Annotated in this window: 44 protein-coding genes and 1 pseudogene; 24 read left to right on the top strand and 21 right to left on the bottom strand. The window is 72.6% G+C overall.

Annotated features, from left to right (window positions below):
• Positions 1-520: 520 nt before the first annotated feature.
• From AMY39116_RS0336590 to AMY39116_RS0336630, 9 genes are all read left to right on the top strand, one after another.
• Positions 521-2,029 carry a glycosyltransferase family 39 protein gene (locus AMY39116_RS0336590; RefSeq protein WP_020422554.1) on the top strand — a complete coding sequence of 503 codons (1,509 nt, stop codon included), beginning with the start codon at positions 521-523 and terminating at the stop codon, positions 2,027-2,029.
• Between the two features lie 91 nt (positions 2,030-2,120).
• The gene (locus AMY39116_RS0336595) at positions 2,121-2,903 is read left to right on the top strand and encodes a polysaccharide deacetylase family protein (RefSeq protein ID WP_020422555.1); all 783 of its coding nucleotides are present in this window, start codon (positions 2,121-2,123) and stop codon (positions 2,901-2,903) included.
• An 85-nt stretch (positions 2,904-2,988) separates the two neighbouring features.
• Positions 2,989-3,933, top strand: a complete 945-nt coding sequence (locus tag AMY39116_RS0336600) for an ABC transporter substrate-binding protein (RefSeq protein ID WP_039791973.1) — start codon at positions 2,989-2,991, stop codon at positions 3,931-3,933.
• Positions 3,920-4,831 (top strand): amino acid ABC transporter permease, encoded by a 912-nt coding sequence (locus AMY39116_RS0336605; protein ID WP_020422557.1) that lies wholly within the window; start codon positions 3,920-3,922, stop codon positions 4,829-4,831. Before AMY39116_RS0336600 ends, AMY39116_RS0336605 begins: the two co-directional genes overlap by 14 nt.
• A 1-nt stretch (position 4,832) precedes the next feature.
• Positions 4,833-5,597: an amino acid ABC transporter ATP-binding protein gene (locus AMY39116_RS0336610; RefSeq protein ID WP_020422558.1), complete on the top strand. Its 765-nt coding sequence runs from the start codon at positions 4,833-4,835 to the stop codon at positions 5,595-5,597.
• Positions 5,597-7,312 carry an aminotransferase class V-fold PLP-dependent enzyme gene (locus AMY39116_RS0336615; RefSeq protein ID WP_020422559.1) on the top strand — a complete coding sequence of 572 codons (1,716 nt, stop codon included), beginning with the start codon at positions 5,597-5,599 and terminating at the stop codon, positions 7,310-7,312. Before AMY39116_RS0336610 ends, AMY39116_RS0336615 begins: the two co-directional genes overlap by 1 nt.
• Positions 7,313-7,348: 36 nt before the next feature.
• The gene (locus AMY39116_RS0336620) at positions 7,349-8,026 is read left to right on the top strand and encodes a GAF and ANTAR domain-containing protein (RefSeq protein ID WP_039791978.1); all 678 of its coding nucleotides are present in this window, start codon (positions 7,349-7,351) and stop codon (positions 8,024-8,026) included.
• Positions 8,027-8,081: 55 nt separating this feature from the next.
• Positions 8,082-8,282: a DUF3072 domain-containing protein gene (locus AMY39116_RS0336625; protein WP_020422561.1), complete on the top strand. Its 201-nt coding sequence runs from the start codon at positions 8,082-8,084 to the stop codon at positions 8,280-8,282.
• A 242-nt stretch (positions 8,283-8,524) separates the two neighbouring features.
• A complete protein-coding gene (locus tag AMY39116_RS0336630) occupies positions 8,525-10,354 on the top strand; it encodes a LamG-like jellyroll fold domain-containing protein (protein WP_027936546.1) in 1,830 nt (609 codons plus the stop codon).
• Between the two features lie 34 nt (positions 10,355-10,388).
• Here the strand turns inward: AMY39116_RS0336630 and AMY39116_RS0336635 are convergent, their stop codons facing one another.
• Complete coding sequence (locus tag AMY39116_RS0336635) at positions 10,389-11,135, bottom strand: SDR family oxidoreductase (protein ID WP_020422563.1); 747 nt, start codon at positions 11,133-11,135, stop codon at positions 10,389-10,391.
• 106 nt (positions 11,136-11,241) lie between these two features.
• On the opposite strand from AMY39116_RS0336635, the gene AMY39116_RS0336640 reads away from it, so the two are divergent.
• Both AMY39116_RS0336640 and AMY39116_RS0336645 read left to right on the top strand, forming a co-directional pair.
• The gene (locus AMY39116_RS0336640) at positions 11,242-12,477 is read left to right on the top strand and encodes a CdaR family transcriptional regulator (protein WP_020422564.1); all 1,236 of its coding nucleotides are present in this window, start codon (positions 11,242-11,244) and stop codon (positions 12,475-12,477) included.
• A gap of 235 nt (positions 12,478-12,712) precedes the next feature.
• Positions 12,713-14,017, top strand: coding sequence for a CdaR family transcriptional regulator (locus tag AMY39116_RS0336645; protein ID WP_020422565.1), 1,305 nt, complete (start codon positions 12,713-12,715; stop codon positions 14,015-14,017).
• A gap of 39 nt (positions 14,018-14,056) precedes the next feature.
• Here AMY39116_RS0336645 and AMY39116_RS0336650 read toward each other — a convergent pair whose 3' ends face one another.
• The 10 genes from AMY39116_RS0336650 to AMY39116_RS44915 all read right to left on the bottom strand — a co-directional run bounded on the left by AMY39116_RS0336650 (position 14,057) and on the right by AMY39116_RS44915 (position 24,192).
• Complete coding sequence (locus AMY39116_RS0336650; protein WP_157358813.1) at positions 14,057-14,599, bottom strand: hypothetical protein; 543 nt, start codon at positions 14,597-14,599, stop codon at positions 14,057-14,059.
• A 13-nt stretch (positions 14,600-14,612) separates the two neighbouring features.
• Positions 14,613-15,665, bottom strand: coding sequence for an MCE family protein (locus tag AMY39116_RS44185; protein ID WP_020422567.1), 1,053 nt, complete (start codon positions 15,663-15,665; stop codon positions 14,613-14,615).
• Complete coding sequence (locus tag AMY39116_RS0336660; protein WP_020422568.1) at positions 15,666-16,703, bottom strand: MCE family protein; 1,038 nt, start codon at positions 16,701-16,703, stop codon at positions 15,666-15,668.
• Positions 16,700-17,701, bottom strand: a complete 1,002-nt coding sequence (locus tag AMY39116_RS0336665) for an MCE family protein (RefSeq protein WP_020422569.1) — start codon at positions 17,699-17,701, stop codon at positions 16,700-16,702. Before AMY39116_RS0336665 ends, AMY39116_RS0336660 begins: the two co-directional genes overlap by 4 nt.
• Entirely contained in the window at positions 17,701-18,702 is a 1,002-nt protein-coding gene (locus AMY39116_RS0336670) for an MCE family protein (protein ID WP_020422570.1), read from the bottom strand. The genes AMY39116_RS0336665 and AMY39116_RS0336670 overlap by 1 nt, the downstream gene beginning before the upstream one ends.
• Entirely contained in the window at positions 18,690-19,694 is a 1,005-nt protein-coding gene (locus AMY39116_RS0336675) for an MCE family protein (protein WP_020422571.1), read from the bottom strand. Before AMY39116_RS0336675 ends, AMY39116_RS0336670 begins: the two co-directional genes overlap by 13 nt.
• A complete protein-coding gene (locus tag AMY39116_RS0336680; protein WP_020422572.1) occupies positions 19,691-20,872 on the bottom strand; it encodes an MCE family protein in 1,182 nt (393 codons plus the stop codon). The genes AMY39116_RS0336675 and AMY39116_RS0336680 overlap by 4 nt, the downstream gene beginning before the upstream one ends.
• Positions 20,869-21,663 carry an ABC transporter permease gene (locus AMY39116_RS0336685; protein ID WP_051123663.1) on the bottom strand — a complete coding sequence of 265 codons (795 nt, stop codon included), beginning with the start codon at positions 21,661-21,663 and terminating at the stop codon, positions 20,869-20,871. Before AMY39116_RS0336685 ends, AMY39116_RS0336680 begins: the two co-directional genes overlap by 4 nt.
• Positions 21,664-21,700: 37 nt before the next feature.
• Positions 21,701-22,483, bottom strand: a complete 783-nt coding sequence (locus AMY39116_RS0336690) for an ABC transporter permease (RefSeq protein ID WP_020422574.1) — start codon at positions 22,481-22,483, stop codon at positions 21,701-21,703.
• Between the two features lie 530 nt (positions 22,484-23,013).
• Positions 23,014-24,192 (bottom strand): DUF6801 domain-containing protein, encoded by a 1,179-nt coding sequence (locus tag AMY39116_RS44915; RefSeq protein WP_157358814.1) that lies wholly within the window; start codon positions 24,190-24,192, stop codon positions 23,014-23,016.
• Positions 24,193-24,408: 216 nt separating this feature from the next.
• Here AMY39116_RS44915 and AMY39116_RS45805 point away from each other — a divergent pair.
• Positions 24,409-24,762 (top strand): annotated as a pseudogene (locus AMY39116_RS45805) (GtrA family protein); the annotation flags it as partial.
• A gap of 41 nt (positions 24,763-24,803) precedes the next feature.
• On the opposite strand, the gene AMY39116_RS0336705 reads toward AMY39116_RS45805, so the two are convergent.
• A complete protein-coding gene (locus AMY39116_RS0336705) occupies positions 24,804-26,876 on the bottom strand; it encodes an AMP-binding protein (protein WP_020422577.1) in 2,073 nt (690 codons plus the stop codon).
• Positions 26,877-27,240: 364 nt separating this feature from the next.
• Here AMY39116_RS0336705 and AMY39116_RS45070 point away from each other — a divergent pair, with 364 nt between their 5' ends.
• Entirely contained in the window at positions 27,241-28,518 is a 1,278-nt protein-coding gene (locus AMY39116_RS45070; protein ID WP_020422578.1) for a DUF6801 domain-containing protein, read from the top strand.
• A 56-nt stretch (positions 28,519-28,574) separates the two neighbouring features.
• Here the strand turns inward: AMY39116_RS45070 and AMY39116_RS0336715 are convergent, their stop codons facing one another.
• The 3 genes from AMY39116_RS0336715 to AMY39116_RS0336725 all read right to left on the bottom strand — a co-directional run bounded on the left by AMY39116_RS0336715 (position 28,575) and on the right by AMY39116_RS0336725 (position 31,400).
• Positions 28,575-28,802 carry a hypothetical protein gene (locus AMY39116_RS0336715; protein ID WP_020422579.1) on the bottom strand — a complete coding sequence of 76 codons (228 nt, stop codon included), beginning with the start codon at positions 28,800-28,802 and terminating at the stop codon, positions 28,575-28,577.
• A 98-nt stretch (positions 28,803-28,900) separates the two neighbouring features.
• On the bottom strand, positions 28,901-29,899 hold the full coding sequence (locus tag AMY39116_RS0336720) for an LLM class flavin-dependent oxidoreductase (protein WP_020422580.1): 999 nt from the start codon (positions 29,897-29,899) through the stop codon (positions 28,901-28,903).
• A gap of 10 nt (positions 29,900-29,909) precedes the next feature.
• Entirely contained in the window at positions 29,910-31,400 is a 1,491-nt protein-coding gene (locus AMY39116_RS0336725; protein WP_020422581.1) for a carboxylesterase/lipase family protein, read from the bottom strand.
• Between the two features lie 485 nt (positions 31,401-31,885).
• Between AMY39116_RS0336725 and AMY39116_RS0336730 the strand changes: the two genes are divergently transcribed.
• Genes AMY39116_RS0336730 through AMY39116_RS0336750 form a run of 5 tightly spaced genes read left to right on the top strand, consistent with a single transcriptional unit; the run spans position 31,886 to position 36,297 of the window.
• Positions 31,886-34,111: an ATP-binding protein gene (locus AMY39116_RS0336730; RefSeq protein WP_020422582.1), complete on the top strand. Its 2,226-nt coding sequence runs from the start codon at positions 31,886-31,888 to the stop codon at positions 34,109-34,111.
• Positions 34,108-34,515, top strand: a complete 408-nt coding sequence (locus tag AMY39116_RS0336735) for a roadblock/LC7 domain-containing protein (RefSeq protein WP_017983289.1) — start codon at positions 34,108-34,110, stop codon at positions 34,513-34,515. The genes AMY39116_RS0336730 and AMY39116_RS0336735 overlap by 4 nt, the downstream gene beginning before the upstream one ends.
• Positions 34,512-34,898, top strand: a complete 387-nt coding sequence (locus AMY39116_RS0336740; protein WP_017983290.1) for a DUF742 domain-containing protein — start codon at positions 34,512-34,514, stop codon at positions 34,896-34,898. The genes AMY39116_RS0336735 and AMY39116_RS0336740 overlap by 4 nt, the downstream gene beginning before the upstream one ends.
• Positions 34,879-35,469 (top strand): ATP/GTP-binding protein, encoded by a 591-nt coding sequence (locus AMY39116_RS0336745; protein ID WP_020422583.1) that lies wholly within the window; start codon positions 34,879-34,881, stop codon positions 35,467-35,469. The genes AMY39116_RS0336740 and AMY39116_RS0336745 overlap by 20 nt, the downstream gene beginning before the upstream one ends.
• 15 nt (positions 35,470-35,484) lie before the next feature.
• The gene (locus tag AMY39116_RS0336750) at positions 35,485-36,297 is read left to right on the top strand and encodes an MHYT domain-containing protein (protein WP_020422584.1); all 813 of its coding nucleotides are present in this window, start codon (positions 35,485-35,487) and stop codon (positions 36,295-36,297) included.
• On the opposite strand, the gene AMY39116_RS0336755 is transcribed toward AMY39116_RS0336750, so the two are convergent.
• The gene (locus tag AMY39116_RS0336755; RefSeq protein WP_020422585.1) at positions 36,233-37,165 is read right to left on the bottom strand and encodes an AraC family transcriptional regulator; all 933 of its coding nucleotides are present in this window, start codon (positions 37,163-37,165) and stop codon (positions 36,233-36,235) included. The genes AMY39116_RS0336750 and AMY39116_RS0336755 overlap by 65 nt on opposite strands.
• Positions 37,166-37,245: 80 nt before the next feature.
• On the opposite strand from AMY39116_RS0336755, the gene AMY39116_RS0336760 reads away from it, so the two are divergent.
• The 3 genes from AMY39116_RS0336760 to AMY39116_RS0336770 all read left to right on the top strand — a co-directional run bounded on the left by AMY39116_RS0336760 (position 37,246) and on the right by AMY39116_RS0336770 (position 38,647).
• The gene (locus AMY39116_RS0336760) at positions 37,246-38,043 is read left to right on the top strand and encodes an NmrA family transcriptional regulator (protein ID WP_020422586.1); all 798 of its coding nucleotides are present in this window, start codon (positions 37,246-37,248) and stop codon (positions 38,041-38,043) included.
• A gap of 64 nt (positions 38,044-38,107) precedes the next feature.
• The gene (locus tag AMY39116_RS0336765; protein ID WP_027936553.1) at positions 38,108-38,305 is read left to right on the top strand and encodes a PspC domain-containing protein; all 198 of its coding nucleotides are present in this window, start codon (positions 38,108-38,110) and stop codon (positions 38,303-38,305) included.
• A gap of 51 nt (positions 38,306-38,356) precedes the next feature.
• On the top strand, positions 38,357-38,647 hold the full coding sequence (locus AMY39116_RS0336770; RefSeq protein ID WP_193354413.1) for a hypothetical protein: 291 nt from the start codon (positions 38,357-38,359) through the stop codon (positions 38,645-38,647).
• A 147-nt stretch (positions 38,648-38,794) separates the two neighbouring features.
• On the opposite strand, the gene AMY39116_RS0336775 is transcribed toward AMY39116_RS0336770, so the two are convergent.
• Positions 38,795-40,024, bottom strand: coding sequence for a hypothetical protein (locus AMY39116_RS0336775; RefSeq protein WP_020422589.1), 1,230 nt, complete (start codon positions 40,022-40,024; stop codon positions 38,795-38,797).
• Positions 40,021-40,374 carry a hypothetical protein gene (locus tag AMY39116_RS0336780; protein WP_020422590.1) on the bottom strand — a complete coding sequence of 118 codons (354 nt, stop codon included), beginning with the start codon at positions 40,372-40,374 and terminating at the stop codon, positions 40,021-40,023. The genes AMY39116_RS0336775 and AMY39116_RS0336780 overlap by 4 nt, the downstream gene beginning before the upstream one ends.
• A 120-nt stretch (positions 40,375-40,494) precedes the next feature.
• Between AMY39116_RS0336780 and AMY39116_RS0336785 the strand changes: the two genes are divergently transcribed.
• Positions 40,495-42,339, top strand: a complete 1,845-nt coding sequence (locus AMY39116_RS0336785) for a hypothetical protein (RefSeq protein WP_020422591.1) — start codon at positions 40,495-40,497, stop codon at positions 42,337-42,339.
• 304 nt (positions 42,340-42,643) lie between these two features.
• On the opposite strand, the gene AMY39116_RS0336790 is transcribed toward AMY39116_RS0336785, so the two are convergent.
• The 3 genes from AMY39116_RS0336790 to AMY39116_RS0336800 are packed head-to-tail and all read right to left on the bottom strand — an operon-like array spanning position 42,644 to position 44,670.
• Positions 42,644-43,858 (bottom strand): RNA polymerase sigma factor, encoded by a 1,215-nt coding sequence (locus tag AMY39116_RS0336790; protein ID WP_020422592.1) that lies wholly within the window; start codon positions 43,856-43,858, stop codon positions 42,644-42,646.
• Entirely contained in the window at positions 43,855-44,025 is a 171-nt protein-coding gene (locus AMY39116_RS44195) for a hypothetical protein (protein WP_020422593.1), read from the bottom strand. The genes AMY39116_RS0336790 and AMY39116_RS44195 overlap by 4 nt, the downstream gene beginning before the upstream one ends.
• Positions 44,026-44,079: 54 nt before the next feature.
• Positions 44,080-44,670: a phosphoribosylanthranilate isomerase gene (locus AMY39116_RS0336800; protein ID WP_020422594.1), complete on the bottom strand. Its 591-nt coding sequence runs from the start codon at positions 44,668-44,670 to the stop codon at positions 44,080-44,082.
• Between the two features lie 39 nt (positions 44,671-44,709).
• On the opposite strand from AMY39116_RS0336800, the gene AMY39116_RS44200 reads away from it, so the two are divergent.
• Both AMY39116_RS44200 and AMY39116_RS0336810 read left to right on the top strand, forming a co-directional pair.
• Positions 44,710-45,702, top strand: a complete 993-nt coding sequence (locus AMY39116_RS44200) for a class I SAM-dependent methyltransferase (RefSeq protein ID WP_020422595.1) — start codon at positions 44,710-44,712, stop codon at positions 45,700-45,702.
• Positions 45,699-46,439, top strand: a complete 741-nt coding sequence (locus tag AMY39116_RS0336810) for an ANTAR domain-containing response regulator (RefSeq protein ID WP_020422596.1) — start codon at positions 45,699-45,701, stop codon at positions 46,437-46,439. The genes AMY39116_RS44200 and AMY39116_RS0336810 overlap by 4 nt, the downstream gene beginning before the upstream one ends.
• Positions 46,440-46,602 lie beyond the last annotated feature (163 nt).

A 46,602-nucleotide genomic window follows, 5' to 3' on the forward strand; every position in this document is an offset into this window, starting at 1 on the left:
TGCCCGGAGGCTGGCGGCGGAGGGCATGGCCCGGCGGTTGAGTGTTGGGGCATGGCGGGGGGTGCGGCGGAGCGGCAGGTACGACCGTTTGGAGCCTTGCGCGGCCCCGGACGGGGGGCCACGGTGGGGGCTTGCGGGCGGGTGCCCGCCGGGGGCGGGAGTGCGGCATGACCGAGGCAGCGAGCGGGTTCGGCAGAGTGGTGGGAGCGCTCCCGGTACGGCGGGCTCTTCTAAGCGGAGGGTTGGACCTGCCGGGCGACTTGCCTGTGATGGGCGGAATTCTGGAGCGGCCACTGCCGATCGTCCCCTCCGGCGGCGACCCGCCGCGCACTCCTCCTGACTGGGGCGGCGCCGCGGCGCAGCCGCCCCGCACCCCCACACACCCGCTCGGCACCGACGCACAGCGGCGCCGCGGCGCGGCGCGGCCGGCCCGCAGCCACCCGGCGTCCACTCCCCTGGCACCTGCGGCCGGGGGCGGCACCGCCGCGCGCCCACCCCACGCACCCACGCGGGTCGCGCGATGACGGGCACCGCGGCGCGGGCCGCCGCTCCGGCCATCCATCCGCTTCCCCAGTTCGCCGCCGGGCCGGTCGGCGTCGTGCTCGCGCTGCAGGCTCTCGTGCTCAGTCTCTTGTCCGGGCGGTACGGGTTCCACCGCGACGAGCTGTACTTCCTCGCCGCGGGGAAGCGGCTCGACTGGGGATATGTCGACCAGCCGCCGATCACCCCGCTGCTCGCCAGGGCCGGCACCGCCATGTTCGGCGACAGTCCCGCCGGTGTCCGCGCGCTGGCTACCGTCGCCGCACTCGCCACAGTCCTCCTCGTCGCGCTCGTCGCCCGGGAACTAGGTGGCGGGCGCAGTGCCCAGACCCTCGCCGCGGGCGCGGCGGCGCTGTCCTCGTTCGTGCTCGTCGTGGGTCACATGCTCGGCACCGCGACCTTCGACCTGCTGGTGTGGGTGGCGATCGGGCTGCTGGCGCTACGACTGCTGCGCACCGACGACGGCCGGTGGTGGCTCGCGATCGGCGCGGTCGCCGGCGTGGGCCTGGCCAACAAGTGGCTGGTCCTGCTGCTCCTGTCCGCGCTCGGCCTCGCCGTGCTCGTCACCGGGCCGCGGCACGTCTTCCGCACCGCGTGGCTGCCCGCGGGCGTCCTCATCGCCACCGCGCTCGCCGCGCCCGTCGTGTGGTGGCAGGCCACCCACGGCTGGCCCCTGCTCACCGTCGCGGGCGGCATCAGCGAGGACGACGGCGCCGAGAACCGCATCCTGTTCGTCCCGCTCCAGCTGGTCTACCTGTCGCCGGTGCTGGTGCCGGTGTGGATCGCCGGCATGGTGCGGCTCTGGCGCGACCCGCGGCTCCGCTGGGCCCGCGCGCTCGTCGTGGCCTACTTCGTGGTGTGCGTGGAACTGCTCGTCCTCGGTGGCAAGCCGTACTACTCGATCCCGCTGCTGGTGCTGCTGATGGCCGCGGGCGCCGAACCCACCGTGCGCTGGCTCGCCCGCGGACGCCGCGCGGCCCGGCGGGCCCTCGCCGGCGCCCTCGTGGTGCTCGGGGCCGCGATGTCGCTCGTCGTGGCGCTGCCGGTGCTGCCGCCGGACGGGCTGAACCCGGTGCTGGCGATGAACAAGGAACAGGGCGAGCAGGTCGGCTGGCCGGAGTTCACCGCGACGGTCGCCGGGGTCTGGCGACAGCTCCCGGAGCCGCAGCGGGCCACGGCGGTGATCCTGACGCGCAACTACGGCCAGGCCGGCGCCATCGAGCGCTACGGCCCGGACCACGGGCTGCCGCGGCCCTACTCCGGCCACATGTCCTACGCCGACTGGGGCCCACCGCCGGACAGCCACACCGGGCCGGTCGTCCTGGTCGGCGCGACCACCATGGCGGGCGTCGACGACTGCCGCGTCGCCGCGGAACACGACAACGGGCTCGGCCTCGACAACGACGAACAGGGCACCGTCGTCACGGTCTGCGGCGTGCTGACCCGGCCGTGGTCGGAGCTGTGGCCGCAACTACGCCACTTCTACTGATCCGCCTTTTCGGACACGCCCGGAATTCCCCCGATCGAGGCACTTTTCACTCTATTGTGCGCGGGCGACGCCGCGATTCGTGGAGGTGCCCATGCGTTATCAGGTGCTGCGCCCGCCGTACTGCTACCGCTGGGCCGTCCTGATCTCCGTGGTGCTCGTGACGATCTCGCTGATCATTTCGCTGTCCTGGTCCGGCGCCGAAGGCACCCCCGCCGCACCCCGGCCCGAAACCGGGCAACCGGTCCGCGCCACCGCCACCCCACCACCCGCGCCCGGCGCCCCCGTCCGCACCACCGCCAGACCCGGCCGGTTCGTCGCGCTGACCTTCGACGACGGCCCCGATCCCGCCTACACACCGCAGATCCTCGACCTCCTCGCCCAGCACGGCGCGGTCGCCACCTTCTGCATGGTCGGCACCCAGGTGCGCCGCCACCCGGAACTGGTGGAACTGGTCGTGCGCCGCGGAATGCGCCTGTGCGATCACACCGTCAGCCACGACGAAGAACTCGCGAAACGCAACGAAGCGCGCATTTCCGCGGACATCACCGGAGCGCTCGCGGATCTGCGTCTCGCGGCCGACGGCGACGTTCCGGTTCCCTATTTCCGCGCACCCGGCGGCAACTGGTCGGAAACGATCACCGCGATCGCTTCCCGCGAAGGGATGACGTCATTGGGCTGGTCGGTCGATTCCCGGGATTGGACGCTCCCGGGGACGCCCGCGATCGTGGCGACGGTGCGGCAGGCCGTGCACCCCGGCGCGGTGATCCTGCTCCACGACGGCGGCGGACAGCGGCGGCAGACCGTCGCGGCCCTCGCCGAACTGCTTCCCTGGCTGGTCTCGCAGGGCTACCAGTTCGACTTCCCGGCCACCTGACCAACCGGATTTCAACTCACAGTTGACGTCTTCAACACGCAGTTGTAGCGTCCCTGCTCATCGTTCGATCGGGTGAGGAGATGCGATGTCTGCGAGGTCACGGGTGACGCGCTGGGGCGCGGTGGTCGTCGGCTGCCTGCTGCTCACGGCAGCCTGCGGTGGCGGTTCCGACGGCGCCGGGAGCGCCCCCGCCACCGGATCGGACGTGCCCGACACCGCGGTGATCCTGCAGGGCGTCACGAAGGACGCGCAGCTGGCGGCGGGCCTGCCGGCTCCGGTCACGCAGGCGGGCAAGCTCAACATCGGCTCGAACATGCAGTCCGCGCCGAACAACTTCTACTCCGCCGACGGCAAGACGCCGGTCGGGTTCGAGGTGGACATCGCCAAGGCCGTCGCGGCCAAGCTGGGCCTGACCGTCCAGCACACCGACATGCCGTTCGGCTCGCTGATCACCAGCCTGCAGTCCGGCAGGCTCGACCTGACCATGGCCGGAATGAACGACACGCAGGCCCGCCAGCAGCAGATCGACTTCGTGGACTACTTCACCTCCGGCATCACGATCATGGTCCGCAAGGGCAACCCGGACGGCATCACCGGCCCGGACTCGCTGTGCGGCAAGACCGTCGCGGTCGTGCAGGGCACCAGCCACCAGACCTTCGCCGCCGAGCAGAGCGCCAAGTGCGTCCAAGCAGGCAAGCCGGAGGTCACCACCACCGCCACCGACAGCGACTCGCAGAACCAGAACCAGCTGCGCACCGGCCGCGTCGCCGCCATCCTCAACGACCTGCCGACCGCCGCCTACGTCAGCAAGAACGCGGGCGGCGGCCAGTTCTTCGAAGTCGTGCCGGGCGAGCCGATCAACGGCGGGCCGTACGGCATCGGCGTCAACAAGGCCAACCCGCAGCTGCGCGACGCCGTCGCCGGCGCACTGACCGCGCTCGTCGACGACGGCACGTACGGCCGGATCCTCGACGCGTGGGGGGTCAAGCAGGGCGCGATCACGAAGGTGACCGTCAATGCCGGAAGCTGACCTGACCACCCGGGCGCCGCAGGCCGAACTGCCCATCGTGCGCCTGCGGCACTGGGGCCGCTGGATCTCGGCGGTGGTCATCGTCGCCCTGCTCGCCGGGCTCGGTGTGGTGCTGGCGCAGGCGCAGATCCAGTACGACACGGTGCCGGAGTTCCTGTGGTACCACGTGATGCTGGTGGGCCTCGTCAACACCGTCCTGCTCGCGGTGATCGCACAGGCGGTGGCGATCGTCATCGGCGTGGTGATCGCGTTGATGCGCCGGTCGGCCAACCCGGTCGCGCGCGTCGTCGCCGCGGTCTACATCTGGCTGTTCCGCGGGCTGCCGGTGCTGCTGCAGATCCTGATCTGGTTCAACCTGGCGCTGGTGTTCGAGTTCGTCTCGATCCCGCTGCCATTCGGCGGCGGCTACCTGGTGCACGAGCCGACGAACGTCATCGTCAGCGCGTTCGTCGCCGCGCTGCTCGGCCTCGCGCTCAACGAAAGCGCCTACATGGCCGAGATCGTGCGCGCCGGGCTGAACAGCGTCGACCGCGGGCAGACCGAGGCGGCGAAGTCGATCGGCATGACCCCGGCGATGACGCTGCGGCGGATCGTGCTGCCGCAGGCTATGCGGGTGATCATCCCGCCGACCGGCAATGACTTCATCAACATGCTCAAGGGCACCTCGATGGCGTCGGTGATCGGCGTGACCGAGCTGATCCACGCCGCCAACAACATCTCGTCCAACAACCTGCTGGTCATGGAGACGCTGCTGGCGGCCGCGATCTGGTACATGGTCGTGGTCACCGTCGCCAGCGTCGGCCAGCACTACCTGGAACGCGCGTTCGCGGGCGACCAGCGGGCCGCGCGGCCGTGGTCGCGCGTCGGCCGCGCCCTGACCACGCTGCGGAGGGCTTGACATGACCGAACCCCTGCTGCGCGCGGTCGGCGTGCGCAAGCACTTCGCGGGCACGGAGGTGCTGCGCGGGATCGACCTGTCCGTCCACAAGGGACAGGTGGTGTGCCTGCTCGGCCCGTCCGGCGCTGGCAAGAGCACGTTCCTGCGCTGCGTCAACCACCTGGAGACCATCGACGGTGGTCAGGTGTGGGTGGACGGCGAGCCCGTCGGGTTCCGGCTGCGCGGCGGGAAGCTGCACGAGCTGCGCGAGCGCGATGTCGCCCGGCAGCGGCGGGACATCGGCATGGTGTTCCAGCGGTTCAACCTGTTCGCGCACCGCACCGTGCTGCAGAACGTCACCGAGGGCCCGGTCCGCGTGCGTGGCGTGTCCCCCGCGGAGGCCCGCCGCACCGCGCTGGAGCTGCTGGACCGGGTCGGCCTCGCGCACCGCGCCGACGCCCACCCCGACCAGCTCTCCGGCGGCCAGCAGCAGCGGGTCGCGATCGCGCGGGCGCTGGCCATGAAACCGAAGCTGATGCTGTTCGACGAGCCGACCTCGGCGCTGGACCCGGAACTGGTCGGCGAGGTCCTGGAGGTGATGACCTCGCTCGCGGCCGAAGGGATGACAATGGTCGTCGTGACACACGAAATGGGGTTCGCGCGGGAGGTGGCCGACGAGGTCGTCTTCATGGCCGACGGCGCGGTCGTGGAGACCGGGCCGCCCGCGCAGGTCCTCGGCGCGCCGGAGCACGAGCGCACCCGTCAGTTCCTGGCGCGCATCCTCTGATGGCCAGGATCTCGCCAAGCTACCTGCTCCAGTTCGACGAGCCCGCCGGTTACCTGGACTTCGCCCGCTACGGCCCGCCCTCGCACGCCGTCGTGGACACCACCGCGCGACTGCTGGACTCCTCGGCCAAGGCCGGGCCGTCCACAGTGGACGACCTGATGCGGCAGGAGATCCGCGCGAAGGCGGCCGTGGCGCGGTTGTGCGGCACCGACACCGACCACGTCGTCCTGCTGCCCAACACCAGCCAGGGCCTGTTCCAGGCCGCGTTCAACGCCCCGGCGGGCGAGGTTCTGGTGTCGGCCGCGGAGTTCCCGGCCAACACCTACCCATGGGCGCGCGCCGAGGAGGTCGGGCGGATCACGCTGCGGCGAATGCGCTGCCGTCACGTGACCCCGGAGGTGGTCGCGAAGGAGCTGGGCCCGGACACGGCGGTGGTGTCGGTCAGCGCCGTCGACTTCCGCACCGGCTACCGCGCGGACCTCGCCGCGCTGCGGGAAACCGTGGGCGACCGGCTGCTCGTGGTCGACGGCATCCAGGGCTTCGGAGTGGTCGAGGCACCGTGGGACGCGGCGGACGTGCTGGTCGTCGGCGGACAGAAGTGGCTGCGCGCGGGCTGGGGCACCGGGTTCGCGGTGCTGTCGGACCGGGCGCTGGAGCGGATGCGGCCGGTGCTGTCGGGCTGGACCGGCGCGCACGACGCCGGCCTGTTCGACGACGAGATCCACCCGCCCGCGGAGTTCGCGGCGTCGTGGTCGGTGAGCAACCTGAGCCCGGTGACGTCGGGCGCGTTCGCCGCGGCGCTGGAACTGGTCGAGGAGGCCGGGGTCGCGGCGATCGAGTCGCGCATCGGCGAGCGGGTGGGCGAGCTGGAGGAGATGCTGCGCTCGCTCGGCGCGGAGATCGTGTCGGCGACCGACCGGCGCGCCGGGATCCTCGCGTTCAGCCTGCCCGGGCACCCGGCGGAGCGGGTCGGGGCGGTGCTGGCCGCGGAGGGCATCGCGGCGACCGTGCGCACCGAGCACGTGCGGCTGTCCCCGCACGCGTCCACACCGGTGTCGGCCGTCGAAGCCGTCCGCACCGCGCTGGAGCACCTGTCCCGCCCGCTGCGTGCCAGCCGGGTGCCGTCCGCGGCCGCCACCGATTCGGTGCTGTCCGCACTGGTCCCGGCGGTGAGCGGGCTGGCCGCGATGCTCGGTCCCGGCAACGAGGTCGTGCTGCACGACCTGTCCAAGCTGCCCGACTCGATCGTCGCCATCGCGGGCGGGATCACCGGCCGCGAACCCGGCGGACCGATGACGGACCTGCTGCTCGGGCTGGTCCGCCGCGGCACCACGCACGACCTGACCAACTACGAGACCCACGGCCCGGACGGCAGGCCGATCCGCTCATCGACGATCTTCCTGCGCGATCCGGACGGCGTGGCGATCGGCTGCCTGTGCGTGAACAGCGAGGTCACGCAGGGGCCGGCGAGCGAGGTGCGGTCGGAGAGCTTCCCGCCCGACGTGGACAGCCTGCAGCGGTTCCTGGTCGACCGGGCGGTCGCCCAGGCCGGAATCCCGGTGGGGCTGATGAAGAAGAAGCACAAGGCCGCGGTGGTGCGGGAGCTGGACGAGGCCGGGTTCTTCCTGATCAAGGACGCGGTGGACTTCCTCGCCGGTGAGCTGGAGGTCACCCGCTACACCATCTACAACTACCTGAACGAAATCCGCGGTTGAGTGGACGGCCGGGCGACCGGCGGGGACGCTGGGGGGATGACCACGCAGGATCTCGCCGGCGTCTTCGCCGCGGTCGCCCGGCGGCTGGAGCCGGAACCGGACCTGGACCGCACCGTGTCCAGGCTGGTCGAAGCCGCGATCGCGACGGTTCCGGGCGCGGAGGACGCGGGCATCTCGCTGCTCGAGCGGGACCAGGTGCGCTCGATCGGGCCGACCAGCGAGCGGGTGGCCAAGCTCGACCAGGCCCAGCACGAGCTGTGCCAGGGGCCGTGCACGGACGCCGCGTTCGAGGGCGACCTGTACCGCAGCGGCGACCTCAAACGCGACGACCGGTGGCCCGCGTTCACCGTGGCGGCCACCGAGCTGGGCGTGGTCTCGATGCTGGCGGTGCGGCTCTACACCGAGCGGACGGTGCTCGGGGCGCTGAACATGTACTCCGGGCAGCCGGAAGCGTTCGACGCCGCGTCGGAGACGGTGGCGGAGGTGTTCGCCGCGCACGCGGCCGTCGCCCTCTCCAGGGCGCGCAAGCAGGCCCAGCTCGTGACCGCGCTGGACACGCGGGACACCATCGGCATGGCGAAGGGCATCCTGATGGAGCGCCACCACGTCGACGGGGAGCGGGCGTTCGGCATGCTCGTCGAGGCCTCCCAGCACGCGAACGTCAAGCTGCGGGACGTGGCGGCGTGGCTGATCCAGGAGGCGTCGGGGGCATAAGCCGGGCCCGCCCGGGGTAAGCCGGTTTCGAACACACCGGCGAACGGAGGCAGGGGTGACCGGACCGCAGAACCCGGAGAAGGACCCGCAGGAGTGGACCACGGGCGAGGAGCAGATGACCGGCCCGCAGCGCTCGTACCTGCAGACACTGGCCCGCGAGGCCGGTGAGGAGCTGCCGGAGGACCTGACCAAGGCCGAGGCGTCGCAGCTCATCGACCGGCTGCAGGAGAAGACCGGCCGCGGCACGGACAACTGAGCGGGAACAGTCGAGCGGGGCTCGGGGGCAGGTGCCGCGGAGGCTTCTCGGCAGGTGCCCGCGCATAGGGGCTCACCGGCGTGAGCGTGGGACTCGCGGGCAGGTGGCGCGAGCCTTCCGGGCAATTGCCCGCTCGGGCGCGGGAAGGTTCACCGCGCGGGTGGGGATCGTTCCACGAGGGGACATCGGGACGTCAGACGTGATCACCAGGCTGGGCGCGACTTTTCAGCCCAGGAGGCGGTATGTCCGACAGATCCCCATCCCCCGGTCTCGCTCGCCGGACCCTGCTGCAGGCCGCGGTGGGCACCCCCGTCGCGGCGGCGGCCGTGCTCGGCGCGCAGCCCGCTCAGGCCGCGGAGGCCGCGGGCGGCCCGGCCGACGCCGAGAGCCCGCGGTTCACCCTCGCGGTCGTGCCCGACACCCAGTACCTCTTCGACGAGGGCGGCTCGGACCCCGAGCCGGTCCGCGCGACCTTCCGCCACGTCATCGACCGGCGCCGGGAGGACGGCATCGTCTTCCTCGCGCACCTCGGCGACGTGACCGAGCACGGCACGACGACCGAGATGCGCCTCGCCGACGACGTCTTCCGCACGATCGACGGCCGCATGCCCTACAGCGTCCTCGGCGGCAACCACGACGTCTCCGGCGACGACCAGCGCGGCGACACGCCCTACCTGCGGACGTTCGGCCCGCGCCGCTTCACCCGCTCCGCCACCTACCGGGGTTCCTCGCCCGACGGGTACAACAGCTTCCACATCTTCCGCGCCGCCGGCCGGCAGTGGCTGCTGCTCGCGCTGGACTGGCGCGTCTCGGACGCGGGCATCGCCTGGACGAAGAGCGTTCTCGACGCGAACCGGGGCCTGCCGACGATCCTCACCACCCACGACCTCGTCTACCCCACCGACGGCGGCGGCGCGCACCTGTCCGACCACGGGCAGCGGCTGTGGGACCAGGTCATCCGCCGCTACGACCAGATCTTCCTGGCGATGGGCGGGCACTACTGGCCCACCGGCCGCACGACGCTGACCAACGACCACGGCAACCCCGTGGACCTGCACATCACCAACTACCAGGACCGCTACTACGGCGGCGCGGGCATGCTGCGGTACTACGCCTTCGACCTGGCCCGCGGCGTGATCGACGTCAGCACCTTCTCCCCCTGGCTGCAGGCGCGGCGCGACCCGACCGCACTCGAAGCCGAGACCCACGAGCTGACCGGCGACACCGACCGGTTCACCGTCGAGGTCGACTTCGACCGCCGGTTCCCGCCCGCGCCGTTGCCCGCCCGGCCCGCCGCGAAGGTCGTCATCCCCGGCACGGTCGCGTACTGGCGCTTCGACCGCGAAGGGCTCACCGGCGCGGACGGCAGCCCGGTCGCGGCCGGCGCGGTGGCGCGGGACCTGTCCGGCAACGGCAACGACCTCACCGTCACCCGCCTGCACGACGGGCCCGCCGACGTGCTCACCTTCTCCGCCGACCACCACCGCGCCGCGCCAGGCCACGGGAGCCTGCGCTTCGACGGCGGGCAGAACCCGGACCGCGGCGCGGTGCTGCGGACCAGCGCGAGCGCGCCGCTGGCCCGCGCGCGGTTCGAGAACGGCTACACCATCGAGACGTTCATCAAGCTGCCCGACCCGTTCGTCGGCGACCACGCGTTCATGGGCATCCTGAGCTGGGAGGGCCGCAGCGGCGACGCGGGCAAGACCAGCGGGTGGTCGCAGGACGAGCCGACCTGCAGCCTCAACCTGTCCGGAGAGCGCTTTCTGCAGTTCGTGGTGTACCCGGTCGACCGGGACGCCGACCCGACGTCGTGGAGCCACGCGCTGCCGGTGGGCCGGTGGACGCACGTCGCGGTGGTCAACGACGGGCGCCGCACGGTGACCTACGTCGACGGCTCCCGCATCGCGCGCAACGCCGCCGAGGACTCCAAGGGCATCACCACGCTGGGCAAGCCGTTCGCGATCGGCGGGACGCAGTTCGCCGAGAAGTACGGCCAGGGCTACTACGGCTGGCTGGGTGACACGCGCATCGTGTCGCGCGCGCTGCGGCCGGACCAGTTCCTGACGCGCTGAGAAACGGCCGGGATCCGCTCCGGGTCCCGGCCACTCAGGACAGCTTCGCGACCCAGCCCAGCGGCAGGTGCCGCATGGCGAAGCGCAGCGGGGCCCACGGCCAGGCCGGCGTGTACGCCTCGGCCCGTTCCCGCTCGATCGCCTTCACCATGGACGCCACGCCGGGCTTGGTGTCGACCAGCAGCGGCGTCTTGCGCACCCGCGCGTTCATCTCGGACCGGATGTAGCCGGGGAAGATCGTGGTGACCCGGATACCGGTGCCGAGCGTGTCGGCGCGGATGCCCTCGGCCAGCGCGGCCACCCCGGCCTTGCTCGCCGCGTAGGTGGTGAGGTTGCGTGGCAACCCGCGCATCGCGCTCATCGACGAGATCACCACCAGGTGCCCGGACCCCTGCTCGCGGAAGATCTCCATCGCGGCCTCGCACTGGGCGAGCGCGGCGACGAAGTTCACCTCCGCGGTCTGCCGGTTCGCGGCGAAGTACCCGGTGCCCAGCGGCTGCCCCTTGCCGAGCCCGGCGTTGACCACGATCCGGTCCAGCCCGCCGAGTTCGTCGCGCAGTTCGCGGAACACCCGGAACACCGCGTCGTGGTCGGTGACGTCCAGACCGCGAACCGCTACTGTGACACCGGGATGCGCCGACGTCACTTCCCCGCGCAGGGCTTCGAGCCGCTCGACCCGCCGGGCGCACAGGGCGAGATCCCGGCCGAGCGCCCCGAACTGCCGCGCCATCTCCTCGCCGAGGCCGGCGCTGGCGCCGGTGATCAGAATCCGCTTTCGCACGGGGGAAAACCTATCCGCCGCCGGACTTCGTCGCAGCGTGACAAATATCGTGCCGCGCGGACCGAATGACGTTCGGCTCCTTCCGCTTGCCGTGATCGGCCGTAACATGAACGACTGCCCGACGTCACGAAGGGGGTCGTTCGTCCTGGTAGAGAACCGGAACGCGGAGCTGCTCGCCTCCGGGCCGCGCTGGGTCGCCGTCGAACTGCGCCCGCACGCCGGGCGGATCGCGGCCGCGATCATGCAGGAGGTCCGGCGGTCGGTGCCGGCCTACGCGCGTCCGCTCACCGGGACGTTCGGCCGGGCGTTCACCGAGGGCGTCGAGCAGGCGGTCCGGCACGTCATCGAGAGCATCGGCAACCCGGCGATCAAGCACCACGACTGGATCGAGCTGTTCCGCGAGCAGGGCAGGCGGGAGTTCGCCGACGGCCGCAGTCTCGACGCCCTGCAGGCCGCGGCCCGCATCGGCGCGCGTGTGGCGTGGCAGTACGTCGCGCCGGTGCTGCGCAAGGCGGGCGCGTCGCCGCAGGTGCTGGCGCACGCGGCGGAGATCATCTTCGCCTACGTGGAGGACCTGTCGGCCATCGCGCTGGACGGGTTCCACGAGGCGCAGTCCAGTTCCGGCGGCACCATCGAGCGGCGGCGGCGGCAGTTGCTGGAGCTGATCCTGTCCGGCCGCCCGGCTGGGCCGGAAACGCTGGCGAACATGTCGAAGGGCGCGGGCTGGGCGCTGCCGGACAAGGCCGCGATCGTCGCGCTGGAACGCGCCGAGGGCACCGCCGACTTCCCCGTCGAGCTGCTGGACGACGAGGTGCTGGTGGACCTGGAGAGCACGCAGCCGTGCCTGCTGACGACCCGGCCGAAGCGGCACCTGTTCCCGCTGACCGGGCGTTGGAACGGCTGGCGCGCGGCGGTTTCGCCAACGGTCCCGCTCGCCGACGCGCCTGCCGCGCACCGCACCGCCCGGCGCGCGCTCGCGCTGCTGCCCGCGTGCTCGGCCGACGATCCGATCACCTGGTGCGTCGACCGGCTGTCCGCGTTGTGGTTGCTCGGCGAGGACTTCCTCGCCGCCGAGGTGGCGCGGCAGGCGTTGCGGCCGCTGGACGAACTGGGCGGCAAGCAACGCGACCGTCTCGGCGAGACACTGCTCGCGTGGCTGGAAACCCGTGGCGGCGCACCGGAAATCGCCAAGCGGCTGCAGGTGCACCCGCAGACCGTGCGGGCGCGGCTGCACCAGTTGCGGGAGCTGTTCGGCGACCGGCTGGACGACAGCGAGGACCGGTTCAGCATGCACCTGGCGTTGCGCGCGCAACGGCTCGCCGCGCGGGGTGAGCCGTCGTGAGCGTGCGGATTTGTCACGTGGGTGAGGAAAACCGGAAGGCGGGCACTCACCGGGGCGAGGTGCGCTGGTCCGATCGCGCGGTCCGGTTGCTCCGCTCACGCAAGAGATCCTTGCCAAGCACCGGGCGTGGTGCGATGTTGTTCCTCCCGACAAGTGAAATCGAGGTTACCCGGACGACCGAATCGATCGGCTGCGAGGGCAGCGCCGCCAATTTTCGTTGCGATCAGAGGTAATCATGACGACCGATGCCGGTTACCGGCACGGGAACACCGTGCGGAAGAACGCCTCCCGAAGACCGCCCCGCGCGCCGGGACTCCCCCCGCGCCAGCGCCAGAACGCGCCGGACGTCACCGCCGGCATCGGGCGCGCCAGCAGGCTGTGGGCCTCGCTGCCCCGTGAGCTGGCGAAGGCGTTCCGGCCGCACGCCGACGCCATGACGGCCGAGATCCTGCGGGAGATCCAGCTCGCGGTGCCCGAGTACGCGCGGCCGCTGGAAGGCCCGTTCGGGCGCACCATCGTGCGCAGCATCCAGCAGGCGGTCCGGCACTGCATGGACAACCTGGGCAACCCGGCCGCGCCGCAGGAGGCGTGGATCGGCGTGTTCCGGCACCTGGGCAAGGTCGAGTTCAGCGAGGGCCGGACGCTGGACCAGCTGCAGACCGCCTACCGCGTCGGCGGGCGGGTGGCGTGGCGGTATGTCGCGTCGGTGAGCCAGTCGCTGGGCCTGTCGACGGATTTCCTGTGCGTGGGGGCGGAGGCGATCTTCGCCTACGTCGACGAGATCTCGGCGCTGTCGCTGCAGGGGTACGCGGCCGCGCAGAAGCGGGCCGCGGGCACCCGGGCGCGGCAGCGGCGGCAGTTGCTGGAGCTGATCCTGGCCGACCCGCCCGCGTCGCCGACGGCGATCGCCCGCCTGGCCGCTACGGCCGGGTGGCGGCTGCCGGAACGGGTGGTGGCGGTGGCCCTGGAACCCCGCGCCGACCAGCACCACCGCGAGCCGCCGTCGCTGGACAGCGAGGTGCTCATGGACCTGGAGGGGCCGCAGCCGTGCCTGCTGGCCGACCCGCAGCTGGTCACGGCCGGGTCGCTGGAGCCGGCGCTGGCCGGGTGGCGCGCGGTGATCGGGCCCGAGGTGAAGCTGGGCGACGCGGCGATGTCGCTGCGCTGGGCGCGCCGCACGGTGGACCTGGCGCGCCGCGGCGTGATCGACGCGCCGCCGCTCGCGCGCGCGACCGACCACCTGGCGACGTTGTGGCTGCTGTCGGACGAGTTCCTGGTGAAGGAGCTGATCCGGCGGTGCCTCGCGCCGCTGGCCGGGCTGACCGACAAGCAGCGGACCCGGCTGGGCCAGACGCTGCTCGCCTGGCTGCAGTCCAGCGGAACCGCGCCGGACATGGCGGACCGGCTGGGTGTGCACCCGCAGACCGTGCGGTACCGGATGCGGCAGCTGGAGGAGTTGTTCGGGGAGCGACTCAACGATCCGGAGAGCCGGTCGGACCTGGAGATCGCCCTGCGGGCCGCCCAGTTGCTGGACAAGTAGCCCGGGTGCCCGTCGCGGCGGACACCCGGGGCCGCCGGGTCACGCGCCTTCGAGTGCCTGGCAGGTCGGCGCCTTCTGGAAGGCCTTGGCCAGTTCCGGGTTGTCGGTGAGGTCCTTGGTCGGGCCTTCGGTGGTGTTGCCCAGTTTGGCGAAGGCGTCGCTGGCGCCGCGGACCGCTTGCTCGAACGTCGCCTGGTCGCTGACCGGGGCGGACGCCAGCGCCGCGCGGGCCTCGTCGACCGAGGCCTTCGTCGTGTTCAGGGTTTCCATCGCGCGCTGCACGGTGGCCTGGCCGTCGGTCACCGGGGGCGGGCCCTCGCGGGTGATGCCGTCGCCCAGGTCGGTCAGCGCCTGCGACAGCGACGCCAGGTAGGTGACCAGGCCCTCCCGCGCCTTGGTCACGTCGGAGGCGTCCACGCCGGGCAGCTGCGACAGCTTGGTGCCGCCGTCGCGGACGACCGCGCACACGTGGTCGGACCAGGTGATCGCGGCGGCGTTCTCCTCCGGCGCGGCCTTGTCCTGCCCGCAGCCGGCGAGCACCGCCAGACCGGCCAGCGCGCCGGCGACCAACACAGCTCTCACCAGAACCATCTCCTCAGCGTCGGCACCCGGCCGCCGTGTTCAGCGGCGCGGGTGTGGTGTCGAGGCCGTTGCGGTACCGGGTGCCTTCGTACCCGGCGGTGCACGGCAGCGGATCGAAGAACGTCGTGGCCAGGCCGAAGCCCGCGGAGTCGCCCGCGATGACCGTGCTGCCCGCCTCGATCGCCGTCGGCGCGGCCACCAGCAGCTGCTCGACCCCGTCGCGGTGGGCGAGCAGCACCTGGGAGGTCGTGAGCAGGTTCGTCAACAGGGTGGTCAGGTTCGGGCCGGTCTCCCGCAGCAACCCGCTGATCTGCCCGGCGGCGGGCGGCGCGGTGGACAGGATCGTCGACAGGTCCGCGTCGGAGTCGCGCAGCATCGCGGCGATGCGCTTGGCGTCCGCGCCGAACGCGGTGATCGCGCCGGAGTTCTCGATCTGCGTGGTCAGCACGGTGTCGGCGTCGGTGATGAGCTGGATCGTCTGCGGCAGGTGCTCCGCGGCGGACTGCGTGAACGCGGACGTCGCGTCGAGCAGCGCCTGCAGGCTCGGGCCGGTGTCCAGCGTCGCGTCGTACAGCTCGTCCACCACCGACCGCAGCGCGTCCCGCGGCACCGACGCGACCAGCCGGTCCAGGTTCAGCACCAGCTGCTCGTTCGGCAAGGGCAACCGCGTGCGGGACAACGCGATCACCGAGCCCTCGGCCAGCACCGGGCCGCCGGAGCTGCGTGGCCGCAGGTCGACGTACTGCTCCCCCACCGCCGACCGGTTCGTCACCACCGCCTCGACGTCCGCGGGCACCGGCGGGGCGCCGTCGTCGATCCGCAGGTCGGCCTCCAGCCCGGAGTCGGTGAGCCGCAGCTCGCCGACGCGGCCGATCGGCACGCCGTTGTAGGTGACCTCGGCGTTGGTGAAGATGCCGCCGGAGTCGGCCAGCTCGACGCGCACCACGTACCCGCCGCCGCCGAAGAGCCGGTCCAGCCCGGCGTAGCGGGCGCCGACGTAGGTGATCCCGGCCAGCGCGATCAACGCGAACACGATGACCTGCACACGCACCTTGCGGGTCAGCATCTAGGAACCACCACCCAGCGGGAGCGGCGCGGACTGCGGGCTCGTGCCCGAAGTCTGGTTGCCTGAGGTTTGGGCGTCGAAGTCCAGGAACAGGTTGAGGTAGTCGCCCTTGATCGCGTCGAGCGCGGCGTCCGGGAACGGGAACGTCAGCAGCATCTCCATCGCCTCCGGCAGCTGCTGCCCTGCCACGGTCAGCTGCCGCAGCGTCGGCTCCAGCGCCCGCAGGTCCGCGATCAGGTCGTCCTTGCTGCGGTTCACGGTGTCGACCGCGACGCCGGACAGGTGGTCCAGCGAGGTGAGCATGGTGACCAGCTGCTCGCGCTGCCGGGCCAGCACGTCGATGCCGGGCGTGAGGTCGTCCAGCACCCCGGTGATCTGGTCCTTGCGGGCGGACAGCGACGCGGACAGCCGCTCGATCCCGTTCAGCGCCCTGGTGATCTCGCCGCGGTGCTGGTCCAGCCCGGCGACGAAGGTGTTCACCTCGGTCAGCAGGTCGCGGATCTCCGCCTCGTTGCCGCCCAGCGCGGCGTTCAGCTCGCGGCTGATCTGCTGCACCTGGCCGACGCCGCCGCCGTTGAGCAGCATCGACAGTGCGCCGAGCACCTCCTCGACCTGCGGGTTGCGGTTGGTGCGCTCGACCGGGATGCGGGCGCCATCGGCGAGGGCGCCCTGCGGTTCGCCGGCCGCGGGCGGCCCCAGCTCGACGAACTTCTCGCCGAGCAGGCTGCTCTGCCGCAGCCACGCCTCCGCGTTCGCCGGCAGCCGCACCGAGCCGTTCACCACGAGCGTGACCTGCGCGGTGCGGCCGTCGGCGGACAGGTCGATCCGCTCGACCCGGCCGACCGGCACGTCGTCGACCTGGACCGCGGACTGGGGCACCAGGTCGAGCACGTCCCGGAAGCCGACGACGACCCGGTACGGGTGATCACCGAGGTCCGCTCCGCCGGGCAGCGGCGTGTCGTAGAGGCCGCCGAACGAGCAGCCGGTCAGCAGCGCCAGCGCGGCCAGCAGGGCCGCGGCCAGTGGGGTGCGCTTCATCGGCCGCCTCCGAGCGGCAGGACCGGGCCCATGCTGAACTCGTTGAGGTCGGCCCGGCTGTAGATCGTCGAGTTCGCCGGGTCGTAGGCGGCGAGCAGCCGGTTCAACGCGTCCGGCGCCGTGGTCAGCGCTTCGGACAGCGACGCACGCTGGTTCGCCAGCACCTGGGCCGTGCCCATCAGCTTGTCCACGTTGGACTTGATCCGGCCGCGGTTGTCCCGCACGAACTGCAGGATCTGCCCGAGCGCGCCGGCCAGCTCGTCCAGCGACGCGCCGAAGACGTCGCGTTCCGAGGCGAGGAACGCCGACACCCGCGCGAGCAGGTCGGCCAGCCTGCCCACCTGGTCGTCGTTGTCGGCGAGCATCGTGGTGAACCGCTGCAGGTTGTCGACGGTGGCGAACAGGTCGTCCCGCGAACCGCTCAGGGTGGTGGCGGCCTGGCCGAGCTGCCGGATCATCTCGCCGAGCTGCGCGCCGTTGCCGGTGAGGTCCTCCGCCGCGCTGCTGAGCAGGGCCGACAGCGCGCCGTCGCCGTTGGCGCCCTGCGGGCCGAGCGCGGTGGTCAGGCGGTCCAGGCTCGCGAACAGCTGGTCCAGCTCGACCGGCACGGCGGTGCGTGCCACCGGGATCACCGTGCCGTCGGCGATCTCCGGGCCGCCGCGGTAGACCGGCGCGAGCTGCACGTACCGGTCGCTGACCAGGCTCGGCGTCACGACCAGGGCGGCCGCGTCGGCGGGCACCCGGATGCCGCGGTCCACCGTGAACCCGACCTTCACCTGCTGCCCCTGCGGCTCGACGGTGTCGACCGTGCCGACCGGCACGCCGAGGATCCGCACCTCCGAGCCGGGGTAGATGCCGACGGCCGCGGTGAAGTACGCGGTGAGGTGCTTGCCGCGCCCGCTGTCGCGCACGACGATCACGATCGCGGTGGCCAGCGTCGCGATGATCACGACGAGCGCGCCCCAGCGCAGCCACCTGCCCAGGCGGGACACCGCCATCAGCCGCCTCCTCCCGGTTTCGGTGGCATGCACGGACCGCCGTCCGCGGGGAGGATCAGCCCGCAGAGGTAGGTGTCGATCCAGTTGCCGTTGCCGATCGCGTCGCCGAGCAGCCGGTAGAACGGGCCGGACAGGCTCAGGCTGCGGTCGAGCGTGTTCTGGTTGCGCTGCAGCACGTCCGTCACGCGGTCGAGCTGTTCCAGCGCGGGTTGCAGCTGCGCGTTGTTCTCGTCGATCAGCCCGCGCACCTGCTGCGAGAGGTCGCGGGTGCCGTGCAGCAGCTGGTCGAGCGCGGACCGGCGCTGGTCGAACTCGGTCAGCAGCACGTTCCCGTCGGTGATCAGGCGGGCGAGCTGGTCGGTGCGCTCGGCGACCGTGCCGCTCAGCTCCGCGGTGCCGCTGAGCAACTGCTTCAGCTGGGTGTCGCGCGAGGAAATCGTCTGCGACAACGCGGCCAGACCGTCCAAAGCGGACCGGACGTCCTGCGGGGTGGCGGCGTCGAAGGTCTGCGCGAGGGTGCGGAAGCTCGCCGCCAGCTGGTCGGTGTCCAGTTCGCCGGTGGTGCGGGCGAGGTCGGCGAAGGCGTCGTTGACGTCGTACGGCGTGACCGCGCGGTTGCGCGGGATCGGCTGGTCCGGGTCCTGTTCGCGCTCGCCGCGCGGGTCGAGCGCGAGGTTCTTGGCCCCCAGCAAGGTTTTGATCCGCACCGACACGGTGCTCTCGTCGCCGACCCACGTGTCGGTGACCCGGAAGGTGACCTTGACGTGGTCGCCGTCCAGCGCGACGCCGGTGACCTCGCCGACCTTCGCGCCCGCGACGCGCACCTCGTCCCCGCTCTTGAGGCCGGCGGCCTCGGTGAACTCCGCGGTGTAGGTGGTGCCGCCCAGCGCGGGCAGCCGGTCCCAGAACAGGGTGAGCCCGCCCAGCACGAGCATCAGGGCCAGCCCGGCGATGCCGAGGCGGAAGGAGTTGCGTGACCGGAACGACTTCACCGGCGGCACCTCGCCTCGGTCACGGGCACCCCGACCGGGCCGCCGCCGGGCGCCGGGGCGGCGTCGGAGTGCACCGAGCACAGGTAGAAGTTCAGCCACGAGCCGTAGGAGGCGATGCGGCCGATCGACTCGTACTTGACGGGCAGGTTGTTCAGGAACCTCTCGAACTCCGGTGTGTTGTCGCCCAAGGTCCTCGCCAGCTCCTCCAGCGCGTCGATGTCGCCCCGCAGCGGGTCCCGCGCGTCCCGCACGAGCCCGGCGGTGGCGGTGGTGAGGTCGCCGATGCCGTCGATCGCCTCGCCGATCGGCCCGGAGTTCGCGGCGAGCCCGGACACCAGCTGCTGGGTGGCGTCGAGCAGCTGCGCGAGCTGGCCGTCGCGGGCGTTGACGCGGTCGAGGACCTCGTTGAGGTTCGTGATCACCTGGCCGATCACCTGGTCCTGGTCGGCGAGCGAGGACGTCAGCGATGCGGTGTGCCGCAAGAGGTCCGCGACCGTGCCGCCCTCGCCCTGCAGCACCTGCACGATCTCGCCGGCGAGCTGGTTGACGTCCTGCGGGGACAACGCCTGGAACAACGGCTTGAACCCGTTGAACACCGCGGTCAGGTCCAGCGCGGGCCGGGTGCGTTCGAGCGGGATCAACCCGCCCGGGTCCAGCCGTCCGGTGCCCGCGCCCTGGTCGAGCGTGATGTAGCGCTGGCCGATGAGATTGCGGTACTTCACGGCCGCGGTGACCGTCGAGCTGAGCGCGCGGTCCTTGTCGACCTCGAAGGACACCTCGGCGATGCGGCGGTCGACGATCTCGATACCGGTGACCTGCCCGATGCGCACGCCGGACATCCGGACGTCGTCGCCGGAGTTGAGCGAGGTGACGTCGCTGAACCAGGCGCGATAAGTGACGGTGTCGCCGTCGCCGCGGTTGGCGATCGTGACGGCCAGCAGCCCGGTCGCGAGCACCGTGACGACCGCGAAGACCAGGCCCTTGATCAGCGGTCGGATCATTTCAGCGTCACCTCCGCGCCACGCAGCAGCGGGTTCACCAGCAGTCCGCTCCAGCCGGGGATCTCGGACGGCCGCTCCCCCAGCACGGGGGCGAGCAGTTCGGCCAGGAACCGCTGCGCCGCCGGGGTGTCCGCCCCCGGCGCGGCCGACCCGGCCGTGGGACACCGCGGTCCGCCCGCCGCGGGCGGCGGGGCGCCGCCCGGTTTCGGCGGCCGCACCGTGAGGTCCACGTGCAGGCCGGGTTCGGCCGTGCCCACCCCCAGGGCCCGCTCGACGACCGGTTTCAACCGGGCGGCCGCGTCGGCCACGCACGGGATCTCCGGGCTGTATTCGGCGAGCAGGTCGAGCACCGGCCTGCTGTCCGCGGACAGGTCGACCAGTGTGTCGTCGTTGGCGTCGAGGAAGCCGTGCGCGTCGTCGCCGGCCGCGGTCACGGTGGTGAACAACGCGGCGAGGTCCTGCTGCTGCCGGGTCAGGGTGGTCGCGGTGGTGCGCAGGTCGGCCATCGCGTCCACCAGGTCCGGCGCGGCGGTGGAGTAGGTGTTCACCGTGTCGGCGAGCTTGGTGATCGCGGTGCGCAGCTCCGGCACCTCCGGGTTGAGCCGGCCCAGGTAGTCGCCGAGCGACACCAGGGTCGTGCCCAGCTCGGGGCCGCGGCCCTCCAACGCCTGCGACACCGCGCCGAGGGTGCTCGCGAGCTTCTGCGGCTGCACGGCCTGCAGCACCGGCAGCAGGTCGCGCAGCGCCTGCTCGACCTCGACCGCCTGGCTGCTGCGGTCCTCCTGGATCACCGCACCGGCCGACAAGGCGCGCGGCGCGGGCGCGGGCGGGATCACCAGGCTGACGTACCGCTGGCCGAACAACGTCTTCGGCAGCAACCGGGCGGACACGTTCGCCGGGATGTCCCCGATCCGGTCCGGGTCCATCGCCAGCTCCACGTCGACCCAGCCGGGTTTGACGTCGATCGAGCGCACCGACCCGACGAGCACCCCGCGGACCTTGACGTCGGCGTTCTCCTTCAGCTGGGTGCCCGCCCGCTCGGCGCGCAACACCACCGGGACCGCGGAGCTGAACGCCTTGCCGTAGACGGCGACCGCGAACCAGCCCATGGCGCCGAGCAGCGCGATGAACACCAGGCCGAGCGCGCCGAACACCAGGCGCCTGCGCTGCTCGCTCATCCCGCCACCCGCACGGTCGTGGTGGCGCCCCAGATCGCCAGGCTGAGGAAGAAGTCGAGCACGCTGACCACGACGATCGAGGTGCGCACCGACCGTCCCACCGCGACGCCGACCCCGGCCGGGCCGCCGCCGGCGCGGTAGCCGTAGAAGCAGTGGGTGAGGATGATCGCGACGCTGAACACCATCACCTTCGCGAACGACCAGAGCACGTCCTCGGGCGGCAGGAACAGGCTGAAGTAGTGGTCGTAGGTGCCACCCGACTGGCCGTAGACGGTGACGGTGATCGTGCGGGCCGCCAGGTAGGAGGTCAGCAGACCGATCACGTACAGCGGGATGATCGCGATGAACCCGGCGATGATCCGGGTCGTCACCAGGTAGGGCATGCTGCGCACGGCCATCACCTCGAGCGCGTCGATCTCCTCGGAGATGCGCATCGCGCCGAGCTGGGCGGTGAACCCGGAGCCGACGGTGGAGGACAACGCGAGCGCGGCGACCAGCGGGGCGATCTCGCGGGTGTTGAAGTAGGCCGAGAGGAACCCGGCGAACGCCGACGTGCCCAGCTGGTCGAGCGCGGAGAAACCCTGCAGGCCGACGACGGTGCCGGTGAACACGCACATGCCGACCATCACGCCGATGGTGCCGCCGATGACGGCGAGCGCGCCGCTGCCGAACGCGACCTCGGCGAGCAGGCGGACCACCTCGCGGCCGTAGCGGGTGAGGGTGCGCGGCGTCCAGGCGAGTGCGCGCAGGTAGAACGCGAGCTGGTCGCCGAGGCGCACCAGGCCGTTCATCGGGCGCTCGGGGTTCAGCAACCGGTGGGTCACTGGCTCAGGCTCCCTTCGCGGGCACGACGCGCAGGTAGATCACGCTGATCACGAAGTTCACGAAGAACAGCAGCAGGAACGTGATGACGACGGACTGGTTGACGACGTCGCCGACGCCCTTGGCGCCGCCCTTCGGGTTGAGGCCGCGGTATGAGGCGACGAGCCCGGCGAGGAACCCGAAGATCACCGCCTTCACTTCGCCCACCCACAGGTCGGGCAGTTGCGCCAGCGCGGAGAAGCTGGCGAGGAACGCGCCCGGGGTGCCGCCCTGCAGCAGCACGTTGAACACGTAGCCGCCGGTGACGCCGACGAAGCTGACCATGCCGTTCAACAGGACGGCGACGGCCATCGCGGCGAGCACCCGGGGGACGACGAGCCGCTGGATCGGGGAGACGCCGAGGACCTCCATGGCGTCGATCTCCTCGCGGATGGTGCGGGAGCCGAGCTCCGCGCAGATGGCGGAGCCGCCGGCCCCGGCGACGACGAGGGTGGTGACGATCGGGCTGGCCTGCTGGATGACGGCGAGGACGCTGGCGGCGCCGTTGAACGACTCGGCGCCGAGCTGGCTGGTGAGGCCGCCGAGCTGGAGCGTGATGACCGCGCCGAACGGAATGCTGACCAGGGCGGCGGGCAGGATCGACACGCTGGCGACGAACCAGAACTGCTGCACGAACTCGCGGACCTGGAAGGGCCGCTTGAACATCGCGACGACGATGTCCAGCGCGAGGCCGAAGAGCTTGCCGAACTCGCCGACGGCATTGCGGGCGGCGGTGACGGGGGCGGTCATGTCAGGCCACCCCCTGCGTGAGGTGCGCTGGCCGCCGCGCGGCGCGAGCCGGGGAGTCGCCGGGCGGCGGCCCGCACGGGCGGGGCCAGACACATGCGGGCAGTCACGAGAGGCCACCCCCTGCGCGACATGCGCGCCCGATGTTCACACCACGCGGCGGCGCGCCGGCAGTTGCGGGCCGGCGGCCAGCAGTCACCCTTACCGGGGCGGCCGCTGGCGCCGGCGCGGCCAGGCTCGTGCCGGTGGCCGTGGGAGACCACCCCTGCCCGACACGCGCCCAGTGCGCGCGGGCAGCCCGGTGTTCGCGCCAGTCGGCGGTGCGCCGGCCGCTGCGGGCCGCGCCGGGAGTCGCCGGGGCGGACGCTCCCACAGGGGCCGGGCTCGGGCGGGCGGTCGCGAGAGACCACCACTTGCGCAACGCGCGCCCCGTATCCGCGCCACCCGGCCCTGCGCTAGCCACCGCGCGGCGGGGGCCAGGAGTCGCCGGGGCCGACGCTCCCACAGGGGCCAGGCTCGGGCGGGCGGTCATCTCAGCCCACCCCCTGCGCGGTCAGCGTCGTGGTCATCTTGTTGCCCGGGCCGGAGATCAGGCCCGTCAGGAGCGGGTCCAGGTCCTCGCTCACGCCGCAGCCCGAGAACGCCGGGATGTCGAAAGTGGACTCCATCGTCGACTTGCTGCCGGGCAGCAGCGACGTCTGCCCCTTCATCGGGATCACCAGCGGCGACACCGTGCGGCAGCCCGGCCCCACCGCGATCGGCACGCCGTCCTGCTTCACGTTGCTCACCACCAGGTTCACGCGGATCGTCATGTCGATCGTCGGCGTGAACAGGCCGCCGCTGATGTCCGCGGTGCCCGTCGCCTTGCCGTCCTGCGGCAGCTCGACGTCGCTGGTCACCGGCATGAACCGGAACGCCACGAAGTAGCTGCTCGACTTCGGCAGGTTCAGGTCGCCCTCGATGCGAATCGTGTTCGGCATGTCGCCGGTGAACAGGCCCGCGTCGAACGTGCCCTGCTCCAGCACCAGGTCCGAGCCCATCTTCGCGATGTGCGAGGTGCCGTCGACGAGGAACTTCGCCGTCAGCAACGGCGCCTCCGCCACCGCCGCCGCGACCTCGGGCACCACCGGCACCTCCGCGGCCGTCACCGCCACCCGCGCCAACTCCCCATTGGCCGCCGGATCAGCGGTGCAAGCCAGGTCGGCGTTCAACGTCTCGCCGTGCACGACCAGCCGAGGAGCCAGCGAGGTGAGGGAGACCGTCACCGGACCGGCGCCGGCCGCGATCGGCGGAACCCGGCCCGGCAGCGTGATCCGCAGCTCGCCGTCGGCAGGGAGCGGGATCTCCGATGTGGACAGTCCGGTGACGGTCAGTTCCTGGGTGCCCGCCTGCTGGGCGACGCTCAGCTCCACCGCGGCGGACGCGTCCACCGAGGTGCCGCCCGAGTCGCGCAGCGCGTCAACGGCCGCCGCGGGCACGACGAGCGTCACGGCGGCGTCGGACACCGGCACGTTCGCGCCCTGCGCAACGGTTTCGGCGAACGTGGCGCTGAAGGACACCGGCACTTCGACCGGCCCGCCGGCCTGGCACGTGCTCGTGCCGCCGCGGGTCGCCGCGGTGGCGACGGCCGTCGTGGCGGGCGCCAGCGCGGCGGCCACGAGAGCCAGTCCCAGCGCGGCGACAGCGGCGCGACGTGACCGGGTTTGCGTCATCGAACCCTCCGGTAGCGGACCGCGAGGACGTTACCGGCGGGTCAACCAGCGCCACAACGCTTCCCGTTCGATCTTCCGCGCCGGCCGCTTTTCTTGTCACCGGGCTACGAAATACCGCTCCGCCGCCTGTCACCCCCCGGCGACAGAACCGGTTCGGGGTGGGCGGAAACCGGTTGGTGGACTAGCGTTTCGCCATCCCGCGACGAGGAGGTGGCGATGCGACGGCGGCAGCTGTTCCGGTTCGCCACCGTCGGCGCCGCCGCCTTCGTCCTGACCGCCGCGCTCAACTACGCGCTGAAACTGACCGTGCTGACGGGCAAACCGGTGACCGCGCTCGCGATCGCGACGGTCGTGACCACCGCCGTTTCCTATGTCCTGTCCCGGGAATGGTCGTTCGACACGCGCGGCGGCCGCAACAAATCCGCCGAGGCCGCGTTGTTCTTCCTCGTGAACGCGCTCGCGGTCGGGCTGAACCTGGTGCCACCGCTGGTTTCCCGGTACGCGCTGGACCTGCGGGTGCCGGAGGTGCCGCTCGTGACCCAGGAGGCCGCCGACTTCGTCAGCGGCATGGTCGTCGGCACCTTGCTGGGCGCGGTGTTCCGCTGGTGGGCCTACCGGAAGTGGGTGTTCCCGGCGGCCGGCGCCCACTCCTCCTCCAGCAGCAGCCGTTTGAGCACCTTGCCGGTCGGGGTGCGCGGCAGCTCGTCGACGAACACGACCTCCCGCGGGATCGCGAACCGCGCCACCCGGCGGCGCAGGTACGCGCGCACGATGTCCTCGTCGAGCCGGGCGCCCGGCCGCACGGTCACGAACGCCACCAGCCGCTGCCCGAACTCGTCGTCGGGCACGCCGACCACGGCCGCGTCGGCGACGCCGGGCAGCTCGGTGAGCGCCTCCTCCACCGGGCGCGGGAACACGTTCTCCCCGCCGGAGACGATCATGTCGTCGTCCCGGCCCGCGACGAACAACCGGCCGTCGGCGTCGAGGTAGCCGCGGTCGCCGGTGTCCATCAGCTCGCGGCGGGTGGTCCGGCTGGTGCCGTCGGTGTAGCCGTCGAAGAGCAGGTCGTTGCCCACGAAGATGGCGCCGACCGTGCCGGGCGGCACCGGTTCGCCCGCCGGGCCGAGCACCGCCAGTCGCGTGCCGAGCGGCGGGTACCCCGCGGTTGCGGGGGCGGCACGCAGGTCGGCCGGGGTGGCGACGGAGGCCGCGGACACCTCGGTCGAGCCGTAGAAGTTGTAGAGCACGTCGCCGAAGGCGTCCTGGAACGCGGTGACGAGCGAGGCGGGCAGTGCCGACCCGCTGCTGGCCACGATCCGCAGGCTGCTGGTGTCGTACCGCGCTCGCACCTCCTCGGGCAGCGCCATGATGCGCTGCAGCATCACCGGAACGGCGAACATCGCGGTGCACCGCTGCTCCTGGATCGCCCGCAGGCACGCCTCCGGGTCGAACCGGCGCTGCATCACCAGCGTCGCGCGCAGCGGCATGCCGACCTGCAGCGCGGACAGGCCCCAGCTGTGGAACAGCGGCGCGGCCATCAGGATCCGCTCCCCCGCCCGCAACGGGATCCGCGACAGCAGCGCCACCGCGGCGCCGAGGCCCTTCGGCGTGGGGCGCCGCGCGCCCTTCGGCGTGCCGGTGGTGCCCGAGGTGAGGACGACGATCGGCGCCGGCCGCTCCGGCGGGGCGAACTCGGCGTCCGGGGTGTCGGCGATGACCTCGGTCAGCGTCGGCTGCCCCGGCGGGCCGTCGTCGGCTCCGGTGAGCAGGACCGCGGTGAGCGGCAGCCCGGCGACCAGCGGCGCGAACTCGCCGTCGGCCACCAGCACGCGCACGTCGTGCCGGTCCACCGCGTGGGCGACCTGCGGCCGGGCGAGGCCGGTGTTGAGCAGCACGGTGCTCGCGCCGAGCCGTCCGCACGCCAGCAACGTCTTCACCATCGCGCTGTGGTTGCGCGCCATGATCGCCACGGTGCCGTGCGGGCCGACGCCGACCGCTTGCAGCGCGGCGGCGAGCCGGTTCGCTTCGGCGCTGAGCGCGGCGAACGTGGTGCGGGCGCCGTCCTCGTCGATCACCGCGACACCGCGGGGCGAGCGGGCGGCGGCCGCGGTGTAGCCGCCGGCAAGGGTGGCGCCCCACTGGACCAGCGCACGCAGCTGCCGGATCAGGCGGTCCGGCCGGGCCGGCGCCAGGATTCCCGCCGCGATCAGCGTGTTGGCGACCTGCCGGGTCGACGGGGCGCGGTCCGGCGGCCACGGGTCCGCGGTTCCCCGGAGGTGGCGGTCGATCCGTTCGAGACCGTCCTGCGCCCAGGACCGCACGTCGGCCGGCGCGGGCGCGCGGCCTGGGCTGGGCACGCCCGGGCGGAAGTAGATGACCTTGAGCCGGGTGCCCCGGGGATCCTCGAACAGGCGCACCGACAGGCAGCCGCCCGTGTCCGGCACCGTTTCCAGCACCAGCTGTTCCTCGCGGCGGCTCAGCAGCACCCGCATGTCGTGCTCGACCGGCCGTCCGCTCAGCGTCAGCCGGATCCGGTAGCGCGGGTGGCGTCCGGTGGTGCCCGTCCGCTCGACCGACCCGACGCCCCGGAAGAAGCGGGGGTACAGTTCCGGCGAGCCGATCAGCGGCCACAGCGCCGCCCGCGGCTGGTCGGAGAACAGGTCGAACGTGACGCAGTCGGGCATCCGCGGAAAGTAAGCCTGGCCCCCCTCCCGGTCAAGGCCGGCCACACGTCCTTGGCACTCCCGCGCGGGCCGGACAGCCGTTTTTTGTCATCTCCGTGAGCGCTTCCGCCGGCGACTGCCGAACATTGTCCACGCCGTGCGGGTCGGACCGGCGCCGCCACATCGGCCGGTGACAACTTCCTTGGCCCGCAACGACTTTGTTCGCGCACATATTGCCAATGCCGACGCCGCGAAACTAGTTTACCCATCGGTAGCAACCAATTCCGATGACCACGGCGGCCGTTTTCCTTGCTGTCGCGTGGTTTTCGTATCACTGCCGATACACCGGAGGATAGGTGTGCGAACTAGAACCAGAATGAGAAGGATGGTCGCGGCGGCCGCGTCGGCGACCGTCGCGACCGGCGCGGCGCTCACGGCCGTGCTGGCCGGAGCCGGGACCAGTGCGGCCGATCCGGTCTCGCTGACCCTGAACTACAGCTGCCCGTTCCCGCTGATCGGTACCCAGACCCTGCAGATCGTGATCAGCGCGGACATCCCGACGACCGTGAACGTGGGTGAGCCGACCCCGGCCTTCACGGTCACCGCCGTCGCGACCGTCCCGCCGACCGCGACGCAGGGCCTGACCCTCGTCGGGGCGGCCACGGTCGAGGGCTCCGCACAGGCGAGCTCGACTGTGACGGCGCCGGAGGCCACCATCCCGGTGACCGTGCCGGCGACGATCCCGGTGACCCCGGTGCCCGCGTCGGGCTCGTTCGACACGGTGGCCACCGGTGACGCGCCGTCCCTGACCTTCACCCAGGCCGGGCAGGCGACGATCACCGTCGGCGACATCCTGCTGACCCTGCACCCGAAGCGCGCCGACGGCACCGACACCGGGCTGGGCGTCTTCGACTCGCAGTGCACGCAGGTGGCCGGCCAGAACAACACGCTCGCCACCATCACGATCAACGGCGGCACGACGACCGAGCCGACCACCACCGAGCCGACGACGACGGAACCGACCACCACGGAACCCACCACCACCGAGCCCACAACGACAGAGCCCACGACCACCGAACCGACCACGACCGAGCCCACGACCACCGAGCCCAGCACCACCGAGCCGACGACCACCACCAGCAACCCGCCGACCGGGATCGACTACAGCTACGCGCTCGAAGGCGATTCGGTGGTCAAGAAGCTCAACGCCACGGTGCCGCTGTCCGGCAGTATCGACGCGAACCTCGACCTGGCGACCGGGAACTTCACGGCCGACCTGTCGCTGGAGCCGTCGAAGCTGAAGGCCACGCTGTTCCACTTCATCCCGATCACCGCGAAGGTGGCCTTCGAACAGGAGGGCAAGACGACCGGGACGCTGGCGGGCGGTGTGCTGAACTCCACCAGCCACACCACCATCAAGCTGCCCAGCGTGAAGGTCTTCGGCTTCCCGATCAGCAAGTCGCCGAAGTGCCAGAGCTCGGAGCCGTCGGAGATCAACCTCACCTCCGGCCCCGGGTTCGACCCGCTGGCGGGCGGTGACCTCAGCGGCACCTACGAGATCGCGCCGCTGGAGAACTGCGGTCCGCTGACCGGGCTGATCAGCCCGCTGGCGACCGGCCCCGGCAACACGATCGACGTCACCCTGTCCCCCAAGGAGTCCTGACCCGCTGACGGAAACGGGCGCGTCCTCTCCCCCGAGGGGACGCGCCCGCCGTGCGTTCACACGTTGGTGAAGCCGAACAGGTACTGGTCGTTGTAGTTGGTGTAGCTCAGCTTCACACCGCCGTAGACCTGCTTGTCGGCGGCCTCCGACCAGCCGAAGTCGCACTTGGCCCAGGTACCCGCGCCGTGCTGGTTGCGGCAGAACCGGTAGGCGGTGCCGGAGGTGGACGAGACCTTGCCGAACGACGAGTACCCGCCGGCCGATCCATCCTTGACGTACACCACGTCGCCGTCGTACTCGACGCACGACGTCGTCGGGCGCGCGCGGCCAGGATGAAGGCCGGTACGGGGCTTCTGCGGCCGCGGTACGGTTGCCGGCGGGCTCAGCGGAGCAGCGGCAGGACCTCCGCGCCGAGCCGTGTCACGTTGGTCAGCACTCGCTCCCGCGCGCCGGCGCCCTCGACGAACAGGATCGTGTGCGCGATGCCCGTCCGCTCCGCCGCCGCGGCCAGCCGGTCGGCGCACGCGCGGGGACTGCCGACCGGGTGCAGCCGGCACAGCAGCTCCGTGTACTCCGCCGCGTCACGCGGGCGGTACGGTCGGCCGTCCACGGGCACGTACCCGGCCAGCCCCTCCCGCAGCCAGCCCGGCATCGACGCGCGCAGCTCGGCCTCGGCGGCCGCGCGGGAGTCGCTCACCTGCGCCAGCACCGCCGAGACGTGCGGCGCCGACGGGTCCTGTCCGGCCGCGGCCGCCGCCTTCCCGTAGTGCGCCACCATCGCGGCCTTCTCCTCGTCGCCGATGTGCATCCCCAGCAGCATCGGCAGCCCGCGCGCGGCCGCCAGCTCCACCGTCTCCCGTGACGTGCACGCCACGGTCACCGGCGGCAGCGACACCGGCCGCGGCACGACCGGCACCTCGCGGAACGCGAAGAACTCGCCCGCGGCGCCCACCGCAGCCGAGGAAAGCGCTTGCACCAGCAGATCCAGGCCCTCGGCGAACCCCCGCTCGTACCGGTCCAGCCCGGTGCCGAAGACCTCGAGGTCCAGCCACGGCCCGCCGCGCCCGACCCCGAGCCGGAACCGCCCGCCGGACACCCGGTCCAGCATCGCGGCCTGCTCGGCCAGCGCGACGGGGTGGGCGCTCGACAGCACGCTCACCGCCGTCCCCACCGTGATCCGCCGCGTCCGGCCCAGCGCGTGCGCGGCGAACGTCACCGCCGACGGGCACACCCCGTAGGACATGAAGTGGTGCTCGGCGATCCACGCGTCGTCGAACCCGGCCGCCTCCGCCCGCTCGACCACGTCCAGCGACCGCGCGAGCGCCTCCCCGTCGTCCTGTCCCGGAAACCGCCCGGCGAGGACGAAAACCCCGAACCGCATGACGGCGAACCTAGCGGTCCCGCCAGAACCCGCAGTGGTGCGCCGCGGCGAAGTCCCCGGTCGTGTGAGGGCCGTCCGGCGCTAGCGTGCGCACCTGCTCGTGCGCCGGGTCGTAGCGCGGCCAGTCCGGGCCGGGCGCGCCGGTGCGCACGAACGACGCCCAGTCGGCGACCATCCGCGCCGACAACCGCCGCTGCCCGTCGTCGAACGACGCGCCGCCGCCGAACAGGTAGGACAGCTCCAGGCTGTGCGCGGCGCCGAGCGGGAACGGCGTGCGCGACAAGGTGTCCGGGACCGGGGCCCGCGAGTCACCGAACTCGTAGGCGTAGACCGGGCCGGTGCGGGACAGCGCTCCCGCCATGTCCCGTGCCGGGCACGCGAACGCGGCGTCGGTGAGCGCCGCTGCCAGCGCCCGCGGAGCCGAGCCGCCGTGGGCGGTGAGCGGGTACTCGGCGGCCACGGCCGCGGCGTCCGCCCCGAACACGCGCGTCAGCGCGGCCGGGTAGCCGTCGGCGGTGACCGTCTTCCCGGTCGCCGCGTACTGCTGCGCCAGGAACAGGGTGAACTCGTCCCGCGTCACGCCGACGAGCACCGGCACCCTGGCCGCGTCGCCGTCGCGCATCGCGTCGACCGGGTTGACGGGCAGCGCGCCACCGCCGGTCACCGGGCCCGCGACCGGGACACCGGCGAGGTCGTAGTAGCGCGGCGGGGTGAGCAGCCGGGACGGCGGCAGGGCACGCAGGCACGCGGCGACGCTGGCCGGATCACTGCAGCCGAGCTTCGCCGCGTACTCGACGCTCGCCGCTTCCGCCGCCGCGGCCGGGGAATGCGCCTGGCACGGTCCGCTTTGGACGATCGCGGCGTGGAAGAGCCCGGCCGAGCCCGGCGAGACCAGGTGGTCGCACACCGACATCGCCCCCGCGGACTCGCCGGCGAGGGTGACCCGCGCCGGGTCGCCGCCGAACGCGGCGATGTTGTCCCGCACCCACCGCAGCGCCGCCTGCTGGTCGAGCAGGCCGAAGTTGCCGGTGCCGCCGTCGTGCGCGAGCGCCGGGTGCGCGAGCCAGCCGAGCGCGCCGAGCCGGTAGTTGACGGTGACGACCACCAGCCCGCGCGCGGCCAGGTCCCGCGCGTCGTAGGAGTCGCCGTTGCCACCGACGAACGCGCCGCCGTGGATCCAGACCAGCACCGGCAGCCGGCCGGGCTCACCCGCGGGGGTGGTCACGTTCAGGAACAGGCAGTCCTCGCTGCCCGCCTCACCCGGCTGGGGGCAGCGCGCGCCGGGCGCGGTGGCGTCCCGCACGCCCGTCCACACCGGACCGGGCGCGGGCGGCTGCCAGCGCGCCGCGGTGGCGTACGGGATGCCTTGGAACAGCCGGTGTCCGTCGGTCACCGTGCCGCGGACCTGTCCGGCGGCGAGGGACACGACGTCCGGCGGGGCGGGCGCGGGCGCCGCGCAGGCGGCCAGGACGACGGCGAGGAGCAGGAGCAGGCGCGTCACGGTCGGGTGGCCACCGGTTTCGTCGTCACCGGTGCAGCCTAGACGGTGCGGAACCGGCGATCGCATGTGGATTCGGCGCCGCCGGAAAATGTCTCACCGACCAATACCGCAATTCGGTTTTCACCCGGCAATGCCGGTCGTTTTACCCACGGTGCCCCATTGACCATTCACCCGCCATTAACCGGAGAACTCTCGGTGACCGTTCGGGAACAGCCCGCGGACCACCACAGAGGGGCCATTGCGACATTTGGCCGAACATCGTTCACCAGGTGTGACGCGCAGGGTTGACAAGGTCGCCCGGCTGCGGTTTTCTCCTGACACCGATCACCTGGGGAAGCCAATCACCGCGTTCCGCTTTCGCCGCGATCCCGCGCGGAACGGGGCATGGACACGAATCGGGCGGGCTGGGAGAAATGGATACTGCGGGCTCCGGCCCTGGGGCATGGCATCCGCGCGGCTGGAGCCTGCGCACGAAGATCTCGGTCGTGTTGCTGCTGCCGGTCGTGGTCGCGCTGGCGCTGGCCGGGGCCCGGGTGCGGGCCGAGCTCGCCGAGGCGAGCAAGCTCAGCGCGGTGCGCGACCAGCTGCCCGCGCTGCAGTCGACCCTGGACCTCACCGCGCTCGTCGAGGACGAGATGGTGCTGGCCGTCGCCTCGCCCGGCAGCAGCGAGCTGGGCAGGCAGATCTCCACCGTCGACGCGAAGACCGCCGCCGTGCAGAAGCAGGCCGAGTTCGCGGAGCTGCCCGCGGACACCGCGCGGACGCTGGACACCGCGGTCGGGCGGCTGGCCGGGCTGCGGATGGCAGGCGCCGCGACGGGTTCGGCCACGGTGGCGATGACCGCCGGCTACCACGACGTCGCGGTGGACCTGAGCCGGATCCTGCCGGAGTCCATCGCCGCCGCGGGCAGCTCCGCGATGGACACCACGGCGGCGACCGCGGGCGCGCTGATGCAGCTGCGCACCACCCGCGCCGTCGAGGCGGCGCTGATCCGCGCGTCGGTCACCGGCCCGGTCAACGACACCCTGCTGGCCGCCGCCGCCCGCGCGGCGGCCGAGGAGGGCGTGCTGGCGAGCCAGGTCGAGCGCGGCCTGCCGCAGGAGGTGATCGGGCGGTTCCGGTCCATCACGGGCAGCAACAGCAACCGCCAGGCCGTCCTGCTGGACGCGCTCACGACCGGCGACGGGAGCAGGCTGCCCGGCCTGCTCACCGCGCTGTCGACCGAATCGGCGGCGCTGTCCGACCTGCTGGCGGGACAGGTGCGCGACCTGGCGGCCACGGTCGGCGAGCGCACCAACGAGGCCCGCTCCAGCGCCCTGCGCGACACGGCGCTCGTGCTGGGCGCGCTGCTGGGGGCGCTGGCCATCGCGTTGCTCGTCGCACGCTCGCTGGTGACGCCGGTGCGCCGCCTGCACGCGGCCGCGCTGAACGCCGCGCGCCGCGAGCTGCCGGAGACGATCGAGAAGGTCCGGGCAGGCGAATCGGTGTCCTGGGAGTCGATCGAGCCGGTCCCGGTGGACGGGGACGAGGAGATCGGGCAGCTGGCGCAGGCCTTCGGCGACATGCACCGGCAGGCCGTGCGCCTGGCCGCCGACCAGGCCGAGCTGCGCCGCCAGGTCAGCGAGATGTTCATGACGCTGGCCCGCCGCAACCAGTCGCTGGTCGAGCAGCAGCTCACCCTCATCGAGGACCTGGAAGCCGACGAGCGCAACCCGCAGCGCCTGGAGGAGCTGTTCCGCCTCGACCACATGGCGACCCGGCTGCGCCGCAACGGCGAAAACCTCCAGGTCCTCGCGGGCGGCAGCCCGGCGCGGCGCGACCACGGCCCGGTCTCCACCGCCGAGCTGCTGCGCGCCGCGACCTCCGAGGTGAAGGACTACCGGCGGGTCACCATCGTCAACGCCCCCAACGGCGCGCTGCGCTCGCACGCCGCCAGCGATGTCGTGCACATCCTCGCCGAGCTGCTGGAGAACGCGATCCGGTTCTCCCCGCCCGAGCACAAGGTGTTGCTCACCGCCGACCGCGGCGCCGACGGCGGGCTGCTCGTCGAGGTGGTCGACAGCGGACTGGGCATGCAGCCGGACGACCTGGCCTCGGCCAACCAGCGGCTGGCCTCCGGCGACACGGTCAGCCCGGAGACCACCCGGCGGATGGGCCTGTTCGTGGTGGGGCGGCTGGCCGCCCCGCTCGGGGTCACGGTGCGCCTGCGGCCGACGCACCCGGGCGCGAAGCACGGCGGCATCACGGCCAGCGTGCACGTCCCGGGCGCACTGGTCCTCGCCGACGGCCTCGCCGCGCCCGACCCGGCGCCCGCGCGCCGCGAGCCGGTGCCCGCGCAGGCCCGCCCCGCCGCCACGCCCGTGCGCACCCCGATCTTCGACGGAGTCGTGTCCGGGTGGTTCGCCGAGCAGCCGGGGCCGGACTTCAGCAGCCCGGCCGACGAGAGCTGGCGCGCCGCGGAGATCGCGACCGAGCAGCCGGTCGCGGCTCAGGTCACCAGCGCCGGGCTGCCGACGCGCCGCCCCGGTGCACAGCTCGCGCCGGGCACGGCCATGCCGCGGCAGGCCGCGGCACCCGATCCGGCCGGTTTCCGCGACCCGAACGCGGTGCGGAACAACCTGGCCAGGCACTACAACGGAATGCGCGCCGCTCGCGCCCGCACGGGGAACGGGAACGGGCAGGCACCACAGGGGAAGGCGGAACCACGATGACCGAAGAGCACGGCCCGGGCTGGCTGGTGTCGGCGTTCACCCAGGAGGTGGCCGGGGTCGCGCACGCCGCGCTGGTGTCCGCGGACGGCCTGCTTGTGGCGGCGAACGAGAGCCTGCCCAAGGACCGGGCGGACCAGCTCTCGGCGATCGCGTCCGGGCTCGCGAGCCTCGCCGTCGGCACGGCGGAGCTGTTCACCGCGGGCCGCGTCGTGCAGTCGGTGATCGAGATGGAGGACGGGTTCCTGCTGCTGATGAGCGTCGGGGACGGGTCGAACCTCGTCGTGCTCGCGAGCCCGGGTTGCGACATCGGGCTGGTCGGGTACGAGATGACGCTCCTGGTCGACCGCGTCGGCCGCATGGTCGAGACGCCGGCGCGCCAGGTCGCGTACCGGGCAAGGCCGTGAGTGAGCCCGACAGCTTCGGGGACCGCAGGCCGAACTCCCGCTCGCCGTCCCTGGCTCGCCCGTACGCCTGGACCGAGGGCCGCACGCAGCCCGCGGTCGAGCTGGCCATCGAAGCGCTGGTCCAGACCACGACCGAAGGCCAGACCCTGCCCTACAACCGCGCGAGCGCGCCGTCGGTGGTGACGCAGCTGTGCCTGCGGCCCCGCTCGGTCGCCGAGATCGCGGCGCACCTGAACATCCCGCTCGGTGTGGCGAAGGTGATCGTGAGCGACCTGCTCGGCGCCGGGCTGGTGACCGTGCGGGACACCCTCGGCGACAACGCCACCTGGGACGAACGCCACGACCTCCTGGAAAGGGTCCTGAGTGGACTACGCACGCTCTGAGACGCTGAACCGCATCACCTCGGCCAAGATCGTGGTGGCCGGCGGGTTCGGTGTCGGCAAGACGACGTTCGTCGGGTCGATCTCGGAGATCATCCCGCTGCGGACGGAAGCGGCGATGACCGAGGCGTCGGTCGGCGTCGACGAGGTCGGCGCGATCCCCGGCAAGGCGGCGACGACGGTGGCCATGGACTTCGGCCGCATCACGCTCGCGCACGACCTGGTGCTGTACCTGTTCGGCACGCCGGGACAGCACCGGTTCTGGTTCATGTGGGACGACCTGGTGCGCGGCGCGATCGGCGCGGTGGTGCTGGTGGACACGCGGCGCCTGGCGGACTGCTTCCCCGCGATCGACTTCTTCGAGACCCGCCGCCTGCCGTTCGTGGTGGCGCTCAACCAGTTCCCCGGCGCGCGGCGGCACTCGGTCGACGCGGTGCGGGAAGCGCTTTCCGTCGCGCCCGATGTCCCGGTCATCACCTGCGACGCCCGGTCCGCCGACTCGACGAAGCAGACCCTGATCACCACCAGCGAGCACGCGATGGCGCAGATGCGGGCCCGGCTGCGCCGCCGGTAGACGAGGAGCTTGGCGATGGATCACGTCCACCACTTCGAAATGGGCGCCTGGGTGATGGTGCTGGCGTATTTGACGTCGGTGGCGGGCTGCGCGCTCGGCCTGGCCTGCACGCTGCAGGCCCGCACCGCGGTCAGCCCGCGGGCGCGCATCGCGTGGCTGGTGCTGGCCGCCGTGTCGATCGGCGGTGTCGGCATCTGGGTCATGCACTTCGTCGCGATGCTCGGGTTCGCCACGCCCGGGATGCCGGTGCGCTACGACATCCCGCGCACGATCCTGTCCGCGGTGCTCGCCGTCGTGTCGGTGTTCGCCGGGCTGCTGGTGTTCGGGGTGCGCGAGCGGTTCCGGTGGTGGCGGCTGCTCGCGGCCGGGCTGATCACCGGGCTCGCGGTGAACCTCATGCACTACACCGGCATGTGGGCGGTGCAGATCAAGGGCACCATCGGCTACCAGGGCGGCCTGGTCGCGCTGTCGATCGTGATCGCGGTGGTCGCGGCGACGGCGGCGCTGTGGTTCACCGCCGCGCTGGACAAGCTGCAGTGGCGGCTGCTCGCCGGTCTCGTCATGGGCGCGGCGGTCACCGGCATGCACTACACCGGCATGGCGGCGGTCCGGGTGCGCCTCGACGTCAGCGCGCCCGACCCGTCCGGCGCCGAGGTGTTCTCGTTCCTGTTCCCGGTGTTCGTGCTGGCCGCGATCGCGCTGGCGGTGCCGGTCTGCGCCGTGCTGATGGCGCAGGCGCCGCCGGAGCCTGCCGGGGAGGGCGTCACCCCGGACGAGCAGCCGCTCCCTGCCGGTGCCGCTGCGGGCTCACCCCGTGAGCTCGTTTGAACGCGGCGCTGAGCGCGAACGGGCTGGAGTAGCCGACGCGGCGGGCGACGGCAGCGAGGGTGGTGTCCGGGTCCCGCAGCAGGTCCGCGGCGAGCGCGAGCCGCCAGCCGGTGAGGTAGGCCATCGGCGGCTCGCCGACCAGTTCGGTGAACCGGCGGGCCAGCGCGGCGCGGGACACGCCGGTCGCGGCGGCGAGCGTGGCGACCGTCCACGGGTGTTCCGGGCGGTGCTGCAGCAGGCGCAGCGCCCGGCCGACGACCGGATCGGCGTAGGCGCGGTACCACGGGCCGGATTCGGGGCCGGCGAACCACTTCCGCAGCACGTCGATGAGCAGCAGGTCGAGCAGCCGGTCGAGGACGGCCTCCTGGCCCGGCTCGTCGCGGGAGATCTCGGCGGCGAGCAGGGTCATCACCGGTGAGTCCGGCACGGCCACGACGACCAGGACGGGCAGCGCGCCGAGCAGGCGGCGGCTGACCTCGCCGCGGAGCTGGTAGGTGCCGACGAGCAGTGTGGTCGGGCCGTGCGGGTCGTTGCCCCAGGTGCGCAGGCCGAGGCCGGTCATCACGACCTCCTGCCCGGCCGGGGTGGTGCAGACCTGCTCGGGGCCGACGACGACCTGTGGCGTGGTGTCCGGGTGGTCGCAGAAGGTGTAGGGGTCGGGGCCGCGCAGCACCGCCACGTCACCTGCGGTGAGCTTGCGCGTGGAGCCGTCGTCGAAGCACACCCACGCGCTGCCGCGCAGTACGGCGACGAGCGTCAGCGGCGCCTCGTCCTGGATCCGCATCGACCACGGCGGCGCCAGCTGGGCGCGGAGGAGGAAGGCGCCGCGGGCGCGGGGCCCGTCCAGGAGGCCTGCCAGCTCGTCCACGGGCCCAGCGTAGACGAACGCGCATGCGGACGAGCGCGCTCAGCATGGTCCGCCCGTCTGACGGCCGGTTTCCTTGGGGCATGACGAATTTCCTGGTGATCGGCGGAACGGGCAAGACGGGACGACGGGTCGCGGACCGGTTGCGGGCGCGCGGCGAGCAGGTGCGGATCGCGGCGCGGTCCACCGGCTTCGACTGGGACGAGCCGGGCACGTGGGAACCGGCGCTGAAGGACGTCACGACGGCGTACGTGACCTACGCGCCGGATGCCGGTTTCCCCGACGCGGCGCCGAAGATCGGCGCGCTGGCCCGCCAGGCCGGCGAGCAGGGCCTGCGGCGGCTGGTGCTGCTGACCGGCCGCGGCGAAGACGGCGCGCGGCGCAGCGAGGAGGCGATCCAGGATGCGGGTCCGGAGTGGACGGTCGTGCGGGCGAGCTTCTTCGCACAGAACTTCAGCGAGGACTTCCTCGCCGAGTCGGTGGTGGCCGGCGAATTCGCGTTCCCGGCTGGCGAGGTGTCGGAGCCGTTCATCGACGCCGACGACATCGCGGACGTGGCGACGAAGGCGCTCACCGAGGACGGGCACGCGGGGCTGGTGCACGAGATCACCGGGCCGCGGCTGCTCACGTTCGCCGAGGCCGCCGCGGAGATCTCGGCGGCGCTCGGCCGTGCGGTGCGGTACGTGCCGGTGAGCGCCGCGGAGTTCGCGGCCGGCCTCGTCGCGGCCGGTGTGGAGCCGGAGTTCGCGGGGCCGTTGAGCGAGCTGCTGGCCGAGGTGCTGGACGGCCGCAACGAATCCGTGACCGACGGCGTGCAGCAAGTGCTGGGCCGTCCGCCCCGCGACTTCGCGGACTTCGCCCGGACGGCGCACTGGGGCTGACCCCCGGGATGATTCGGGGGTTTCCACCGATGCGCGCGGCCGCGGGCACGGGCATCGTGGTGGCATGACGACGACAACGATGCGACTGACGAGGTCCCGCGACAACCGGGTGATCGCCGGGGTGTGCGCCGGCCTGGCCCACCGCCTCGGCTGGAAACCCCGCACGATGCGCCTGCTGTTCGTGCTGTCCTGCCTGCTCCCCGGCCCGCAGTTCCTGATCTACCTGGGTCTGTGGATCTTCATTCCGAACGAGAGGCGCTGACCCGCATCACCCGATCGGGTTTGAAATTCACGGAGGGGGTTACTCCTTCGCATGGCCAGAACGGGAATCTACCGTGGACGCGGCACCGCCGTGCGAGTGGTCACCGGGATCGGGGCGCTGTTCGCGCTCGTCGAGGCGATCTACATCGTCCTGGTCCTGGCGGGCGCCAACACGGCGAACGCCTTCTACCGTTTCATCGATTCGATCGCCCAGCCGCTGGCGCTGTTCTTCCCCGGGCTCTTCCCCATCGCGAACGGGCAGCTCAACGTGCTGGTCAACTACGGTCTGGCGGCGGTCTTCTGGCTCGTCGTCACCGGCCTCATCGCCCGTCTGCTCCGCTGACGGCGCGTCGTCCTCGTCGGGCTCCTCCGGTGGAGGGGCCTGGCGGCGGGCGACCACGATGAGCACCACGATGATCGCGATGGGCCCGACGATGATCAGGGTCTCGTCCCACCCGCCCTGGTGGGCCAGGATCATCCGCTCACGCATTCACGCTCCCGAGACCAGTGCGATGCCGACCGCGGTGTAGCAGACCATCACGGCGAGCATCGGGTACTGCCCCACCTTCGCATAACCGTCCCGCAGCACGCCGAGCGCGCGGTCGTGCGCCGAGGCGACCGCGAGGACGTGCCCGGCCACGATCCCGGCGATCTGCGTGAACGCGATCGCCGCCGGGGAGACCACCGTGTAGTCCACGCCGCCGCCGAACCCGCGCTGCCCCTCGAACACGGCGAACGAGAAGTAGTGCGCGACGGTGTACCCGGCCATGATCGGCACCAGCGACGGCGCGAAGGCGTCGTAGGGGCCGGTGACCGAGCGCCGCAGGTACGGCCGGGTCAGGCGGATCGCGCCGGCGTAGGCCAGCGCGGTGAGCCCGATCGCCGCCGCGAGCCCCGCGGTGCCGAGGAGGACGCGGTCGCCGTCGCGGGTCAGATCGCCCCAGACCGGCAGCCGGGTCAGCCCGTCGAACGCCGTGGAGCCCAGCACGACGAGCACGAATGGGGTCAGGCCGCGCTCGCGTTCGAGCGTGCGCAGGCCGTCCAGCGGGTTGCGCAGCACCAGGCGGCCGTCCGCGCGGCGGCCCCACGGCGACAGCGCGGCGATCAGCACCGAGTAGACCTCGAACCCGTCGCCGCGGTCGAACCAGCGCGGCCCGAACACCGCACCCGCGACGACGTGCACCACCGCGTAGGCGGTGACGAACACCGCGATCGCCCGCGGCGAATCGGAGTGCGGGTACACCAGTTCCAGCCACAGGAAGGCGACCAGGCCCGCGATGGCCGGGACGAACCCCCAGCGCGGCAAGGGCAGACGGCCGGGGAAGATCGCGGCGAGTGTCCGCAGTGGATTGACCAGCCGCCAGACCGGTCCGCACAGCACGGAAAGCGGCACGAGCCCGACCCAGAACCACACGTAGAACCAGGCGCCCGCGGGGTTCTTCGCCGAGTCGTCCGCGCCGGTCCAGGCGAACACCAGGAACACCGCGAACAGCGCCAGCCCGAGCAGGCGCAGCGCGATCCGCGTGGCGCGGGCGTCGGCGATCCGCTCGAGCGCCCGCGGCCACGCGCGCCCGGCTTCCGCGCCACGCAGCTTCGGCCGCTTCCACAGCGCGGTGAGCGCGAAGAACGACACCAGCACCGCGGCCGCGCCGGCGTAAAGCGCGAGCCACAGCGGGACCGGCAGGTCGGAGCGCCCGCCGAGACCGTGGGCGAGGATCACGCCGTGACCCGGAGCTCGGTGAGCGCGGCCCCGCTGTGGTGCAGCTCGACCTCGAACACCCCGGGGACGTCCGCGGTGAACGTGACGGAGGCGGGCTGCCCGGCCACCACGTCCGCCTTGCGGTCGTAGCCGTGCACGTGCAGCTCGTCAGGGGCGTCGGTGGTGACCTGGATGGTCACGGTCCGGCCCGCCGCGACCTCGACCCGGTCCGGCCCGGCCGTCCGCTTCCCGCCGGTCACGGTGAACACCGCCACCTCCGGCGCGGCGTCCGGCTGCTGCTGCGGCGCCGTGCTCCCGCACCCGGTGGTCACCAGCAACGTCGCCAGCACCGCCACGACGAACCTGCGCATTCTCCGTCCTTCCTCCGCCCCGGTTTGCCCGTTGCGTCCGGGAGCCCGTAAAGTATGTGACCAACGGTAACAGTTACTTCGGGTAGCACGCATGCCCGGCTTCATCGAGGAAGGTCCACCGTGCTCGTCGCCCAGGAGTCCAGCCCGCCGGCGGGCGGGGCCGCGCTCGGCCAGATCGTCATCGCGGGCCTGATGTTCTTCGTGATCTTCCTGCCGCTCGCCGTGTTCGTCATCCGGGAGCGCGCCGGGCGCACCACGCTGGTCGGCAGGCTGGCGGACTGGTCGGCCGGGCTGAGCGGGCTTCCCCGGTGGGCCGCGCTGCCGATGTTCGTCGCGTTCCTGTCCGGGATGGCCGCGTTGATCGGCGTGTACTGGGACGTGCCGATCCACATGGAACTCGGCCGCGACGAGGGGCCGCTGGCCAACCCGTCGCACTACCCGATCTACTTCGGACTGATGGGCATCTTCGCCAGCGGGGTACTCAGCGCCGCGCTGGCGAAGGGGAAGCTGCCGGTGCGCACGTTCCCGATCGGGCCGCACTGGCGCGCGCCGATGGGCAGCATCCAGATGATGGCGACCGGCCTGGTCGGCATCGCCGGGTTCCCGCTGGACGACGTGTGGCACCGGCTGTTCGGCCAGGACGTCACCGAGTGGGGGCCGACGCACGTGCTGATGATCGGCGGCGGGGTCGGCGTGGTGATCGGCCTGCAGCTGCTGCTCGGCGAGGCGCGGCAGGTCGGCGCGACCGGGCCGGTGGTGCGCCTGCTCGGGCCGCTGCTCGCGGGCGCCTGGCTGATGGGCGCGTCGGCGTTCCTCATGGAGTTCGACCTCGGGGTGCCGCAGTTCCCGATGCTCGCCCAGGTGGTGCTGGTCGGGCTGATCGGCAGCTGGACGCTGGTCTACGGACGCCTGGCCGGCGGGCCGGGCGGGGCGCTGCTCGTGGTGGCCGTGGTGCTGGTGACCAGGGCGGTGTTCGCGGTGCTGCCGCTGGTCAACGACCTGCACGTGGCACTGCCGCTGCCGTACGCCGCCGAGGCCGTGGTGATCGAGGTGGTGGCGGTCCTGCTGCGCGGGCGGCAGGGGTACGCGTTCGCCGTGGTGGCCGGGCTGGCCAGCGGGGTGTTCGGCATGTTCGGCGAGTGGGCGTTCTCGCAGTGGCTGATGCCGGACCCGTGGCCACTGTCCCACATGGACACCTTCGTGCTGTGGGGCGCGGCGGCGTCGGTGGCCGGCGCGCTGATCGGGGTGTGGCAGTACCAGCGGGTCGAGGCGGTGGCCGCGCGGCGCCCGTCGGACCCGGCGCCGTCGGGCGAGCCCGCGGTGCGGTTCCGGACGCGGCACCTGGGCGGGCTCGTCGGCGCGCTGCTGGCGGTCGGCTTGTCGGCGGCGGTGATCCCGCCCGCCGACCCGCCCGCGGGCCTGGTGGCGAACATCCACCTGACCGACACCGCGGAGAGCCTGCCGATCTCGAACCCGCACGGCGGCGGGCAGCCGAGGTGGGTGACCGCGACGGTGACGATCAACCGGGCGGACCTGGTGTCGGATCCGGTGTGGCTCAACGGTTTCTCGTGGCAGGGCGGGGACTTCTACAGCGCGCCGCTGGAGCGGACGGCGGAGGGCACGTACCGCACGACGCAGCCGCTGCCGGTGTTCGGGCAGTGGAAGACCGGAATCCGCGTGCACTACGGCTCGCGGGTGATGGCGCTGGCGCCGATCTACGCGCCCGCCGACCCGGCCGCGAACGCCGGGGAGATCTCCGCGACGTCCGGGCCGCGCCCCTTCATGTCGGAGATCGAGTTCCTGCAGCGCGAACGCAAGACGGACACGCCGCTGGTGCTGTGGACCGTGGCGTACGTGGTGGTGGGCCTGGTGTTCGGCGGCATGTGGATCCTGTTCGCGTGGCTGTACACCGCCGCGGCGGGCGGCGCACCATCCCCCACGCGGCGGGTGCGGGTCAGCAGCTGACCCCGAGGCGGCCGGTGCCTTCCGGGGGCGCACCGGCCGCCTCGCACTCCCCGGGCCGCACACCCCTGGGGGCCACGGCGCGCAGCCACGCCGCACCTCCGCCCACCACCGGGCACAGCCGCCCGCCGCCACGCCACCACTGCCCAATCGCACGGCAGCATCCAGCTACCCCACCTCCACCCAGCACCGCACCGGCCGTCTCCTCGAGCAGCACGAGCCGCCACCTGCGCAAGGCAACCGCCACTCAAACCGAGCCGCACCTCGACCCGTGAGGGGTGCCTGCAGCCACCAGCCGCCCCTCCTACTACCCCACCTCCGCCAGCCGCCGCGTCAGGAAGCGCCGCTCCGCATCCGTCGTGACCAGCCGCAGCGCCTCCCGGTACTCCGCCGCCGCCTCGCCACGCCGGCCCAGGCGACGGAGAAACTCCGCACGCGTCGCGGGCAGCAGGTGATACCCCGGCAGGTCCACATCGGACAGAAGGCGCAACCCCTCCGCCGGCCCCTCGGCCATCCCCACCGCCACGGCCCGGTTCAGCTCCACCACCGGCGACCGGGTCATCGCCGCCAGTTCGCCGTACAGCGCGGCGATCTGCGGCCAGTCCGTGTCCGCCGCCCGCGCCGCCTTGCCGTGGCACGCCGCGATCGCCGCCTGCACCTGGTACGGCCCGGGCGTCCCGCGCCGCAGGGCGCCCTCCAGCAGCGCCACCCCCTCGGCGATCTGGGCGTGGTCCCACCGGTCGCGGTCCTGGTCGGCCAGCAGCACCAGGTCCCCGCGCTCGTCCACCCGCGCGTCCCGCCGCGAGTCCTGCAGCAGCAGGAGCGCGAGCAGCCCGGTGGCCTCCGGCTCGTCCGGCATCAGCTCGTGCAGCACGCGCGCCAGCCGGATCGCCTCCGCGGACAGCTCGCGGCGCAGCAGGTCCGCACCCGCCGTCGCCGAGTAGCCCTCGTTGAACAGCAGGTACAGGACCGCCAGCACGGCAGGCGTCCGCTCGGGCAGCAGATGCGCCGGCGGCACCCGGTACGGGATGCCGGCGTGCCGGATCTTCTGCTTCGCCCGCACCAGCCGTTTCCGCAACGCGGGCTCGGCGACCAGCAGCGCCCGCGCGATTTCGGCCGGCGTCAGCCCCGCGAGCGTGCGCAGGGTCAGTGCCACCTGCGCGTCCAAGGACAGCGCGGGGTGGCAGCAGGTGAACATCAGGCGCAGCCGGTCGTCGGGCACGCCGCTGTCGTCTTCGAACGGTTCGGGTTCGGGCATCGCCGCGACCTCCCGCAGCTTGGCCGCCCCCACCGCGTCCCGGCGCAGCCGGTCGAGAGCGCGGTTGCGGGCGGCGGTGGTGAGCCAGGCCCCGGGCCGGCGCGGCACGCCGTCCCGGGCCCACGCCCCGACTGCCTGGGTGAACGCGTCCTGCGCGCACTCCTCGGCGAGGTCCCAGTCGCCGGTGAGCCGGATCAGGGTCGCGACCACCTGCCCCCACTCGTCGCGAAACGCGCGGACGAGGGCGGTGTGGACGTCGGTCATGGCTGCCAGATCGGGCGGACCTCGATGGTCGCCTCGTGCGGCGGCCGCAGCCCGGCCCCGCCACGCAGGACGCCCCGCCCGGCCATCTCCTCGCTCCAGCCGCCGCAGCCGTCCTCGGCGTGCTCGGCGGCCTCGGGGCCCCCGCAGATCAACAGCATGTACTGCATCGCAGTCCTCCTCGCCGGTCCTGTTCTCACCACACCGACGAACGGGACCCGCGATCAGGGACGCGCGGCGGCGAGGAATTCCCGGATCAGCCCATGGTCCTTCGTGCCGCGGGTGGACTCCACCCCGCTGGAGACGTCGACGCCCCACGGCCGCACGGTCTCGATCGCCTCCCCCACGTTGCCCGGCCGCAGTCCGCCCGCCAGCAGCCACCGCCCGGTCTGGCCGCGCAGCGCCGACCAGCCCCACTGCTCACCCGACCCGGCCCGCGGCGAGTCGAGGATGAGCATCTCCTCGCCGAACGCGCCGACCTCGACTCGCTCACCAGCGGTGGAGGTGGCACGCACCAGCCGCACCCCCAGGCCGGCGAGCTCGGCGAAGTCGCCGGCCGTGTAGCCGTCGCCGTGCAGCTGGACCGCGCCCAGCCCGGTCTTGACAGCGATGTCCCGGACGTCGGCGACCGGCATCCCCAGGAACACCCCCACGCTGAGGACCTCCGGGGGCACGGCGGCCACCAGGCGGGTGGCCTCCTCCACGGTCACCTGCCGAGGGCTCGGCGTCAGGACGAACCCGACGGCGTCGGCCCCGGCGGTCACCGCGCAGTCGACGTCGGCCTCGGTGCGCAGGCCGCAGATCTTCACGAACACCCCACCAGGGTAGGCGCCGCGGAAGTCTAAACTGCGGCGATGTCCTTGATCGGTACGCGGTTGCGCAGCCTGGCCAGGCGATACGCGGTCTCGCGGCGGACGCACGAGGACCTCCTCGCCCGGTGCGCCGCGGCGGAGGCCGAGCGGGATCAGCTCGCCGCCACCTACCGCACCTGGGTGCCGCCGGGGCACTTCTACTCGCCGCAGCCGGACCCCGCGCAGGTCCTCGCCCGCGCCGGCGCGCTGTTCGACACCGCCGCCGATCCCGCCGGCCTCGACCTGCGCGAGGACGACCAGCTCGCGCTGCTGCCCGTCCTCACCGAGCTGCTGAAGGAGCACCCGTTCCCCGAGCACCGGTCGCCGGAGTACCGCTACTTCTTCGGCAACCCGGAGTACTCCTGGTCCGACGCGCTGGTCCTGCACGGCATGCTGCGTCACCTGCGCCCACGGCGGCTGATCGAGATCGGATCCGGCTACTCGTCGGCGATGACGCTGGACACCGTCGAGCACTGGCTGGACGGCGCGGTCGAGCTGACGTTCGTCGAACCCCACCCGGAGCTGCTGCGGACGTTGCTGCGCCCGGGCGACGAACAGCGGGTGACCGTGCGTGAGCAGCCGGTGCAGGACGTGCCGCTGGAGACGTTCCTCGCCCTGGAGGCCGGTGACGTGCTGTTCATCGACTCCACTCACGTGGTCAAGGCGGGCTCCGACGTCAACCACCTCTTCTTCGAGGTGCTGCCCCGCCTCGCCGACGGGGTGTGGATCCACGTGCACGACGTGTTCTTCCCGTTCGAGTACCCGCTGGAGTGGGTGACCGAGGGCCGCGCCTGGCAGGAGGTCTACCTGCTGCGCGCGTTCCTGGCCTACAACCCGCGCTTCGAGGTCCGCTGGTTCCAGCAGTACCTGTGGGCGCGGCACCGCGAGCTGCTGACGGCGGCCGTCCCGGACATGGCGCGCAACCCCGGCGGGAACATCTGGCTGCGGAAGGCGCCCGATTACGCCTCCACGGCCCCGGGTACTCGCGACGCATGACCGAGAGCCGCGCGGATCCGCTGGTCCGCCTCGACCACGTCGCGGCCGCGCTGGAGGACCTGCGCGGTCAGGCGGCCACCCAGCCGCTGGAGGAGGTCGCGCGGGGCATCGCCGAGAGCGCCGTGGCGACGCTGCCCGACGCCGACTCCGCGACGATCACCGCGATCGCCGAGGACGGTCACCTGTACACCCTGGCTGCCACGGACGAGGGAATCGTCGGGATCGACGAGTGCCAGTACAAGACGCGCCGCGGCCCGTGCGTCGAGGCGGCGACCCAGCGGCACCCGGTGCGCGCGATCGTCGGCGAGCACGAGCAGGAGTGGCCGGAGTTCACCGCCTCGGCGAAGGCGGCCGGTATCAACACGTACCTGTCCGTGCCAGTGCTGCTGCCGGGCGAGCCGGGTGGCGAGGACGAGGTCGTGGGCGGGCTGGACTTGTACAGCTTCACCGCCCAGGCCTTCGACGACTACGACGAGCAGGTGATGCGCCTGTTCACCACGGCGGCGTGCGAGGCGTTCACGAACGCCCGCCGCTGGGCCGCGACGCAACGCAAGATCGCCCAGCTGGAGACGGCGCTGACCTCGCGGGCCGAGATCGACCAGGCGAAGGGCGTGCTGATGGCGATCCACGGGTGCAGCGCGGACGAGGCGTTCGCCCGGCTGGTCGAGGAGTCCCAGCGGACGAACACGAAGCTGGCCGCGGTGGCGAGGAAGCTGCTCGAATCGCTGCGCCGCTGAGGTAGCGCGCAGGCGCACGGCTGGCGGCGCTGAAGCGGCGCGCTGAGGCGGCGGCCACAGCGCCGAGTCGGCGGGTCGGCGGCGGGCCGGTGGCACGGAGGCGGTGGCGCTGAGGGGGCGGCTACAGTGCCGAGCCAGCGAGTCGGCGGCGCTGAGGGGCGGC

Source organism: Amycolatopsis sp. ATCC 39116, from assembly GCF_000231075.2.
GTDB lineage: Bacteria > Actinomycetota > Actinomycetes > Mycobacteriales > Pseudonocardiaceae > Amycolatopsis_E > Amycolatopsis_E tucumanensis.

Bases quoted from the DNA above. Each gene is read 5' to 3' on its own strand.
- AMY39116_RS0336590 (WP_020422554.1), top strand. From the start codon at position 521: ATGACGGGCACCGCGGCGCGGGCCGCCGCTCCGGCCATCCATCCGCTT.
- AMY39116_RS0336595 (WP_020422555.1), top strand. From the start codon at position 2,121: ATGCGTTATCAGGTGCTGCGCCCGCCGTACTGCTACCGCTGGGCCGTC.
- AMY39116_RS0336600 (WP_039791973.1), top strand. From the start codon at position 2,989: ATGTCTGCGAGGTCACGGGTGACGCGCTGGGGCGCGGTGGTCGTCGGC.
- AMY39116_RS0336605 (WP_020422557.1), top strand. From the start codon at position 3,920: ATGCCGGAAGCTGACCTGACCACCCGGGCGCCGCAGGCCGAACTGCCC.
- AMY39116_RS0336610 (WP_020422558.1), top strand. From the start codon at position 4,833: ATGACCGAACCCCTGCTGCGCGCGGTCGGCGTGCGCAAGCACTTCGCG.
- AMY39116_RS0336615 (WP_020422559.1), top strand. From the start codon at position 5,597: ATGGCCAGGATCTCGCCAAGCTACCTGCTCCAGTTCGACGAGCCCGCC.
- AMY39116_RS0336620 (WP_039791978.1), top strand. From the start codon at position 7,349: ATGACCACGCAGGATCTCGCCGGCGTCTTCGCCGCGGTCGCCCGGCGG.
- AMY39116_RS0336630 (WP_027936546.1), top strand. From the start codon at position 8,525: ATGTCCGACAGATCCCCATCCCCCGGTCTCGCTCGCCGGACCCTGCTG.
- AMY39116_RS0336640 (WP_020422564.1), top strand. From the start codon at position 11,242: ATGAACGACTGCCCGACGTCACGAAGGGGGTCGTTCGTCCTGGTAGAG.
- AMY39116_RS0336645 (WP_020422565.1), top strand. From the start codon at position 12,713: ATGACGACCGATGCCGGTTACCGGCACGGGAACACCGTGCGGAAGAAC.
- AMY39116_RS44185 (WP_020422567.1), bottom strand. From the start codon at position 15,665: ATGCTGACCCGCAAGGTGCGTGTGCAGGTCATCGTGTTCGCGTTGATC.
- AMY39116_RS0336660 (WP_020422568.1), bottom strand. From the start codon at position 16,703: ATGAAGCGCACCCCACTGGCCGCGGCCCTGCTGGCCGCGCTGGCGCTG.
- AMY39116_RS0336665 (WP_020422569.1), bottom strand. From the start codon at position 17,701: ATGGCGGTGTCCCGCCTGGGCAGGTGGCTGCGCTGGGGCGCGCTCGTC.
- AMY39116_RS0336675 (WP_020422571.1), bottom strand. From the start codon at position 19,694: ATGATCCGACCGCTGATCAAGGGCCTGGTCTTCGCGGTCGTCACGGTG.
- AMY39116_RS0336680 (WP_020422572.1), bottom strand. From the start codon at position 20,872: ATGAGCGAGCAGCGCAGGCGCCTGGTGTTCGGCGCGCTCGGCCTGGTG.
- AMY39116_RS0336685 (WP_051123663.1), bottom strand. From the start codon at position 21,663: ATGAACGGCCTGGTGCGCCTCGGCGACCAGCTCGCGTTCTACCTGCGC.
- AMY39116_RS0336690 (WP_020422574.1), bottom strand. From the start codon at position 22,483: ATGACCGCCCCCGTCACCGCCGCCCGCAATGCCGTCGGCGAGTTCGGC.
- AMY39116_RS44915 (WP_157358814.1), bottom strand. From the start codon at position 24,192: ATGACGCAAACCCGGTCACGTCGCGCCGCTGTCGCCGCGCTGGGACTG.
- AMY39116_RS0336705 (WP_020422577.1), bottom strand. From the start codon at position 26,876: ATGCCCGACTGCGTCACGTTCGACCTGTTCTCCGACCAGCCGCGGGCG.
- AMY39116_RS45070 (WP_020422578.1), top strand. From the start codon at position 27,241: ATGGTCGCGGCGGCCGCGTCGGCGACCGTCGCGACCGGCGCGGCGCTC.
- AMY39116_RS0336720 (WP_020422580.1), bottom strand. From the start codon at position 29,899: ATGCGGTTCGGGGTTTTCGTCCTCGCCGGGCGGTTTCCGGGACAGGAC.
- AMY39116_RS0336735 (WP_017983289.1), top strand. From the start codon at position 34,108: ATGACCGAAGAGCACGGCCCGGGCTGGCTGGTGTCGGCGTTCACCCAG.
- AMY39116_RS0336750 (WP_020422584.1), top strand. From the start codon at position 35,485: ATGGATCACGTCCACCACTTCGAAATGGGCGCCTGGGTGATGGTGCTG.
- AMY39116_RS0336760 (WP_020422586.1), top strand. From the start codon at position 37,246: ATGACGAATTTCCTGGTGATCGGCGGAACGGGCAAGACGGGACGACGG.
- AMY39116_RS0336765 (WP_027936553.1), top strand. From the start codon at position 38,108: ATGACGACGACAACGATGCGACTGACGAGGTCCCGCGACAACCGGGTG.
- AMY39116_RS0336770 (WP_193354413.1), top strand. From the start codon at position 38,357: ATGGCCAGAACGGGAATCTACCGTGGACGCGGCACCGCCGTGCGAGTG.
- AMY39116_RS0336780 (WP_020422590.1), bottom strand. From the start codon at position 40,374: ATGCGCAGGTTCGTCGTGGCGGTGCTGGCGACGTTGCTGGTGACCACC.
- AMY39116_RS0336790 (WP_020422592.1), bottom strand. From the start codon at position 43,858: ATGACCGACGTCCACACCGCCCTCGTCCGCGCGTTTCGCGACGAGTGG.
- AMY39116_RS44195 (WP_020422593.1), bottom strand. From the start codon at position 44,025: ATGCAGTACATGCTGTTGATCTGCGGGGGCCCCGAGGCCGCCGAGCAC.
- AMY39116_RS44200 (WP_020422595.1), top strand. From the start codon at position 44,710: ATGTCCTTGATCGGTACGCGGTTGCGCAGCCTGGCCAGGCGATACGCG.
- AMY39116_RS0336810 (WP_020422596.1), top strand. From the start codon at position 45,699: ATGACCGAGAGCCGCGCGGATCCGCTGGTCCGCCTCGACCACGTCGCG.